At 64.8% G+C, this 55,382-nt stretch carries 54 protein-coding genes and 1 pseudogene (2 of these 55 running past the window's edge); 24 read left to right on the top strand and 31 right to left on the bottom strand.

Annotated features, from left to right (window positions below; all coding sequences use genetic code 11):
• Positions 1-133, bottom strand: the start of a protein-coding gene (locus FJW05_RS15395) for a polyhydroxyalkanoate depolymerase (RefSeq protein WP_140633518.1). The gene continues 1,145 nt to the left of window position 1, outside the view; only the first 133 of its 1,278 coding nucleotides appear in the window; the start codon lies at positions 131-133; its stop codon lies off the left edge, out of view.
• Positions 134-571: 438 nt separating this feature from the next.
• Complete coding sequence (locus FJW05_RS15400) at positions 572-934, bottom strand: septal ring lytic transglycosylase RlpA family protein (protein WP_140633521.1); 363 nt, start codon at positions 932-934, stop codon at positions 572-574.
• A 310-nt stretch (positions 935-1,244) separates the two neighbouring features.
• Between FJW05_RS15400 and FJW05_RS15405 the strand changes: the two genes are divergently transcribed.
• Together FJW05_RS15405 and FJW05_RS15410 are read left to right on the top strand one after the other, a co-directional pair.
• Positions 1,245-1,430, top strand: a complete 186-nt coding sequence (locus FJW05_RS15405; RefSeq protein WP_140633524.1) for a hypothetical protein — start codon at positions 1,245-1,247, stop codon at positions 1,428-1,430.
• Between the two features lie 477 nt (positions 1,431-1,907).
• Positions 1,908-3,248, top strand: coding sequence for an FAD/NAD(P)-binding protein (locus FJW05_RS15410; RefSeq protein WP_140633527.1), 1,341 nt, complete (start codon positions 1,908-1,910; stop codon positions 3,246-3,248).
• A gap of 4 nt (positions 3,249-3,252) precedes the next feature.
• Here the strand turns inward: FJW05_RS15410 and FJW05_RS15415 are convergent, their stop codons facing one another.
• Positions 3,253-4,023 (bottom strand): type 1 glutamine amidotransferase domain-containing protein, encoded by a 771-nt coding sequence (locus FJW05_RS15415; protein ID WP_140633530.1) that lies wholly within the window; start codon positions 4,021-4,023, stop codon positions 3,253-3,255.
• Between the two features lie 112 nt (positions 4,024-4,135).
• Here FJW05_RS15415 and FJW05_RS15420 point away from each other — a divergent pair, with 112 nt between their 5' ends.
• Positions 4,136-4,489 (top strand): helix-turn-helix domain-containing protein, encoded by a 354-nt coding sequence (locus FJW05_RS15420; RefSeq protein WP_140542967.1) that lies wholly within the window; start codon positions 4,136-4,138, stop codon positions 4,487-4,489.
• A 94-nt stretch (positions 4,490-4,583) separates the two neighbouring features.
• Here FJW05_RS15420 and FJW05_RS15425 read toward each other — a convergent pair whose 3' ends face one another.
• Both FJW05_RS15425 and FJW05_RS15430 read right to left on the bottom strand, forming a co-directional pair.
• Entirely contained in the window at positions 4,584-5,231 is a 648-nt protein-coding gene (locus tag FJW05_RS15425) for a cysteine hydrolase (RefSeq protein ID WP_140633534.1), read from the bottom strand.
• Complete coding sequence (locus FJW05_RS15430; RefSeq protein WP_140542969.1) at positions 5,228-5,557, bottom strand: hypothetical protein; 330 nt, start codon at positions 5,555-5,557, stop codon at positions 5,228-5,230. Before FJW05_RS15430 ends, FJW05_RS15425 begins: the two co-directional genes overlap by 4 nt.
• 170 nt (positions 5,558-5,727) lie before the next feature.
• Here FJW05_RS15430 and FJW05_RS15435 point away from each other — a divergent pair, with 170 nt between their 5' ends.
• The 3 genes from FJW05_RS15435 (at position 5,728) to FJW05_RS15445 (ending at position 8,931) form a co-directional block, all read left to right on the top strand.
• On the top strand, positions 5,728-6,126 hold the full coding sequence (locus FJW05_RS15435; protein ID WP_140633537.1) for a RidA family protein: 399 nt from the start codon (positions 5,728-5,730) through the stop codon (positions 6,124-6,126).
• Positions 6,127-6,328: 202 nt separating this feature from the next.
• Positions 6,329-7,765 (top strand): pyridoxal-phosphate dependent enzyme, encoded by a 1,437-nt coding sequence (locus FJW05_RS15440; RefSeq protein ID WP_140633540.1) that lies wholly within the window; start codon positions 6,329-6,331, stop codon positions 7,763-7,765.
• Positions 7,762-8,931 carry a PLP-dependent aspartate aminotransferase family protein gene (locus FJW05_RS15445; protein WP_140633543.1) on the top strand — a complete coding sequence of 390 codons (1,170 nt, stop codon included), beginning with the start codon at positions 7,762-7,764 and terminating at the stop codon, positions 8,929-8,931. The genes FJW05_RS15440 and FJW05_RS15445 overlap by 4 nt, the downstream gene beginning before the upstream one ends.
• Positions 8,932-9,091: 160 nt before the next feature.
• Here the strand turns inward: FJW05_RS15445 and FJW05_RS15450 are convergent, their stop codons facing one another.
• Positions 9,092-9,379 (bottom strand): GIY-YIG nuclease family protein, encoded by a 288-nt coding sequence (locus FJW05_RS15450; RefSeq protein ID WP_140633546.1) that lies wholly within the window; start codon positions 9,377-9,379, stop codon positions 9,092-9,094.
• A gap of 252 nt (positions 9,380-9,631) precedes the next feature.
• On the opposite strand from FJW05_RS15450, the gene FJW05_RS15455 reads away from it, so the two are divergent.
• Positions 9,632-10,873, top strand: coding sequence for a D-amino acid dehydrogenase (locus FJW05_RS15455; protein ID WP_140633549.1), 1,242 nt, complete (start codon positions 9,632-9,634; stop codon positions 10,871-10,873).
• A 41-nt stretch (positions 10,874-10,914) separates the two neighbouring features.
• Positions 10,915-11,715, top strand: a complete 801-nt coding sequence (locus FJW05_RS15460) for an aspartate/glutamate racemase family protein (RefSeq protein ID WP_140633552.1) — start codon at positions 10,915-10,917, stop codon at positions 11,713-11,715.
• Between the two features lie 45 nt (positions 11,716-11,760).
• Here the strand turns inward: FJW05_RS15460 and FJW05_RS15465 are convergent, their stop codons facing one another.
• The gene (locus FJW05_RS15465; protein ID WP_140633555.1) at positions 11,761-12,651 is read right to left on the bottom strand and encodes a LysR family transcriptional regulator; all 891 of its coding nucleotides are present in this window, start codon (positions 12,649-12,651) and stop codon (positions 11,761-11,763) included.
• 96 nt (positions 12,652-12,747) lie between these two features.
• Between FJW05_RS15465 and FJW05_RS15470 the strand changes: the two genes are divergently transcribed.
• Entirely contained in the window at positions 12,748-13,743 is a 996-nt protein-coding gene (locus FJW05_RS15470) for an aldo/keto reductase (protein WP_140633558.1), read from the top strand.
• A gap of 231 nt (positions 13,744-13,974) precedes the next feature.
• On the opposite strand, the gene FJW05_RS15480 is transcribed toward FJW05_RS15470, so the two are convergent.
• The 8 genes from FJW05_RS15480 to infC form a co-directional block, all read right to left on the bottom strand.
• Positions 13,975-14,577, bottom strand: coding sequence for a nucleotidyltransferase family protein (locus FJW05_RS15480; protein ID WP_140633561.1), 603 nt, complete (start codon positions 14,575-14,577; stop codon positions 13,975-13,977).
• A gap of 39 nt (positions 14,578-14,616) precedes the next feature.
• Positions 14,617-17,025 (bottom strand): phenylalanine--tRNA ligase subunit beta, encoded by a 2,409-nt coding sequence (gene pheT / locus FJW05_RS15485; RefSeq protein ID WP_140633564.1) that lies wholly within the window; start codon positions 17,023-17,025, stop codon positions 14,617-14,619.
• Positions 17,022-17,459 (bottom strand): GFA family protein, encoded by a 438-nt coding sequence (locus FJW05_RS15490; RefSeq protein WP_140633567.1) that lies wholly within the window; start codon positions 17,457-17,459, stop codon positions 17,022-17,024. The genes pheT and FJW05_RS15490 overlap by 4 nt, the downstream gene beginning before the upstream one ends.
• Positions 17,456-18,553, bottom strand: coding sequence for a phenylalanine--tRNA ligase subunit alpha (gene pheS / locus FJW05_RS15495; protein WP_140546769.1), 1,098 nt, complete (start codon positions 18,551-18,553; stop codon positions 17,456-17,458). The genes FJW05_RS15490 and pheS overlap by 4 nt, the downstream gene beginning before the upstream one ends.
• A gap of 146 nt (positions 18,554-18,699) precedes the next feature.
• Complete coding sequence (rplT, locus tag FJW05_RS15500; protein WP_140633570.1) at positions 18,700-19,101, bottom strand: 50S ribosomal protein L20; 402 nt, start codon at positions 19,099-19,101, stop codon at positions 18,700-18,702.
• A 37-nt stretch (positions 19,102-19,138) separates the two neighbouring features.
• Positions 19,139-19,342 (bottom strand): 50S ribosomal protein L35, encoded by a 204-nt coding sequence (rpmI, locus tag FJW05_RS15505; protein ID WP_027166935.1) that lies wholly within the window; start codon positions 19,340-19,342, stop codon positions 19,139-19,141.
• 334 nt (positions 19,343-19,676) lie between these two features.
• Positions 19,677-20,324 carry an isoprenylcysteine carboxylmethyltransferase family protein gene (locus FJW05_RS15510; RefSeq protein WP_140633573.1) on the bottom strand — a complete coding sequence of 216 codons (648 nt, stop codon included), beginning with the start codon at positions 20,322-20,324 and terminating at the stop codon, positions 19,677-19,679.
• A gap of 124 nt (positions 20,325-20,448) precedes the next feature.
• Positions 20,449-20,985: a translation initiation factor IF-3 gene (gene infC / locus FJW05_RS15515; protein ID WP_095767981.1), complete on the bottom strand. Its 537-nt coding sequence runs from the start codon at positions 20,983-20,985 to the stop codon at positions 20,449-20,451.
• Between the two features lie 213 nt (positions 20,986-21,198).
• On the opposite strand from infC, the gene FJW05_RS15520 reads away from it, so the two are divergent.
• The 4 genes from FJW05_RS15520 (at position 21,199) to FJW05_RS15535 (ending at position 24,589) form a co-directional block, all read left to right on the top strand.
• A complete protein-coding gene (locus FJW05_RS15520) occupies positions 21,199-21,972 on the top strand; it encodes an alpha/beta hydrolase (protein WP_140633576.1) in 774 nt (257 codons plus the stop codon).
• Positions 21,972-23,114, top strand: a complete 1,143-nt coding sequence (locus FJW05_RS15525) for a benzoate/H(+) symporter BenE family transporter (protein WP_140633579.1) — start codon at positions 21,972-21,974, stop codon at positions 23,112-23,114. Before FJW05_RS15520 ends, FJW05_RS15525 begins: the two co-directional genes overlap by 1 nt.
• 116 nt (positions 23,115-23,230) lie before the next feature.
• The gene (locus FJW05_RS15530) at positions 23,231-23,710 is read left to right on the top strand and encodes a DUF2852 domain-containing protein (RefSeq protein WP_140633582.1); all 480 of its coding nucleotides are present in this window, start codon (positions 23,231-23,233) and stop codon (positions 23,708-23,710) included.
• 120 nt (positions 23,711-23,830) lie between these two features.
• A complete protein-coding gene (locus tag FJW05_RS15535) occupies positions 23,831-24,589 on the top strand; it encodes a M48 family metallopeptidase (protein WP_095767984.1) in 759 nt (252 codons plus the stop codon).
• 316 nt (positions 24,590-24,905) lie between these two features.
• Here FJW05_RS15535 and FJW05_RS15540 read toward each other — a convergent pair whose 3' ends face one another.
• Positions 24,906-25,121 carry a hypothetical protein gene (locus FJW05_RS15540; RefSeq protein WP_140633585.1) on the bottom strand — a complete coding sequence of 72 codons (216 nt, stop codon included), beginning with the start codon at positions 25,119-25,121 and terminating at the stop codon, positions 24,906-24,908.
• 110 nt (positions 25,122-25,231) lie between these two features.
• Here FJW05_RS15540 and FJW05_RS15545 point away from each other — a divergent pair, with 110 nt between their 5' ends.
• From FJW05_RS15545 to FJW05_RS15570, 6 genes are all read left to right on the top strand, one after another.
• On the top strand, positions 25,232-25,891 hold the full coding sequence (locus tag FJW05_RS15545) for a phosphoribosylanthranilate isomerase (protein WP_140633803.1): 660 nt from the start codon (positions 25,232-25,234) through the stop codon (positions 25,889-25,891).
• A 26-nt stretch (positions 25,892-25,917) separates the two neighbouring features.
• The gene (gene trpB / locus FJW05_RS15550; RefSeq protein WP_140633588.1) at positions 25,918-27,168 is read left to right on the top strand and encodes a tryptophan synthase subunit beta; all 1,251 of its coding nucleotides are present in this window, start codon (positions 25,918-25,920) and stop codon (positions 27,166-27,168) included.
• 2 nt (positions 27,169-27,170) lie between these two features.
• Positions 27,171-28,010: a tryptophan synthase subunit alpha gene (trpA, locus tag FJW05_RS15555; protein ID WP_140633591.1), complete on the top strand. Its 840-nt coding sequence runs from the start codon at positions 27,171-27,173 to the stop codon at positions 28,008-28,010.
• Positions 28,011-28,105: 95 nt separating this feature from the next.
• Positions 28,106-29,032, top strand: coding sequence for an acetyl-CoA carboxylase, carboxyltransferase subunit beta (gene accD, locus FJW05_RS15560; protein WP_140633594.1), 927 nt, complete (start codon positions 28,106-28,108; stop codon positions 29,030-29,032).
• Positions 29,033-29,286: 254 nt separating this feature from the next.
• Complete coding sequence (locus FJW05_RS15565; protein ID WP_140633597.1) at positions 29,287-30,612, top strand: folylpolyglutamate synthase/dihydrofolate synthase family protein; 1,326 nt, start codon at positions 29,287-29,289, stop codon at positions 30,610-30,612.
• Between the two features lie 53 nt (positions 30,613-30,665).
• Positions 30,666-30,986, top strand: a complete 321-nt coding sequence (locus FJW05_RS15570; protein WP_246673450.1) for a VOC family protein — start codon at positions 30,666-30,668, stop codon at positions 30,984-30,986.
• A 196-nt stretch (positions 30,987-31,182) separates the two neighbouring features.
• On the opposite strand, the gene FJW05_RS15575 is transcribed toward FJW05_RS15570, so the two are convergent.
• The 15 genes from FJW05_RS15575 to FJW05_RS15650 form a co-directional block, all read right to left on the bottom strand.
• Positions 31,183-31,449 carry a type II toxin-antitoxin system VapB family antitoxin gene (locus tag FJW05_RS15575; RefSeq protein ID WP_140633600.1) on the bottom strand — a complete coding sequence of 89 codons (267 nt, stop codon included), beginning with the start codon at positions 31,447-31,449 and terminating at the stop codon, positions 31,183-31,185.
• Positions 31,450-31,545: 96 nt separating this feature from the next.
• Entirely contained in the window at positions 31,546-32,310 is a 765-nt protein-coding gene (locus FJW05_RS15580; protein ID WP_140633603.1) for a sulfite exporter TauE/SafE family protein, read from the bottom strand.
• A 54-nt stretch (positions 32,311-32,364) separates the two neighbouring features.
• Complete coding sequence (locus FJW05_RS15585) at positions 32,365-32,646, bottom strand: cupin domain-containing protein (protein WP_140633606.1); 282 nt, start codon at positions 32,644-32,646, stop codon at positions 32,365-32,367.
• Between the two features lie 131 nt (positions 32,647-32,777).
• Complete coding sequence (gene trxA, locus FJW05_RS15590; protein ID WP_095767992.1) at positions 32,778-33,101, bottom strand: thioredoxin; 324 nt, start codon at positions 33,099-33,101, stop codon at positions 32,778-32,780.
• 74 nt (positions 33,102-33,175) lie between these two features.
• Positions 33,176-36,688 carry a double-strand break repair helicase AddA gene (addA, locus tag FJW05_RS15595; RefSeq protein WP_140633609.1) on the bottom strand — a complete coding sequence of 1,171 codons (3,513 nt, stop codon included), beginning with the start codon at positions 36,686-36,688 and terminating at the stop codon, positions 33,176-33,178.
• Positions 36,685-39,804, bottom strand: coding sequence for a double-strand break repair protein AddB (addB, locus tag FJW05_RS15600; RefSeq protein ID WP_140633612.1), 3,120 nt, complete (start codon positions 39,802-39,804; stop codon positions 36,685-36,687). Before addB ends, addA begins: the two co-directional genes overlap by 4 nt.
• Positions 39,801-40,523 carry a nucleotidyltransferase family protein gene (locus tag FJW05_RS15605; protein WP_140633615.1) on the bottom strand — a complete coding sequence of 241 codons (723 nt, stop codon included), beginning with the start codon at positions 40,521-40,523 and terminating at the stop codon, positions 39,801-39,803. The genes addB and FJW05_RS15605 overlap by 4 nt, the downstream gene beginning before the upstream one ends.
• Complete coding sequence (gene tsaE / locus FJW05_RS15610; protein WP_140633618.1) at positions 40,520-42,031, bottom strand: tRNA (adenosine(37)-N6)-threonylcarbamoyltransferase complex ATPase subunit type 1 TsaE; 1,512 nt, start codon at positions 42,029-42,031, stop codon at positions 40,520-40,522. Before tsaE ends, FJW05_RS15605 begins: the two co-directional genes overlap by 4 nt.
• A 10-nt stretch (positions 42,032-42,041) precedes the next feature.
• Positions 42,042-44,621, bottom strand: coding sequence for a PAS domain-containing sensor histidine kinase (locus FJW05_RS15615; protein WP_140633621.1), 2,580 nt, complete (start codon positions 44,619-44,621; stop codon positions 42,042-42,044).
• 189 nt (positions 44,622-44,810) lie between these two features.
• Entirely contained in the window at positions 44,811-46,211 is a 1,401-nt protein-coding gene (gene ahcY / locus FJW05_RS15620) for an adenosylhomocysteinase (RefSeq protein ID WP_140546868.1), read from the bottom strand.
• A gap of 202 nt (positions 46,212-46,413) precedes the next feature.
• A complete protein-coding gene (locus tag FJW05_RS15625; RefSeq protein WP_095767997.1) occupies positions 46,414-46,710 on the bottom strand; it encodes an HPr family phosphocarrier protein in 297 nt (98 codons plus the stop codon).
• On the bottom strand, positions 46,707-47,108 hold the full coding sequence (locus FJW05_RS15630; protein ID WP_140546869.1) for a PTS sugar transporter subunit IIA: 402 nt from the start codon (positions 47,106-47,108) through the stop codon (positions 46,707-46,709). The genes FJW05_RS15625 and FJW05_RS15630 overlap by 4 nt, the downstream gene beginning before the upstream one ends.
• Positions 47,109-47,272: 164 nt before the next feature.
• Positions 47,273-47,734 carry an HPr kinase/phosphorylase gene (locus FJW05_RS15640; protein WP_140633624.1) on the bottom strand — a complete coding sequence of 154 codons (462 nt, stop codon included), beginning with the start codon at positions 47,732-47,734 and terminating at the stop codon, positions 47,273-47,275.
• Positions 47,735-47,747: 13 nt separating this feature from the next.
• A complete protein-coding gene (locus tag FJW05_RS15645) occupies positions 47,748-49,532 on the bottom strand; it encodes a sensor histidine kinase (protein ID WP_140546871.1) in 1,785 nt (594 codons plus the stop codon).
• A 145-nt stretch (positions 49,533-49,677) separates the two neighbouring features.
• A complete protein-coding gene (locus FJW05_RS15650; RefSeq protein ID WP_006201274.1) occupies positions 49,678-50,379 on the bottom strand; it encodes a response regulator transcription factor in 702 nt (233 codons plus the stop codon).
• Between the two features lie 341 nt (positions 50,380-50,720).
• Between FJW05_RS15650 and FJW05_RS15655 the strand changes: the two genes are divergently transcribed.
• The 5 genes and pseudogenes from FJW05_RS15655 to FJW05_RS15675 form a co-directional block, all read left to right on the top strand.
• Complete coding sequence (locus tag FJW05_RS15655) at positions 50,721-52,331, top strand: phosphoenolpyruvate carboxykinase (RefSeq protein ID WP_140633627.1); 1,611 nt, start codon at positions 50,721-50,723, stop codon at positions 52,329-52,331.
• Positions 52,332-52,413: 82 nt separating this feature from the next.
• Positions 52,414-52,851, top strand: a complete 438-nt coding sequence (arfB, locus tag FJW05_RS15660) for an alternative ribosome rescue aminoacyl-tRNA hydrolase ArfB (protein WP_140633630.1) — start codon at positions 52,414-52,416, stop codon at positions 52,849-52,851.
• Between the two features lie 115 nt (positions 52,852-52,966).
• Positions 52,967-53,408 (top strand): annotated as a pseudogene (gene lysM / locus FJW05_RS15665) (peptidoglycan-binding protein LysM).
• Between the two features lie 104 nt (positions 53,409-53,512).
• The gene (locus FJW05_RS15670; protein ID WP_140633632.1) at positions 53,513-54,130 is read left to right on the top strand and encodes an alpha-ketoglutarate-dependent dioxygenase AlkB; all 618 of its coding nucleotides are present in this window, start codon (positions 53,513-53,515) and stop codon (positions 54,128-54,130) included.
• Between the two features lie 131 nt (positions 54,131-54,261).
• On the top strand, positions 54,262-55,382 hold the 5' portion of the coding sequence (locus FJW05_RS15675; RefSeq protein WP_246673452.1) for a glycosyltransferase family 87 protein. It continues 37 nt past the right edge of the window; 1,121 of the gene's 1,158 nt are visible here — the first part of the coding sequence; it begins with the start codon at positions 54,262-54,264; the stop codon falls past the right edge of the window.

Genomic DNA, 55,382 nt, shown 5'->3' on the forward strand with positions numbered 1-55,382 from the left:
CCGCGACCGAGCGGCCGAAGGGGGTGTGGGAAACCGGATTGAGCGGGTTGGAGTAGAAGAGCCGCACCGCGTCGGCATAGAAGCGGGCCGGCTGCAACGCCGCATGGTTCATTTCGTAGAGCTGGTAGAACATCGCGAACCCCGCTGCCGTCCGACGACCAAAAGGACGACGAACTGCGCCGAGCCTTGAATGTCTCCTGGCGAGGTTAACAAGATATTGTTGCGATGCAATACGTCATTTTGTCTGACGAATGCATCTTTCGTTCAACCTGTTGAAAACCGGCCTTTAAGCGGGCGAGCCGGCTCAATGTGCGCTGCCGAAATGTGAAGGATATGTGTCCGGCCCCTCATGCCGGGGATTGGTCGAAACCGTCCAAATCTCGTCATTCTATGGCGGAGCAAGAGCGAAGCGACGCGGCGCAGACCATGGAATCCATGCCGTGACTTGGAAGCGCCGCCACGGTGCGGAATTTTGCTCCGTTGCACGCCTTGGCGAAGGTAACGGCATGGATTCCAGGGTCTTCGCGACGGAACTTCGCTCCTGCTCCGCCCTGGAATGACGAAGAGCGGCTCAGACGCGCGCCATGCAGACGGCGGTATGGCCCGAACCGATGAAGCCCAGCTGGCCGGCGGCGCCGCGGGAGAGATCGAGCATGCGTCCCTTCACGAACGGACCGCGATCGTTGATGCGCACGACGACGCTGCGGCCGTTGTTCTTGTTGGTGACCCGAAGCTTGGTGCCGAAGGGCAAGGAGCGATGGGCTGCAGTCAGTGCCGCGGGGTTCATGCGTTCCCCTGAGGCGGTTCTGGAATGCAGCGCATACCAGGAAGCGCGGCCGCACTGCGCGGCGGCGGAGGAGGCGGATGAGGCGCCGGCCATCAGGCCAGCCGCGATCGTTACCGCGACAAGCGCAGTCTGGTTGGTTTTCTTCATGCTTTGGGGATGGCTCCGTTAGAGATACGCCCCGCCGATATGTGCCGAATGAGGCGGGAAATGCGGCATTGATCTGGCAGTTCCATGGCGACAGCACACGTTTGGAGTCGCCGCGAAACAGTTTGTCATGATATTCACAGCCCCGTTAAGGCGTATTCTCAATGAATATCGGGCCGGCATACGGGACATTCTGGGCAAGATCGGCCCACAAGATTTGAAGTACTGAGGGACGGAACTGCTTCGGTTCCTCAACGTCTTTTATTGTGTCCCCATTGCCGTTCAGGATCGACTTCCGGAGAGGGTCCAGCCGATGCGATTGATCAGGTTTGTGCTGGCGCTGATTGTGCTAGGGCTGGGTGCGCTGTGGTCGCTGCAAGGCCTCGGTCTCATCAAGGGCAGTTTCATGACCGGGCAGACGCAATGGCTCTATATCGGCCTCGTCACCATGCTGGTCGGCGTGGTCGGCCTCCGCTGGGCGACCCGCTCGCGCACATGACCTTGCCGGTCGGGGCGGAGACGGCTGGCGAAAGAGTCTGCGACCCGACCATTGCGACCAGTGCTGCTAGGCCCAGTAGAAGCTCCCGTCGCGCGGCGGCAGGCGGTCGCGTTCGCCGGCAAGCAGCACCCTTGCGCGTTGGCTGAGCGTCTCTTCTGTCGTCATTCTGAGGTCTACGCTCTGCTTCGCGTCGCTCCGCCCTGGATGACGAAGGAGTGCAAGGCGCCGGGTGCCGATCGAACAAGAAATCCGCCTGTCATCCCATCTGAGCAAATCCATGCTTCATAAGATGGCCGAATTGGAACCCGGGTTTCGTGCTTGGCACGGTTAGTATAGTAATCTTATCAACATTGGGAGGTGAGAGAACGATGCGCGACCCTCTGAAGACCGTTCTGGCGATCGTTCGTGGCTTGCGGCTGAGGCCGCCCGCGGCGTTCGCCCCGCGCTGATCGCTCCGTCACGTTTCGGCTAGCGGTCATGGTTGGACGCGGCAACTCCATCATCATTGTCGGCGGCGGCGCAAGCGGCGTCGTGCTGGCCGCGCATCTGTTGAAGTCGCCCAATCCGGACCTGCGCGTCACGCTGATCGAGAAGCGGCCGCATTTCGGCCAGGGCATGGCTTACTCGACGCTGCTTTCGGCGCATGTGCTCAACGTCAACGCCTCCGGCATGAGCGCCTATGCCGACGACCCGACCCATTTCGCGCGCTGGGTGCTGGAACGCGGCCTCGCCAGACCGGACCAGGGACCGTTCTATGCGCCGCGCAGCCTCTATGCCCGCTATCTGCAGGATGTGCTCGAGGGCTTGGAGGAACGTGAGCGGGACACCGGTCGTCTGCGGTTGATCCGCGAGGAGAGCCTGTCGACCGCGCCGACCTCGTCGGGCGTCGAAGTCGCACTCGCCAACGGCACCAGCGTCGTCGCGCATCTTGCCGTCCTGGCCACCGGTCACGACGAGCAGCCCGGCGCCTTCCAGGGTCATGCCGTCCGGATGGGGACGGAGGCCGACACCGCGCTCGATCCTGAAGCCCAGGTGCTGCTGCTCGGCACCGGCCTGAGCATGGTCGACGCTTTCCTGTCGCTGGAGCAGCGCGGCCATCGCGGTTCGATCGTCGCGGTGTCGCGGCGCGGCCTGCTGCCGTCGCCGCACCGCAAGGGCAATCCGATCAAGCTCGATATCGCCGATATTCCGCTCGGCACCCAGCTTTCCTATTTCGTCGGCTGGTTCCGCAACCTGATCCGCGAGACCCAGAAAGCCGGCGGCGACTGGCGCGACGTCGTCGATGGTCTCAGACCCTTCAACCAGACGATCTGGCAGAATTGGCCGTCCTCGGCCAAACGCCGCTTCGTCGAGCACACCAAGGCCTGGTGGGACATCCACCGCCACCGCATGGCGCCGGAAGTCTATGCGCGCGTCACCGAGGCGGTCGCCTCAGGCCGCATCCGTCTCGTCGCCGGTAGGGTGGTAGACATAGAACCGAACGGCGGCTTTATCGTGAAGATCCAGCCGCGCGGCACGCAGGACGTCGAGACCCTGGACGTCGTCCGCCTCTATGATTGCATGGGCATTGTCCGCGACATTTCGCGGACGTCGAACGGTGTCGTGCGGTCGCTGGTCGAGCGCGGCCTGGCGCGTCCCGATCCGCTGCGCCTCGGCCTCGATGTCACCGCGAAATGCGAGCTGATCGCGGCCGACGGCACGGTGTCGTCGAAGCTGCTCGCCATCGGACCGTTGACGCGCGGCACCTTCTTCGAGATCGACGCCATTCCCGACATCCGCGTGCAATGCGCGAAGCTGGGCAAGCAACTGCTCGGATAAGGCTCTAGCCGCCAAGCGCCTCGATGACGACGCGGGCGGTTTCGGCGCCGGAAAAATTCTGCTGCCCGGTGATCAGGTTGCCGTCGCGCACGGCAAAGCCGCGCCACAACCCGGCCTGGATATAATTGGCGCCGATCGCCTTGAGCTCGTCCTCGATCCGCCACGGCATCAAATGCTTGCCGCGTTCGAGCGCCCCCATTGCCCAGGTGGCGTTGTCGGCGAAATCCTCCTCGAGATTGGCAAAGCCGGTCACCGTCTTGCCTGCGGCAAGCAGCGATCCGTCGGCGCGCCTGGCATAGCGCAGGATGGCGGTGCCGTGGCAGAGCGCGGCGGCCACCTTGCCGGCCTCGTGGAAAGCGACGAAGGTTTGCTGGAGACCGGTCGCGCGTTCATAGGTGAACATCGGCGACTGGCCGCCGGCGACGACGATGGCGTCGAAGCGAGCGACATCGATCTCGGCCACCGGCCGTGTGTCGTCGACCAGCGCCTGGAGCTTCGGGTTCGAAATGAAACCGAGCGAGATGAGATCGGTCTCCGAATAGCCCGACGGATCGCGCGGGTCGCTCAGCGCATCGGCTTCGCACTTGCCGCCGTCGGGCGAAAAGATCTCGACCTCGTAGCCGCGCTCGGTGAAGGCGAACCAGGGATGGGTGAGCTCGCTCCACCAGAAGCCGACCGGCCACCCCGTTGTGGTGGAGACGGCCGGATTTGCGATCACGATCGCCACCCGCTTCGGCTTTCGTGCATTGACCGGATTGGGGTCCCGAACACTCATTTTGCTCTCCCTTTTATGAAGTCGTCGCCGACAAAGCCGGGCTCGGCAATCTGGCCATATGGCGGGGTAAATTCCGCTTTTGCCGCGCGCGGCCCTTGCCTAGGATCGGCGCATGACACAACGCGGTAGACTCTATGGCTGCCCGGTCGAGTTCGCGCTCGACGCGCTCGGCGGCAAATGGAAGACGGTGATCATCGCGCGGATCAAGCAAGGACCGCTGCGCTATTCCGAACTGCGCCGGCTGATTCCTTCGCTTTCCGACAAGATGCTGACGCAGCGCCTGGCCGATCTTGTCGAGATCGGCTTCGTCACGCTCGAAACCTCGCCGGATGGCAAGGCGCGCTACGCGCTGACCGAGCGCGGCCGCGACCTCGCAGCGGCGCTGCAGGCACTCTACGACTGGGGCATCCTGCATGGCCGCGCCGAGGGCGTGCGCTTCCGCACCGACATCGAAGCAGCGGCCTAGCGCAATTCCAGGAAAATGCGTAGCGGTTAGGCTCGGCGACTTCGCCGTAGCCTTCCGTCCGCAATTGCGTAGAAACAAGGCCTCTGGCCTGAGATCAAGCGGCATCGGCAAGCGCGCCGCAGAAGCCCGCGACATCGGTGACGACGGCTTCGCCAAGAAAGCGCAGCGTCGCCATCGAGCGGTCGCGCGCTTCGCTGTTGCCGAAGCCGCAGGCGTCCTCGATCACGACGGCGACGAAACCGTTGTCGGTCGCCTGGCGCGCGGTCGGCTCGATGCCGATCTCCATGGCGATGCCGGCGAGCGCCACCGCGCGAACGCCGCAGTCACGCAGCGCAAAGCCGAGCGAGGTGGAATCGAAGGCCGACATGGTCAGCTTGTCGAACACCGCCTCGTCCGCGCGCGGGGCGAGTTCCGGCACGATCCGCGTCGCTTCGGCATCGCGCAGGAACCATGGCTGGACCGCGTCGGGGCTATCGCGCCGCTGCCAGGCCATGGCGGTGCGCAGCTGCGTGGCGCCCATCCATTTTTTCGGCAGCGACAAATGACGCGTGAATGCCACCCGCATGCCGGCCGAGCGCGCCGCTTCCAATGCCGTGCCGGTGCGTTCGACGATCGCCGCGGCGCCTTCGACCTGGCGGCAGATGCCGACCTGCATGTCGTAGACGATCAGCGCCATGCGGCGCGGATCGCACCATTCGGCCAGGCGCTGCGGAATCTCGATGCCTTCGCCAGAGCGGATCATGCCGCCGTCCGATCCCAGGGTTTGGCGATATCGACTGTTGGGTCGAACAGGAATTCCAGCGGCAGCGGCGCGTCGAAAGCGATGAAATGCCATTCCAGCAGCCCGGCTTTGGAGAGCGGGAAATCATCGGTATAGCGCATGGCCTGCTCGACGCTGTCGAGCTCGAAAACGATGATGACGCCGCCGACATCGGCGCGTGCATAGTTCTCGCGCACGATGCCTTGCTTCCACAGCCGCCATACATTCGAGACCTCGTCGCGCAGATAGGGCCTGAGATCGTCGAGCGTGACGCCGGGCTTGAAATTGTCATAGGCAAGAATCTTCATCGGCCGCTCCTTGGCACGCGCTGTTCGTCCCGCGCTTCGTTCGGCTAGCATGATGGAAAAGGCATCGGCAACGAACGACATGGTGCGTTGAACAAGCCCTCAAGCTGGGCCTCCGTGTCGCTTTATTGAGGCAAAATGCGGCCGGTCATTGCCGGCATGGAGGAACGAGAATGACCATCGAAAGGTTGAACCCGCAAGGCATGCACAGCAACCCCGCCTATTCGCAAGGCGTGTCGCTGCCTGCTTCCGCGCGCATCGTGCTGGTCGGAGGGCAGAACGGCGTCGATGCCGAAGGCAACATCGTCGGCAAGGGCGACCTCGCTGCGCAGACGACGCAGGCGCTGGCCAATCTGGCCAAGGTTCTGCAAGCTGGCGGAGCGACGCTGGAGAATCTCGTCAGCCTGTCGGTCTATATCGTTGGCGACCAGGATATCGCTCCGGGCTTTGGCGCCTGGATGGCGTTCTGGGCCAACCGTGCTCCGCCGCCCATCATCAAGGCGCTGCGTGTTGTCGGCCTCGGCAATCCGGACTTCCTGATCGAGATCGAGGGCCAGGCGGCGATTGCGTAGACTCCCGCTTGAAGGGACACACTACGCGGCCGTGAAATTCCATTCCTCCACTCGCCGCTGGATTGGCACGATCTATCTTCTTTCCTGATGAAAAGGGCTGGACAAGACAGGGCGCGCGATCCGCGAAACCGGAATGGATTCCCGCGGCCCACGCGCGGGATTGCCGACATCCGCCTCGAACTGCTTCGATGGAGCACTCAAGATGAGCGAGCAGACAAAAGCGGCGCCGAAGGGCGCGCACATCAACCTGTCGAGATTGCGTCCGCCTTACGCTTCGGTGCTCGACCTGATCGGCCAGACGCCGGTCGTCGAGCTGACCAAATTCGACACCGGCAAATGCCGCCTGTTCATCAAGCTCGAAAGCCAGAATCCTGGCGGCTCGATCAAGGACCGCATCGCGCTCTCGATGATCGCGGCGGCGGAGAAGGAGGGACGCCTGAAGCGCGGTGGCACCATCGTCGAGGCGACCGCCGGCAACACCGGCCTCGGCCTCGCCCAGGTCGGCATCCCGAAAGGCTACCGCATCGTCCTCGTCGTGCCCGACAAGATGTCGCGCGAGAAGATCCAGCATCTGCGCGCTTTGGGCGCCGAGGTGCGCATGACCCGCTCCGATGTCGGCAAGGGCCATCCCGAATACTACCAGGACATGGCCGAGAAGATCGCCGCCGAGCTGCCCGGCGCTTTCTATGCCAACCAGTTTGCCAACCCGGCCAACCCGCTGGCGCATGAGACCACCACCGGCCCGGAAATCTTTGCGCAGCTCGATGGCGATGTCGACGCGGTAGTGGTCGGCGTCGGCTCCGGCGGCACGCTCACCGGCCTCGGCCGCTTTTTTGCGAAACACTCGCCCAAGACCGAGATGGTGCTCGCCGACCCGGTCGGCTCGGTGCTGGCGCCGCTGATCAAGACCGGCAAGATGGAGGAGGCCGGCAGCTGGACGGTCGAAGGCATCGGCGAGGATTTCGTGCCGCCCAATGCCGATCTGTCGCTGGTGAAAAAGGCCTATTCGATTCCCGACAAGCAGAGCATGCTGGCGGTGCGCGATCTGTTGTCCAGGGAAGGCATCCTGGCTGGCTCGTCCTCCGGCACGCTGCTGTCGGCAGCGCTTCGCTACTGTCGCGAGCAGACGTCGCCAAAACGCGTCGTCACCTTGGTCTGCGACAGCGGCAACAAGTATCTGTCGAAAGTCTTCGACGATATCTGGCTGGCCGAGCAGGGCCTTGCCGACCAGGAACAGCATGGCGATTTGCGCGACCTGGTCATGCGCTCGCCGCGCACCGGCGACATTGTGACCGTTGGCCCGGAGGAAACCCTGCTCAACGCCTATGGCCGCATGCGCCGCTCCGACGTTTCGCAGCTGCCGGTGCTGGACGAAGGCAGGCTGGTCGGCATCGTCGACGAGAGCGATATTTTAGCCAAGGTCGATGGACCCTATGACGGCCGCTGGGACCGTTTCAACGCGCCGGTGCGCACGGCCATGACCTCCAACCTGCACACGCTGCAGGCCAATCAGACGCTCGACGCGCTGCTGCCTGTCTTCGACCGCAACGAGGTCGCCATCGTCTTCGATGGCGAAGAGTTCATCGGCCTGATAACTCGTATAGACCTGATCAACCATCTGAGGCGCCGCGCAACATGACTTCGAACGGCAAGAACCGCCTGGCCTTTTCCACCCGCGCCATCCATGGCGGCCAGAGCCACGATCCGCTGACCGGCGCCGTGATGGTGCCGATCTACGCCACCTCCACCTACGGCCAGCAGTCGCCCGGCGTGCACAAGGGTTTTGAATACGCCCGCAGCCAGAACCCGACGCGCTTCGCCTTCGAGCGTGCCGTGGCCGACCTCGAAAGCGGCTCGGCCGCCTTCGCCTTTGCCTCCGGCCTGGCGGCGATCGGCACGGTGCTCGAGCTCCTCGATGCCGGCGCCCATATCGTCGCCACCGACGACATCTATGGCGGTTCGTTCCGCTTGATGGAGCGGGTGCGCAAGCGCTCCGCCGGCCTTGAGGTGAGTTTTGCCGACTTCACCGACCTCGCCGCGATCGAGGCGGCGATCCGCCCGGACACGAAGCTGCTCTGGGTCGAGACGCCGACCAACCCGCTGCTGCGCATCGTCGACCTCGAAGCGATCGCCGCGCTTGCTAGGTGCAAGGGGCTGCTCACCGTCGCCGACAACACCTTCTGCAGCCCCTATATCCAGCGCCCGCTGGAGCTCGGCATCGACATCGTCGTGCACTCGACGACGAAATATCTCAATGGCCATTCCGACATGGTCGGCGGCGTGGCGGTCGTCGGCGATAACAAGGACCTCGCCGCCCAGCTGAAATTCCTGCAGAACGCCATCGGCGCCATTTCCGGCCCGTTCGACAGTTTTCTGGCGCTGCGCGGTATAAAAACCCTGGCGCTCAGGATGGAGCGTCACTCGTCCAACGGCCTGAAAATAGCGCAATGGCTGGAAACGCGAAAAGATGTCCGCCGGGTCATCTATCCCGGCCTCGCCAGCCACCCGCAGCATTCCATCGCCGTCCAGCAGATGCACGCCTTCGGCGGCATGATCTCGGTCGACCTCGACCGCGACCTGGCGGGAACAAAACGCTTCCTCGAACGCACCCAGCTCTTCACTTTGGCCGAAAGCCTGGGCGGCGTCGAAAGCCTGATCGAGCACCCGGCGCTGATGACGCACGGATCGATCCCGGCGGAAAAGCGTGGGGCGATAGGCATCACCGATTCGCTGGTGCGGCTGTCGTGTGGGATCGAGGACGGCGATGATCTGATCGCGGATCTCGAGCAGGCGTTGCAGACCTGAGAACTCGCAGATACCACGTCATCGTGGTAATCCTTCGCGCCCCCTCTGGCCTGCCAGCCTTGTCCTTCGTCATTCTAGGGCGGAGCAAGGAGCGAAGCGACGCGCGAAGACCCTAGAATCCATGCCGTGACGCCTGAGAGCCGCCATGGTCCAGAACGGTTCACCAGCCGATCCCGCGAAACAGCTCGAACCATTCCGGATTGGTCTTCTCGATCAGCTCGATCTTCCACCGGCGTGGCCAACGTTTCAATGACGTCTCACGCTGGATGGCATCGGCGATGTCGAAGTATTCCTCGTACCAGACGAGACGCTGCACACCGTAGCGGCTGGTGAAACTGGAGCCTTGGCCGGTCTTGTGCTCGGGCATTCGACGAGCAAGATAGTTGGTGACGCCGATATAGATCGTGCCGCCTTTCTGGCTTGCGGTCATGTAGACGTAGCCTGTCATGTGGGGATCTTAGCTGGCGCCATTACCACCCGCTATTCTGGACCGTTGCATTCTATGGCCAATGTCACGGCATGGATTCTAGGGTCTGCGCGCGTCGCTTCGCTCCTTGCTCCGCCCTAGAATGACGAAGCGCCATTTGCGATCGTCCTGCCCGCGAGAGACGCGCTGTCCCGCTGACCTCTCGGTATGTGTGCCATTGCACGCCGCCATCCACGCTCTAAACTGCCCCCAACTGCGATCTCCGGAGGCGCCATGCGCGTGGTCGTGTTGGGTGGCGGCGTGGTCGGCGTCACCACGGCCTATCAGCTGCAGAAGGACGGGCACCAGGTCGTCATCCTCGAGCGCCAGCAACAGGTCGCTGCGGAGACCAGCTGGGGCAATGCCGGCATGATCGCGCCGGGGCATTCTTTTGTCTGGTCGTCGCCCAAGGCGCCGATGATCCTCTTGAAATCGCTGGTGCTGAAAGACCAGGCGCTGCGCTTCAGGCTTTCGGCCGATCCGCGGCTCTACAGCTGGTCGTGGCTGTTCCTGATGGAATGCACGGCCGGGAAGGCCAGGCGCAACACGCTACTCAAGCATCGGCTGGCGGTCTATTCGCAATCGGTCCTGCACGAGGTCGTCGCCGACGAGGCGATCGACTACGACCGCAATGATCGCGGCATCCTTTATTTCTATCGCAGCCAGCAGGCGCTCGACAAAGGCGTCGAGCATATGAAGCTGCTCGAATCCGACGGCCAGCTGATCAAGGTGCTCGACTGCGACGCCATCGTCGCCCTCGATCCGTCGTTGGCTTCCGCCAAGGAAAAAATCGCCGGCGGCATCCATTGCCCGACCGACGAGACCGGCGATCCGGCGAAATTCACCCGGGCGTTGGCCGCGAAGGTGGCCGAGCGCGGTGGCGAGATCCGCACCGGCACGACCATCACCGGCATCGAGACGTCCGGCGACGATGTCTCCCGGGTGCTGACCGACAAGGGAAGCATCAAGGGCGATGCCTATGTGCTGGCGCTCGGCTCCTACAGCCCGCTGATCGCGAGCACCGTCGGCATCAGCCTGCCGATCTATCCGATCAAGGGCTATTCGCTGACCATTCCGATCGGCAACCGTCCGGCGCCGCCCACCATCGCCGCGATCGACGAGCACAATCTGGTCGCCGTGTCGCGCTTCGGCGATCGGCTGCGCGTCACCGCTACGGCCGAGTTCGCCGGCTACGACACCAGCCACAAACCGGCCGATTTCGCCTTCATGAAAGGGGTGACCGAGGAGCTCTATCCCGAAGGCGCCGATTACGACCGCGCCGAGATGTGGGCGGGCCTGCGGCCGATGACGCCCAACAATCTGCCCGAATTCGGCCGGCGCCGCCTCAGCAACCTCTACCTCAACACCGGGCACGGCCATATCGGCTGGACCATGTCGCATGGTTCGGCCCGCATCACTGCCGACCTGATCGCCGGCCGCAAGCCGGCGATCTCGATGGACGGAATTTTGAACTGAGAGCATGATCCCGGAGGGGATCGACCAGGAAAGGGAATGCCATGTCTGTCAGCGCGGCCGCTACCCGCCCTCAATCGCCAGGGCCGATCGATTTGGGCGTCCTTCCGTCGGAGATCGACGGCGGCCTCGCCTCGCGCGCGGCGATCGGGCTCGCGATCCTCGCCACCGACCAGACGCTGGAGCATGAGTTCCGCGCCCTGATCCGCATTCCGGGCGTCGCCTTCTACGAGGCCCGCCTCTTCAACGACAACGACATCACGCCCGATACTTTGCGCGCCATCGGCCCGCGCATCGCGCCCACCGTCGACCTCATCCTGCCCAGCATCCCGCTCGATGTCGTCGGCTTCGGCTGCACCTCGGCCACCATGACGCTCGGCGAGGACGCCGTCTTCGCCGAGATCCGCAAGGCGCGGCCGGGCGTCGCCTGCACCACCCCGGTCACCGGCGCTTTGGCCGCCTTCAAGGCGCTCGGCGCCAGGGGCATCGGCCTGCTCACGCCCTATGCGCCGGAGATCAACCAGGGCCTGGTCCGCTACTTCACCGGCCGCGGCCTCGACATATCAGCCGTCGCCACTTTCGACCGGCGCGACGACCGCGAGGCGGCCCGCATCTCGCTGGCCTCGATCGAGGCGGCGGCCGAGCGCATGGCCGCCGTGCCGGGCGTGGAAGCGATCTTCATCTCCTGCACCAGCCTGCGCGTCGCCGAAGCGGTCGCCGAGCTGGAGCGGCGCATCGGCATTCCCGTCACCTCCTCCAACCACGCCATGGCCTGGCACTGCCTGCGGCTTGCCGGCATCGATGACGTCGTGCCGGCCGGCGGACGGTTGTTTGCGCTACCGTAGCGGCCGGAATGGGACTGGCGCTGCCGCCCGCCCACTTGAGGGTGGCTACCCGCTCACCTTGAAGAAATCCACGAACGCCCTGAGCGCCGGCCGCATCTGCCGGCGGCTCGGATAATAGACGAAGAAGCCGTCGAAGGACGGGCACCAGTCCTCCAGCACGCGGATCAACCTGCCCTCGGCGAGCGGCGCCTTGACATAATCCTCGAAGACGAAGGCAAGCCCGGCGCCGTCGACTGCCGCTTGGGCGATAAGATGGTCCTCGTCGAGGATCAGCGGTCCTTCCACCGCGATCTCGATTTCCTCGCCGTTCTTCTCGAACTCCCAGCGGTAGAGGATGCCGCTGGAGAAACGGAAGCGGATGCAACGATGGCCTGCGAGATCGCGCGGATGACCGGGCTTCGGCATGGAAGCGAAATAGGACGGCGCGGCGACCGCCGCGCCGCGGATGTCGGGCCCGATGCGCACCGCGATCATGTCGCGCTGCAGGCTTTCGCCGAGCCTGACGCCTGCGTCGAAGCCGCCTTCGACCACATCGGTGAAGCGATCCTCGATGACGATCTCCAGCACGATGTCGGGATAGGCGGCGGCGAAGGCGCCGAGCCGCGGCGTCAACACCAGATGCGCAGCGGTGCGCGGCACGCTGAGCCTGAGATTGCCGGCCGGCCGGTCGCGCGCCTCGACCGCCGTTTCCAGCGCGAGGTCGATCTCGGACAGGGCCGGGCGCAGCCGTTCCAGAAGCTGCGCGCCTTCCTCGGTCGGCGCGACGCTGCGCGTGCTGCGCGCCAGCAGCCGCACGCCGAGCCGTGCTTCCAGGCTCGACACCGCATGGCTGACCGCGGAAGGCGCGATGCCGAGTTCGCGGGCGGCGCCGCGGAAGCTGGCACATTGGGCAACCGCGGCCAGCACGGCGAGTTGCGAGAGGTTCGTCCGATTCATCGTTCTATTTTATAGAGCAACCCGTACAAAAGAGAAAGAATTATCGAACGCATTGCGAGGCGCTATCTCTCCCCCATCGCAACAAGGAGATGCGCCATGAAAACCCGCAAACTTGGAACTGAACTCGAAGTCTTCCCCGTCGGCCTCGGCTGCATGGGCATGAGCTTCGGCTATGGCGGCCAGCCGGAGGCGGAAGCGATCGCCACGCTGCGCCGCGCCGTCGAGATCGGCGTGACCTTCTTCGATACGGCCGAAGTCTATGGTCCATACGAGAACGAGATCCTGCTCGGCAAGGCGCTGAAGCCGGTGCGCGACAAGGTAACGATCGCCACCAAATTCGGCTTCAAGATTTCCGAGCACGGCGAGGGCACCGACCGCATGATCGGCGTCGACAGCCGCCCCGAGCACGTCAAGGCGGTGGCCGAAGCCTCGCTCAAGCGGCTCGATACAGACGTGATCGACCTCTATTACCAGCACCGCGTCGACCCCAACGTGCCGATCGAGGATACGGTCGGCGCCATGGCGGACCTGGTGCGCGAAGGCAAGGTCCGGGCGCTGGGCCTGTCGGAGGTGAGCGGCACGACGCTGCGCCGGGCGCATGCCGTGCACCCGATCGCCGCGGTGCAGAGCGAATATTCGCTGTGGAGCCGCGATCCCGAGGATGAGGTGTTCGACGCCTGCCGCGAGCTCGGCATCGGCTTCGTCCCCTACAGCCCGCTCGGCCGCGGCCTGCTCACCGGCGCGATCGCCAAGCCGGACGCACTCGGCGCCGGCGACTGGCGCCTCACCTTGCCGCGCTTCAAGGCCGAGGCGATGGAAGCCAACAACGCCGTCATCGCAGTGCTGGAGAAGATGGCGGCGCAGAAGGGCGTGACAGCGGCGCAGCTGGCGCTCGCCTGGGTGCTGCACCAGGGCGATTTCATCGTCCCGATCCCCGGCGCAAGGAAGATACGCCACCTTGAGCAGAACACGGCGGCGGCGAATATCGAGCTGAGCGCGGCCGAGGTCGCGGCGATCGGTGACGCGCTGTCGCCCGACAAGGTGGTCGGCAAGCGCTACACGGAGGAACTGCTGGCGCTGGTGAATGGGTGATAGTTGAAAGGGGCGCTTCGGCGCCCCCTTGAAGGGTCGGCGCGAGGCCCCCTCTCTGTCCTGCCGGACATCTCCCCCTCAAGGGGGGAGATTGGCAGCTTGGGCGCCTGCGCCCTTCCTGCCTCGATTATTAGCGAAAGCGGACGCGACATCGATCTCCCCCCTTGAGGGGGAGATGGCCGGCAGGCCAGAGAGGGGGGCCTCGCGCCGCCGTATCTTATCCCTGCACCCCTACCAAGCCACCACACTAATCTCCGGCCAATACTCCTGCGCCCTTCTCCCCTTCGCTTCGTGCGTCCGCTGATTATCCGGCCCCCGGTTCGGCGTGATGCGAAACGAAAAAAGATCGTCGAGCCCGAACGGTGCCACCAGCTCCAAGGCTCCGTCGGCGCCGTACCGCACCCCCACCGCATGCGTCTTCGACGCAAAATAGCTCACCGACTGGCTCGCGCTGGCATAGCGCGGGCACTCCTGCCCGAACTTTGCCGGATACCATAGATGCACCCGCGCCTGATTGCGCACCTCGACCGGCAGCGCCAACCCAGCGAAATGCTCTGCTGCCCGGCGGATCACGGCATCCTCGGCCTCGTAGGACAAGTCGGCGTCGTCGAAGTAGAACAGGTCGACATCTTTGATGCCGTAGCCCGGCGGCTTGCCGGTCAGATGGTTCCAGACGCTGTTGTAGAGCGCGCCGGAAACCACCAGCCAATCCGGTAGCGCGAGTTGGCGCACACGCGCCAGCGTCTCATCCAGCAGCGGATCGGCCGCGATGATGGCCAGGGAGGCAGCGCGCTGTTCCTCGAAGGGAAGGCCGGAATAGCGGAGATAGTGCATCGCCCTTTGGAGAGCGATTCGCCATCGCTGCGCAATGCCTTACGCCCTCAGCACGCCGCCGGTCTGCTTGTTGACGTTCTCGACGATGCGTTTTGCGAGCGCCTCGAAATCCTCGTCGGTCAGCGTCTTTTCGACCGGCTGGATCGAGACCTCGATGGCAATCGACTTCTTGGCCGCCCCCAGCGAAGCGCCTTCGAACACGTCGAACACCGAAACGCCGGTGACCAGCTTCTTGTCGGCGGCCAAAGCCGCCCGTACCAGCGTGCCGGCCTCGACCGTCTTGTCGACGACGAAGGCGAAGTCGCGCTTCACCGCCTGGAAGGGCGAGAGCTCGAGCTTCGGCTTGGTGCGCGTCGGCTTGGCCTTCGGCTCCGGCACGGCGTCGACGAAAACCTCGAAGCCGCAGATCGGACCTGACGCGTCCAGGCCGTCCAGCGTCCTCGGATGGAACTCGCCGAACGTGCCGAGCACCGTCTTGGGGCCGAGCTTGATCGTTCCCGAGCGCCCGGGATGATACCAAGCCGGGCCGCCGTGCTCGATCTGCAGCCGGTCGACCGGCGCGCCGCAGGCCTCGAGCGCGGCGATCGCATCCGCCTTGGCGTCGAACACGCCGACCGGCCCGGCATTGCCGGACCAGCTGCGGCCCGAGCCGTCGAGCTTGGCCGTGCCGCGCCGCACGCCGGCGGCGACGCGCCGCTGCTGGTCGGCGCCATCGCCTTCATAGGTGCCCGAGACTTCGAACAGCGCCACATCGCCGATGCCCTTGTCGGCATTGCGCTGCGCGGCCGCGATCAGCCCCGGCAGCAGCGACGGCCGCATGTCAGACATGTCTGCGGCGATCGGGTTGGCAAGCTTGAGCGCCGTCTGGCCGCCGCCGAACAGTTCGGCATGTCTTGCGGGGATGAACGACCAGGTGACGGCCTCCATCATGCCGCGCACGGCGAGCGCGCGCTTGGCGGCGCGGGTGCGCACCTGCAGCGTGGTCAGGATCTTGCCGTTGACCGCGTCATGCGAGGTAAGCGGCTGGGCCAAGATGTTGTCGACGCCATGGATGCGCATCACCTCCTCGACCAGGTCGGCCTTGCCGTCGACATCCGGCCGCCAGGACGGCACCTCCACCTTGACGACGTCGCTCAGTCCTTTCGGCTCGAAACCAAGCCGGGTCAGGATGCCAAGGGCTTCCTCTCTCGGCACCTCGATGCCGGTCAGCCGTTTCACTTCCGACAGCGGGAAGGAGACGATCTTCGGCTTGTGGCCGGCATAGCCGGCAACCTCGATTTCAGAAGGCGTGCCGCCGCAGAAATCGAGCACCAGCTTGATTGCCAGCTCGACGCCCGGCACCATGAACTCGGGATCGACGCCGCGCTCGAAGCGGTAGCGCGCGTCGGTGATGATGCCGAGCGCGCGGCCGGTGCGGGCCGTGGCGATCGGATCCCAGAGCGCCGATTCGATCAGCACGTCGGTGGTGTTCTCGTCGCAGCCCGAATGCTCGCCGCCCATGATGCCGGCGATCGATTCCACGCCATTGTCGTCGGCGATCACGCACATCTCCGGCGTCAGCGTGTATTCGCGGCCGTCCAGCGCCAGCACCTTCTCGCCGTCCTTGGCGCGCCGCACCACGAGGTTGCCGGCGACCTTGGCGGCATCGAAGACATGCAGAGGCCGCCCGCGGTCGAAGGTGACATAGTTGGTGATGTCGACCAGCGCGCTGATCGGCCTGAGCCCGATGGCGATCAGCCGCTGCTGCAGCCATTTCGGCGACGGGCCGTTCTTGACGCCCTTCACCAGCGTCAGCGCGAAGCCGGGGCAGAGCTCGGGCGCCTCGATCGTGACCTTGACCGGGCACAGGCCTTCGCCGGCATGCGGCATGATCCCGCCGCCGGTGAGCCGGCCAAGCCCGCTCGCCGCGAGGTCGCGCGCGATGCCGTAGACGCTGGTCGCATCCGGGCGGTTCGGCGTCAGATTGATCTCGATGACCGGATCGTCGAGATGCGCGTAGGCGGCGAAGCTGGTGCCGACCGGCGCATCCTCAGGCAAATCGATGATCCCGTTATGCTCGTCTGAGATTTCCAGCTCGCGCTCCGAGCACATCATGCCGTGGCTTTCGACGCCGCGGATCTTGCCCACCGAGAGCGTCACGTCAATGCCGGGAACATAGGTGCCCGGCGCCGCGAAAGCGCCGATCAGGCCCGCACGGGCATTGGGCGCGCCACATACGACTTGAACAGGCGGCTTGCCGTCGCCGGTGTCGACGGTCAGCACGCGCAGCCGGTCCGCATCGGGATGCTGCACCGCCGTCAGCACCTTGGCGATGACGAAGGGTTTCAGGCCGGCCTTGTCATCGACATGTTCGACCTCGAGGCCGATCGCCGTCAGCCGCTCGACGATCTCGGCAAGCGAGGCGTCGGTCTCGAGATGGTCCTTGAGCCAGGAGAGGGTGAATTTCATGCTTCTGTTCCGTTCGGTCCTTGCCCATCAGGTCTGGGCACGCTGGTCTTCAAATGGCGCGGCAGATCGTCCGGCATGTGCAGGAAGGGCAGTTGCTCGCGCACATGCGCATGCACGGTCGGCCTGAAATAGGCCGGCATGTCCATGGCGCCGAGCATGAAATAGATCTGGTTGTCGAGCCGCTGGTCGAGATAGGCGATCGGCGAGCCGCAGATGCCGCAGAACGTGCGCTCCACCGGGCCGTTGCGATAGCTTTTCAGCGATTTGCCGTTGAGCGCGACCTGATCGGCCATGAAGCCGACAAAGGCAGACACCGGCGCGCCGCTGGCGCGCCGGCAATCGCCGCAATGGCAATAGCTGATGTGGTGCGGCTCGGCCGAGGCCTCGAACCGCACCGCGCCGCAGCGACAGCCCCCGGTGTGGAGTGCGGTCATGTCGACAGCCCCCCGAACAGCGTCGGCAGGTCGAGCGGCCGGAAGCCGTAATGCGACAGCCAGCGCACGTCGGCGTCGAAGAAGGCGCGCAGGTCCGGCATGCCGTATTTCAGCATGGCGATGCGGTCGATGCCCATGCCCCAGGCAAAGCCCTGATATTCGTCGGGATCGAGCCCGCCGGCGCGCAGCACGTTGGGATGCACCATGCCGCAGCCCAGTATCTCCATCCAGTCCGAGCCTTCGCCGAAGCGCACTTCACCCGGACGCGAGCGGTCGCACTGGATGTCGACCTCGAGACTGGGCTCGGTGAACGGGAAGAAGGACGGACGAAAGCGCATCTTGACCGACGGCACTTCGAAGAAGGCCTTGCAGAACTCCTCCAGCACCCACTTCATGTTGGCGACATTGGCTGATTTGTCGACCACCAGCCCCTCGACCTGATGGAACATCGGCGAGTGCGTAGCGTCCGAATCCTGCCGGTAGGTCTTGCCGGGGATGACGATGCGGATCGGCGGCTTCTGCTTCTCCATGGTGCGGATCTGCACGGGCGAGGTGTGCGTGCGCAACAGCTTGCGCTCACCCTTCTCGTCCGGCTGGAAGAAGAAGGTGTCGTGCATCTCGCGCGCCGGATGTCCCTCAGGAAAATTCAGCGCCGTGAAATTGTAATAGTCGGTCTCGATATCCGGGCCTTCGGCGATGGCGAAGCCGAGGTCGCCGAAGATCGCCGCGATCTCGTCGACCACCTGGCTGATCGGATGGATGCGGCCGCGCTCGGCCGGCGACTGGCGAACGGGAAGCGTGACATCGACCTTCTCAGCCGCGAGCCGGGCCGCGATCGCCACATCCTTCAGTTCCGCCTTGCGCTGGGTGAGCGCTTCGGTGACGCGGTTCTTCAGGCCGTTGATCGCCGGCCCCTTCACCTGGCGCTCCTCGGCGCTCATCGCGCCCAGCGTCTTCAGCATTTCGGAGACCGAACCTTTCTTGCCCAGCGCAGAGACGCGCACCGCCTCGATCGCGGCCTCGTCCGCCGCCGCCGCGATTTCGGCGAGCAACGAGCCTTCCAGGGCTTCAAGATTTCCAGCAGTGGCGTTCACGGCGAAGCTCTCTCGGTCGGGCGACTGCCACCATTTCGGTTTCGTCGTCGCCATTTTTGGTTACATCAGACATAAGAAAAACCCGCGCCAGCCGTGCCAGCGCGGGTTCCCCAAATCAGAATTGCGTATGCTTGGGAAGCGCTGGCTTAGGCGACAGCGCTCTCAAAAGCATTCGGCGTGGTGTTCTTCAGATATTCGAGCGCGACCTTGGCCTTGGCGACCAGCGCGGCAAAAGCCTGCGGCTCGTGGATGGCCATGTCCGAAAGGACCTTGCGATCGATTTCGATGCCGGCCTTGTTGAGGCCGTCGATGAAACGGCCATAGGTCAGGCCATGCTCGTGGGTCGCGGCGTTGATGCGCTGGATCCACAGCGCGCGGAACGAGCGCTTGCGGTTCTTGCGGTCGCGGTAGGCGTATTGCAGCGACTTCTCCAGCGCCTGCTTGGCGATGCGAATGGTGTTCTTGCGGCGGCCGTAGAAGCCCTTGGCGGCCTTCAAGACCTTCTTGTGCTTGGCGTGGGCGGTAACGCCTCTCTTTACGCGTGCCATGTCATGATCTCCTTAAACGCTGTCCAGACCGAAATGCTCAGAGGCCGTTCGGCAGAAAATTCTTGATGACCTTCTTGCCGTCCGGTTCAGCCAGAACCATCGTGCCGCGGGCATCGCGAATGAACTTGTTGGAACGCTTGATCATGCCGTGGCGCTTGCCGGCGGCAGCCGACAGCACCTTGCCGGTGGCAGTAATCTTGAACCGCTTCTTGGCGGCCGATTTGGTCTTCATCTTGGGCATTTTGCTACTCCGTATTGGTGGCGCACCATCGCGCTTCTTGTCTCGCTTCGGGCCGACCAAAGCCCGAAAAGCAAATGAAACCGCCACGGCATGCCCTGCCGGGCGGTTTTCTTGGAACGGCGGTCCTATAGATCAAAGATGGCCGGCGTGCAACACCTCAACTAACGCGCCGTTCCGTTTGCCGATCCGCCGGTAGGGTGGCCGAGATTCAGGTCAGGCCGAGCCGAGAACGGCGAATTCCGAGAACCGGAGCGGAGCGTACGTTCAAGTACGTGAGCACCGGAAGCGTAGGAAGCGCTGTTCGCAGGCCGGCCTCACCTGAATATCGGCCACCCTAAGGCAGCGTGAACCACACCGGCAGCATCCCCGACTGCTGCATGCCATCGATCAACTCAAAGGCGGGCAGCGCCACCAGGAACACCAGGCCGTCGAGCAGCGTGTTCAAGAGCAGGCGCGGCCTGAAGCTGCCGGTATCGCCTTCCTGGTAGAGCGCAAGGTTCGGGAAGAAGCGCGGCACCTTGGCCAGATAGCCCTGGTAGGGCGCGCCGAGCAGTTCCTTCAGGTAACGCTCCTCGCGCAGGATGACGATGTGGAAGGCGCCGGCGCACAGAAGCGAAAACAGGATGATGCCGCTGAACGAGCCGATCTGCGCGCCGACGCCGGCGGCAGCCAAGGTCGAGAACAGATAGAGCGGGTTGCGGGTGATCGAATAGGGGCCGCCGGTGACCACCTCGGCCGATTTGCGCCCGCCGATATAGAGCGTCGACCACAGCCGCCCGACAATGCCGAGCAAGATCAAGAGCACGCCGAACATCTCGATCGACTCATGCATCAAGGTCTCGGGTGGGAAGCTCGATTGGCCGAACAGCAATGCGCAGAACAGCACTACGATCAGTACCGCCAGCACGATCCGGCGCATGTGCTGATAGCCGCCAAGGCTTTCTGTTTGCCCCGCGGGCTCGGACTTCGCTTCATCGGTCATGACCAAACCCGATCGTCGATTTGCTCGCGATCGGCTACCCGATCGTCGAGTTTGAGAGCGATCGGATAGAAAACAGGCGCCCCGCCGATCGTCGGGACGCCTTGCACCCTAATTTTGGCGGGATTTAGCGCGGCGCCAGAACCATCATCATCTGACGGCCTTCGAGCTTCGGCTCCGCCTCGACCTTGGCGATCGTCGCAACTTCCTCGCGCACCTTGTTCAGAAGCTGCATGCCGAGCTCCATATGCGCCATCTCGCGGCCGCGGAAGCGCAGCGTCAGCTTGACCTTGTCGCCTTCCTCGAAGAAGCGCCGCACGGCCTTCATCTTGGTCTCGTAGTCATGGCTGTCGATGTTCGGGCGCATCTTGATCTCCTTGATCTCGATGACCTTCTGGTTCTTGCGCGCTTCGGCCGCCTTCTTCTGGTTGGCGTATTTCAGCTTGCCGAGATCGAGGATCTTGACGACGGGCGGCACCGCGTTGGGCGATATCTCGACGAGATCGAGCCCGGCCTCTTCGGCCAGCAGCAACGCGTCGTTGATGGAAACATCGCCTCGGTTCTGGCCGTCGGCGTCGATAAGCTGGACCCGGGGCACCCGGATGTCTCGGTTGGAGCGCGGCCCGTCCTTGGTGGGTGCCGCTGCTTTGAAAGGTCTGCGAATGGTCGTGGTCTCCTCGGCCGTTTCGTTCTGGGTTCTTTAGACAAAAGTAGGTGGACGCGCCTATGTGGGGAGCGCGGGGCGTGAGTCAATAGCATAGCCGCGCCGCAAAATCACCTGCTGCCTGGTAATTGTCTGCACCAAGCAAAGAAACGCCGCGAGCACTTTTCGTTGAACCACCGCCTGTGCCAAAAGACCGGCGGGAAGGACAAGCTCATGGCCGCCAGCGCTCCGGTTTTCATCGATGTGGACGGGTCGGGCATCGCCGTCAGGCAGATGCCGGGCGCGACGCCCGGCGTGGTCTGGCTCGGCGGCTACAAGTCCGACATGCAGGGCACGAAGGCGCAGACGCTTGCCGCCTGGGCCGCGAGCGAAGGCCGCGCCTGTCTGCGCCACGACTATTCCGGCCATGGCGAGTCGGGCGGCGAATTCGCCGACGGTACGATCTCGAAGTGGTTGGCCGAGAGCCTCGCCGTCTTTCGCCGGTTCAGCAAGGGCAAGCAGGTATTGGTCGGCTCCTCGATGGGGGCGTGGATCGCCTTGCGCATGGCGCAGGAATTGCGCAAGGCGGGCGACACGAGGATTGCCGGCCTGGTGCTGCTCGCCCCGGCGCCTGATTTCACCGTCGAGCTGATCGAGCCGGTGCTGACCGACGCGCAGCGGCAGGATCTGAAGGAAAAAGGCTTCTTCGCCGAGCCGTCCGACTATTCGGACGAGCCCTATATCTACACGCGCGCGTTGATCGAGGACGGCCGCGCCAACCGGGTGATGACCGGGCCGATCGACACCCATTGCCCGGTGCACATCCTGCAGGGCCTGGCCGACCCGGACGTGCCGTCCGGCCATGCCTTGAAGCTCGCATCCATGCTGCCGGCCGACGATGTGACGCTGTCGCTGATCCCGGACGGCGACCATCGCCTGTCCCGCCCCGAGGATCTCGACATGCTCAAGCGGGCCGTAGGCGACATGGTCAAGCGGGCGGCCGGATAATGCGCATCTCCATCCCGATATCCGCCTTCGTCGCGGCGATCGTCGGCTTCGGCGGCACGCTGGCCCTGGTCATCGCCGCCGCCAAGGCGGTCGGCGCCACGCAGATCGAGACTGCGAGCGGCGTGACCGCGATCTGCCTGGCCATGGTCGTTGAATGTCTGTGGCTCTCCTGGCGCACCAAGATGCCGGTCATCACCGCCTGGTCGACGCCCGGCCTGGCGCTGATCGCGGCCTCCAGCGGGTTTACGATGCCGCAGGCCGTCGGCGCCTTCATGGTCACCGGCGTCCTTCTGGTCGCCACCGGCCTGTTCAAGCCGTTGACCAGGCTGATCGCGAAAATCCCGGCCTCGGTCGCGTCCGGCATGCTGGCCGGCATCCTTGTCAGCTTCGCCGTCAATGCGGTGAAAGCTATTCCCGCCGACCCTTGGCTGATCCTGCCGCTGATCGCCGCCTTCTTCATCATCCGCCTGTTCAATCCGGCTCTATCGGTGCTGGTGGTGCTGATCGGCGGCGGCCTCGCCGCTTTCCTCACCGGCCGCGTCGGCAACCTGCCGGCGCCGGAACTGTCGACATTGACATTAATTGCGCCGCAATTCACCGCATCGGCGATCATCGGCCTTGCCCTGCCGCTCTATCTCGTCACCATGGCCTCGCAGAACCTTTCCGGTCTCGCGGTGCTGCGCGCCGCGGGCTACCATCCGGAGCCCGGTCCGCTGATCGGCGTCACCGGTCTATTTTCGCTGCTCTCGGCGCCGTTCGGCGCCGCGACCACCAATCTCGCGGCGATCTCGGCCGCTATCTGCACCGGCCCCGATGTCCATCCCGACCCGGCCGAACGTTGGAAGACCGGGCCGTTCTACGCGCTCGCCTATCTCATCTTCGCGATCTTCGGCGCCTCGCTGGTGGCGATCTTCGCCGTCCTGCCGCAAAGCCTGATCGTGCTGGTCGCGGGGCTCGCCTTGACGGCGCCCTTGGCCAACGCGCTGTCGATCGCGCTGAAGGACGAGGCCGAACGCATGCCGGCCACCGTCACCTTCGCCGCGACGGCTTCGGGGCTCACGCTCTTCGGCGTCGGCGCCGCATTTTGGGGGCTCGTCGCCGGAATGGCGGTGCTTTTCCTCGAGAAGCTCAAAAAGCGATAATCATTTCAGATGCTTCGCCGGTTTTGGCGGGGTTTGCCTTGAATCGCCGATTTCGCCTTCCCATTTCGATTCCACGCAGCCGGTTTGGCTGTCTCCAATGGAAGGATTGGGAGAAAATGAACACAAGTGCATTGATCCGTCCGGCCTGGACGCCGGCCACCATCGCGCTGATGGTCATCGGCTTCATGGTGTTCTGGCCGCTCGGCTTGGCCATGCTCGCCTACATCATCTGGGGCGATCGGTTGGAAGGCTTCAAGCGCGACGTCAACCGCACCACAGACGGCATCTTCGCCGGTTGCCGTCGTCGCTCCGAGAAGGCGGCCCGCTGGGGCCACGGCTCGGCCCGCACCGGCAACGTCGCCTTCGACGATTGGCGCGAGAAGGAGCTGGAGCGCCTCGCCGAGGAGCGCCGCAAGCTCGACGAGATGCTCTCCGAGTTCGACGAGTACGCCCGCGAACTGCGCCGAGCCAAGGACCAGGAAGAGTTCGACCGCTTCATGGCCAACCGCAACAAGTCGACCGCGCCAACCTCGACCGGCTCGAACGAGAAGGCGGGTCCGGAGGGTGGTAAAGGTACCAACCTGCTCGACGACTGAGATCCGGCGACACGTCTCGGTATGATATGCGGCGTCGCGTTTAGCGGCGCCGTTTCTTTTTTGTTCCCTATGTAGCTTCCCTCCACTGGCCGTTTTTTTCGAATCGCGTATCGTCCAGCCATGACCCTCGGCTTCCTTCGCAATCTGACCAAGCCAAAGCCCACGCCTGTCGTCGAGCGCGAGCATTGCGTCGCCGGCCGCACGCTGCCGCTCAAGATCGTTGAGAGCGCCAGGGCCCGGCGGCTCACGCTGCGCATCGATTCCGGCGGCCAGGGCCTGCGCGTCACGGTGCCGCCCGGCCTGCGCCGCGGCGAGGTCGAGAAATTCCTCGACCGCCACCAGGACTGGCTGGAGCAGCGGCTGGCCAAGGTGCCGACGAGGCCGCAGGTTCGCCCCGGCATCCGGATCCCGATCCGCGGCGTGCCGCACCGCATCGTGCACGAGCCCTCGAGGCGCGGCACCGTCACCGTCGCGCGCGACGATCGCGGCCCGCTCTTGATCGTCCATGGCGAGCGCATCCATTTGCCGCGCCGCATCGGCGATTACCTCAAGCGCGAGGCCAAGAAGGAAATCGAGAGGCTGGTGATCAAGCACACCGAGACGATCGGCAAGCGTGCCAAGGCGATAAGGTATAAGGATACCTCCAGCCGCTGGGGGTCATGCACCTCGGAGGGCAATCTCTCCTTCTCGTGGCGCATCATGATGGCGCCGCCGGCGGTGATTAACTACCTTGTGGCGCATGAGGTGGCGCATCTCAAGGAGATGAACCACGGCCCGAAATTCTGGAAGCTGTGCGAAAAACTCTGCCCGGATACCGACCGCTGCAAGGATTGGCTGAAGCGCAACGGCGGGGCGCTGCAGGCGATTGTGTTTGAGTAGGGTGGCTAGCGAGCGGGGCGCCGCCGCTAGCCGAGCAACGCTGGAGATTAGCCGAGTCATCTCAGCGTCGTCATTCTAGGGCGGAGCAAGGAGCGAAGCGACGCGCGCAGACCCTAGAATCCATGCCGTGACGCGTGAGCGCCGCAACGGTCCAAAAGTCGCTTTGCATTGAGGTAGGCGTCTCGGAAAGGCATTTTATTCTCGACCGCGGCACTATTCGGCCGGCGTAACGGAATGGATCCTAGGGTCTGCGCGCCGCTTCGCGTCGCTCCGCCCTAGGATGACGACCGCGCGGTTTCCTCGCCGGCGAAAGCCCTCAATCATCATTCGCCGCGTTCAGCTCTTCCGGCCGCAGCCCTTCCTCGGTATGCGGCCACGGCAGAAAATCCCGGTCGAAGGCATCGCTTCCGAAATATTCCAGCGCGCGGTGCGCCTCGGCGCCGTTGAAGGCGGCTTTGTCCATAAGATGCACGATCACCTCGCGCGCCTGCGCGATCTTCTGCTTGAGTTCGGCGACGGTCCGGTCGGCCATGATTATCCTGCTCCCGCCTGTGGTTTCTATATGAACGTAGTGTTTTCCGCAGAACCGGCAACAGCATGCTTTTTCTCGACTCTTTAGCCGTTTCGTGCCAAGCCCGCGCCATGACGCTCGACATCAAGATCTGCGGATTGAAGACCGACGCCGCGATGGCCGCCGCGCTTGCCGGCGGCGCCAGCCATGTCGGCTTTATTTTCTTCGCCAAGAGCCCGCGCTATGTCGAGCCCGCCGAGGCCGGCCGTTTGCGCCAAGCGGCACGCGGCAAGGCCCTGGCGGCAGCCGTCAGCGTCGACGCCGATGATGCCTTTCTCGACGAGATCGTCGCGAAAATGCAGCCCGATATGCTGCAATTGCATGGTTCGGAAACGCCTGAGCGCGTTACCGAGATCAAGGCGCGTTACGGCCTGCCGGTGATGAAGGCGCTGCCCATCAGCGAGGCGGCGGATATCGATCGCATAAAACCCTTTATCGGCATCGCCGATCGCTTCCTCCTGGATTCCAAGCCGCCGAAGGGCTCGCAACTGCCTGGCGGCAACGGCGTCGCCTTCGACTGGCGCATCCTTGCCGGCCTTGACGCCGGGCTCGAATACATGCTTTCCGGAGGGCTCAACGCCGCCAATATCGGCGATGCCCTGAGACAGGCCAATCCGCCCGGAATAGACGTTTCGTCCGGCGTGGAAAGCGCTCCGGGCGTCAAGGATCCGGCGCTGATCGAGCAGTTTTTCCGGGCCGCCAGGGCCGCGCGCGACGACCGCGCCGCCTGAATGCAATTCACATCAGGAGATCGGCGATGAACAAGCCGGCAATGCCCAATTCCTTCCGCACCGGACCCGACGAGCAGGGCATGTTCGGCATTTTCGGCGGCCGTTTCGTCGCCGAGACGCTGATGCCGCTGATCCTCGATCTCGAAGAGCAGTGGAACAAGGCCAAGACCGATCCGGAGTTCAAGGCCGAGCTGCAGAACCTGTCGACCCACTATGCCGGGCGGCCGTCGAAGCTTTATTTCGCCGAGGGCCTCACAAAGCATCTTCGTGAGGTTTCCTCGGCCAAGGGCCTTGGGGGCGGCGCAAAGGTTTATTTCAAGCGCGAGGACCTGAACCACACCGGCTCGCATAAGATCAACAATTGCCTCGGCCAGATCCTGCTCGCCAAGCGCATGGGCAAGAAGCGCATCATCGCCGAGACCGGCGCCGGCCAGCATGGCGTCGCCTCGGCCACCGTCGCGGCGCGCTTCGGTTACCCTTGCGTCGTCTACATGGGCGCCACCGACGTCGCCCGCCAGAGCCCCAACGTCTTCCGCATGAAGCTGCTCGGCGCCGAGGTGCGGCCGGTCACGGCCGGCCACGGCACGCTGAAGGACGCCATGAACGAGGCCTTGCGCGACTGGGTCACCAATGTCGAGGACACCTATTACCTGATCGGCACCGCCGCCGGCCCGCATCCCTATCCGGAGCTGGTGCGCGACTTCCAGTCGGTGATCGGCACGGAAGCCCGCTCCCAGATTCTGGAGCAGGAAGGCCGGCTGCCGGACGTGATCGTCGCCGCCGTCGGCGGCGGCTCCAACGCCATCGGCCTCTTCCATCCCTTCCTCGACGACAAGGATGTCCGCATCATCGGCATCGAGGCTGGCGGGCGCGGCCTCGACGGCGTCGAGCATTGCGCCTCGATGAATGCCGGCAAGCCCGGCGTGCTGCACGGCAACCGCACCTATCTGTTGCAGAACTCGGACGGCCAGATTCTCGACGGCCATTCGATCTCGGCCGGCCTCGACTATCCGGGCGTCGGTCCCGAGCATTCCTGGCTGCGTGATTCCGGTCGCGTCCAGTATGAGCCGATCCTGGACGACGAGGCGCTGGAAGCCTTCCAGCTCACCACTCGGGTCGAAGGCATCATCCCGGCGCTGGAATCGGCGCATGCCATCGCGCATGCGATGAAGATCGTGCCCACAATGGACAAGGACCAGATCGTCATCGTCAATCTGTCCGGCCGCGGCGACAAGGACGTGCACACTGTGGCCAACATGCTGGGCATGGAGATCTGACAATGACCACCCGCATCGACCGGCGTATGGCCAAGCTCAAGGCCGAAGGCCGCCCGGCTTTGGTCACCTATTTCATGGGCGGCGACCCGGACTACGACACCTCGCTATCGATCATGAAGGCGCTGCCGATCGCCGGCGCCGACATTATCGAGATGGGAATGCCCTTCTCCGACCCGATGGCCGACGGCCCGGCGATCCAGGCCGCCGGTCTGCGCGCGCTGAAGGGCGGCCAGACCCTGGTCAAGACGTTGAAGCTGGCGGCCGACTTCCGCGCCGGCGACAATGAGACGCCGATCGTGCTGATGGGCTATTACAATCCGATCTATATCTACGGCGTCGACCGCTTCCTCACGGACGCCAAGGCGAGCGGCATCGACGGACTGATCGTCGTCGACCTGCCGCCGGAGATGGATGAGGAGCTCTGCGTTCCGGCGCTGAAGGCCGGCGTCAACTTCATCCGCCTGGCGACGCCGACCACCGACGACAAGCGCCTGCCCAAGGTTTTGGAAAACACCTCCGGCTTCGTCTACTACGTCTCGATGACCGGCATCACCGGCTCGGCGTTGGCCGACACGGGCAAGGTAGCCGCGGCTGTCAACCGCATTAAGGGCCACACCGACCTGCCGGTCTGCGTCGGCTTCGGCGTCAAGACCGCCGAGCAGGCGCGTGTGATCGGCGCCAATGCCGACGGCGTCGTCGTCGGCACCGCGATTGTCAATGCGGTCGCCAATGTGCTCGGGCCCAAGGGCGAGAAAACAGCCGATCCCGCCGAAGCCGTCGCCACATTGGTCAGCGGTCTTGCCCAGGGCGTCCGTTCGGCCCGCCTTGCTGCGGCCGAATAGCCCGACTATTTGTTCTTGAGCAATTCCGGCCGGAAAACCGCCACAGACTATCCCTGGAATTGCTTGAAGTCCTTTCCAGGACAGGAGCCGAAGTCATGAACTGGATCACCAATTACGTCCGCCCGAAGATCAATTCGATGCTCGGCCGGCGCACCGACATGCCGGAAAACCTCTGGATCAAGGATCCCGAGACCGGCGAGATGGTCTTCCACAAGGATCTCGAATCCAACCAGTTCGTCATCCCGGCTTCCGGCCACCACATGAAGATCTCAGCCAAGGAGCGGCTGAAATATTTCTTCGACGACGGCAAATACGAGGTGCTGGAAAACCCGAAGGTCGTCCAGGACCCGCTGAAGTTCCGCGACGAGAAGCGCTACACCGACCGCCTGAAGGAAGCCAAGGCCAAGACCAGCCTCGAGGATGCGATCCTCAACGGGGCCGGCACCATCGACGGGCTGCCGGTCATCGTCACGGTGCAGGACTTCGCCTTCATGGGCGGCTCGCTCGGCATGGCCGCCGGCGAAGCCATCGTGCATGCTTTCGAGGTCGCGCTGCAGCGCAAGCGGCCGCTGATCCTGTTCGCTGCTTCCGGCGGCGCGCGCATGCAGGAAGGCATCCTGTCGCTGATGCAATTGCCGCGCACTACGATCGGCGTCGACCGGCTGAAGGAAGCCGGCCTGCCCTATATCGTGGTGCTGACCAACCCGACCACCGGCGGCGTCACCGCCTCCTACGCCATGCTGGGCGACGTTCACATCGCCGAGCCTGGGGCGCTGATCGGCTTTGCCGGACCCCGCGTCATCGAGCAGACCATCCGCGAAAAACTGCCCGACGGTTTCCAGCGCGCGGAGTATCTGATGGAGCACGGCATGGTCGACATGGTCGTGTCGCGCCTCGAGATGCGCAGGACCATTTCCCGTCTCTTGAAGATGCTGCTCAAGATGCCGGAGGCCGAGAAGCCGCTGGAGCCGGAGATCCTGCCGCCGGCGGTGGTCAATGCCGAGGCGCGGCCGCAAGCCTGACGCGATGTCGGCCTGAAGCGGTATATCGGCTTGGCGCGACATCGCTCGCCGCGAACCGCGAGTTGCGCCGCCTGTTGCGTGCTGTAGCCTCTGATTTGCGCACGGCTCGTTCGAACCGATTCCCGGTTTCGGGAACCGCCCGCCAAAGCAATTCCAGGAAATGTGAAACGGTTTTCCGTTCGGAATTGCGCCAACAAAAAAGAGAGAGCGGTTCTGCATTCCATGAGATGATGAACCGCTCTAGGATTCCAATCATGACAACGCTTTCCGCCGAACGCGAAATCGAACATCTGATGACGCTGCATCCGAAAGGCTTCGACCTTTCGCTGGATCGCGTCACGGGGCTTCTCGAGCGTCTCGGCAATCCGCAGGATCGGCTGCCGCCGGTCATCCACATTGCCGGCACCAACGGCAAGGGCTCCTGCGCCGCCTTCGCGCGCGCGCTGCTTGAGTCCGCCGGCCACCTTGTCCACGTCCACACCTCGCCGCATCTGGTGAACTGGCATGAGCGCTACCGGCTGGCGGCCGAAGGCGGCGGCAAGCTCGTCGAGGACGATATTTTCGCCGAGGCCATCGCGCGTGTCGCCGAGGCCAACGGCGGCCAGAAGATCACTGTCTTCGAGATCCTCACCGCCGTCACTTTCATCCTGTTTTCGGAGCATCCGGCGGAGGCGGCGATTATCGAGGTCGGCCTCGGCGGCCGCTTCGACGCCACCAATATCATCAAGCGGCCGGCGGTTTCGGTGATCATGCCGATATCGATGGACCACGAAGCCTATCTCGGCGACCGGGTCGAGCTGATCGCCGCCGAGAAGGCCGGCATCATGAAGCGCGGCTGCCCGGTGGTGATCGGCGCCCAGGAAAGCGACACCGCGCTTCAGGTGCTGATCGAGTCGGCCGAGCGGCTGGATTGCCCGACCGTGGTTTATGGCCAGGATTTCCTCGCCTTCGAGGAAAACGGCCGCATGGTCTATCAGGACGGGGACGGGCTGATGGACCTGCCCTCGCCGCGCCTGCCGGGGCGCCATCAATACGCCAACGCCGCGGCGGCGATCGCCGCCGTCAAGGCGGCCGGCTTCGAGATCGGCCACCGCGCCGCCGAGCGGGCGATGACCCATGTCGCCTGGCCGGCACGCATGCAGAAGCTGACCCAGGGCAAGCTGGTCGAACTGGCGCCGAAGGGCGCCGAGATCTGGCTGGACGGCGGCCACAACCCCGGCGCCGGCATCGTCGTCGCCGAGGCGCTGGCCGAGCAGGAGGAAAAGAACCCGAGGCCGCTGGTCCTGATCTCCGGCATGATCAACACCAAGGACCAGACCGGCTATTTCAGTGCCTTCAAGGGGCTTGCCCGCCATGTCTACACCGTGCCGGTGACCAGCAGCGACGCCGGCGTTCCCAACGACGAGCTGGCATTGCGTGCCGAAGAGGCCGGCCTGTCGGCCGAGCCGGTCAGCTCCGTCGCCAACGCGCTGATGCTGTTGCGCGACTCTTGGGATGGCCCGGCGCCGCGCATCCTGATCGGCGGCTCTCTCTATTTCGCCGGCGCCGTGCTGGCCCAGAACGGCACGCCGCCGACCTGAGCCGAAACCGGGACAGCATCGCGGATTTCGGCGGGGGCCGAAAGGAACCGGCCATGATCAAGGTGAAGCAGCTCGCTCATGTCTGCATCTTCGCGCACGACCTGGAGGCGACGCGTCGCTTCTATCGTGACGTGCTCGGCATGGACACGCGGTTCAATTTCCTGCGCGACGGCAAGATCTTCGGCTTCTATCTCGACTGCGGCGGCCGCAGCCATGTCGAGGTGTTCGAGAAACGTGAATCCAGCTACAGCGAGGCGAACCAGATCAACCACTTCTGCCTCGAGGTGGAAGATATCGATGCGGCGATCCTTCATATCCGGTCGAAGGGCGTCGCGGTCACGCCGAAAAAGCTCGCCTGCGACGACACATACTAGGCCTGGCTCGCCGACCCCAACGGCGTGAAGATCGAGCTGTTCGAATACACCGCCAAAAGCGCGCAATTCACCGGCGGCGACCATGTCGCCGACTGGTGACTAATGCATGTCGACCAAAGTGAGCAGCGCTTTGGGAGAACGACACGCATCAACAAAGACTTAGAGGCGTCACCTGCATCCGATTCAACGCGGTGCGCTATAGCTGGTTGATCAGTCCAAATTCTGCCGGCGGCGCCAACTCGCGGTCTTCTCGGATGATTTTGTCCAGATCGATGTCTGCGCCGCTCTCAGTCGCCAGGCGAGCGTAGAAACTGGACACCGGTTCGCGTCCCGCTTCCCGGATTTCATAGGATTCAAGCGCGCGTTCGACCACATCGGCTATGGAGCGATTTTCCCGACGAGCAAGTCGGTGAGCAAGATCTCGTGCTTTCGCGCTACGGACTGAGAGCCGTGGTTCGGCCATATGAGAAACTCCGTTTTGACCAAACATAGGCCCGCCGAAGCACGCAATCAAAATGGCAATTGATTGCTAGCCACCATCCGCCTTTCCTGGAGCGCCCTAAACGGCAAGATGCAGAGCGGCGGGCAGCGCCAGCGAGAGCCCTGACAGGAAGAGCAGGACAAAGACGATCTTTCGCATTGTCCCTTGCGACAATGACGGTGGCCAGCGGCGCGCCGAATAGGTCATCAGCATTACAGCCGGTATGGCGAGGACGAGCGCGACAGGCGACATGGCCGGCAGGTTGCCGCTTGCCGCCACCAGGATAAGCCGCACCACCTGCGCGGCGCCGAAAGCGGTGACCAGCGTTTCGCGGATTTGTACATGCGGCATTGGCTGGCGAAAGAGATGATAGACGAGCGGCGGGCCGCCGGTCGCAAACAGCCCACTCATCAGGCCCGAAACGACACCGAAGCCGACGAAACTCGCGTCCGATGATCGTTTTGCCAAGCCGGCAGGCCTGATGGCCAGTTGCAGGCTGGACATCATGATGACCAGGCCGAGCCCGATTTTCAGCAGGTCGGCCCGCGTATCCGCCAGCCATTCCAACAGAGCATACCCCAGGAGCAGCGAAGGCAGGCTTGCGACCAGGATAAGCCGCAGCTCCCGGCGCGCAATCTCGCGCCAGCCGCCCTGGATCAGCATCTGCGTGGCGTTGACCAGGGTCAGCATGCCGACCATCGCGGCTGCGTCGGGCAGCGGCAGCAAGCCGACAAGCGCAATCGCGCCCATCATCACCAGGCCGAAAGCGAAGCCTGTCAGGGTCTGGACATAAGCGGCCACGGCCGCAAAACCGGCAAAGGCGAGGAGATGCGCTACAGTCACGACATCCCGCACGAGGCCGGAAAGGAAACGTGCAAGCCGGCAATCACGGCCGGCCTATTTCAGCTCGATCTCAATGAAGGCGTATTCGCCGTCATTGGCGTTGATGACGTCGTGCTCGACGCCCTCCCGGCGGAAATAGGGCGCGCCTTGCTTCATCTCGGCGAAGGATTCGCCTTCCTTGGTCACCAGCTTCACCTTGCCGTCCATCAGCGGCACGACGACATAGTCGTGGCCATGGCGATGCCAGCCGGTATTGGCGCCCGGCGCGAAGCGGTATTCGGTGACGATGACGCGCTCATTGTCGACGTGAACTATAGCCTTGGCGGTTCCGGTCATGGAGCTCTCCCTTTCCTGCGAACAGAGGACACGGAGTGCCCGCAGGCGAGAGCCAGAGCGCGACGAGCCATGACGCCAAAGAAAAGCCCGGCGCGATGGCCGGGCTTGGATCTTGAAAACTTCAGATTGGCTCAGGCGAGGCTGCCGTTGATCCAGTGCGACAGCGCGGTCTTCGGCGCGGCGCCCACCTTCATGTCGGCGACTTCGCCGCCCTTGAAGATCATCAGCGTCGGGATCGAGCGCACGCCGTACTGCGCGGCAAGCTCCGGGTTCTCGTCGATGTTGAGCTTTGCGACCTTGATCTTCGCGCCAAGCTCGTTGGCGATGTCTTCCAGCGCCGGCGCGATCATCTTGCACGGGCCGCACCATTCCGCCCAGAAATCCACCACGACCGGCTCCTTGGCGTTGAGCACATCGGCCTGGAAATTGCCCTTGTCGACCTTGACGGTGGCCATGCTGAAATCCTTTCGAAAACTCGGGTTGCACCAAATGTGGTGGTAGTGGCGGCGATCTTCAAGCAGTTCTTGTGTCACGCTGCCGTGAGTCGGGCAAGGGCGTCATCCATGGCGGGGGCGGGCAGCTCGATCAGGCGCGGCGCCTCAGTGAACAGCAGCGCGGCAGTCACCTCGCGGCCCGGATAGAGCGGCTGAAGCAGCGCGCGGTAGAGCGCAAGCTGCAGCACATAGGCAGGCGGCACCTCGGCCAGGTTCCCGGGAGCCGGTCGGTTGGTCTTGTAGTCGACGATCGACACCTTTTCGGGCGTGACCGCCAGCCGGTCGATCTTGCCGGAGATCGAGCGCAGCTTGCCCTTCACCTCGAGGCTGCCCATGACGGCCACCTCAGCTCGCGAGGATGGCGAGAACAGCGCGCCGAAGCGGTTGTCGGACAGGATGGCGAGCACCGCGTCCAGCGCCTTGTCGCGCTCGCCGTCCGGCCAGCCGGCGCCGGCGCGCGCCAGGTAACGCTCGGCCGCGCCTTGCCTTTCCTCCTCCGCGATGCCGGGCAGCAACTGCAGCAATTTGTGCAGGGCAAGACCGCGCATGATGGCAAAGCCGGGTTCGGCGGCGGCGTCGAGTACCGGCGAGCGAGTGTCGCGGACGGCTTCTTTCGCCTCGTCGATCAGCGCCGAGGCGCCGGAAGGCGAAAGCGGACGCGGCAGCTCCTCATAGGGCGGCAGCGGCCGGAACAGGTCTTCAGGCAGCGGCGCTGTGTGCTCGAACGGCCCTGCCTCGTCGATGCCGGTCAATGCCACCGGCGGGAGCCTGGTCATGTGGAAGCGATGTACCGCCACCTCGGCTGTCGCCGGATGCCGGCGCTCGGAACTCTCGGGCGCGGCGAGCAAAGCGCGGCTGACGATCGAGTGCCACGTGCCGGGGCTGGGCTGACGCTTGCCGTGATAGCCGCAGACGACCAGCCGGTCCTCGGCCCGCGTCATGCCGACATAGAGCAGCCGCCGGTATTCGTCGTCCGCCAGCTCGCGTGCCCGGACCGAGGCCGCCTTCGAGACGCCATTGGCGACGTCGCTGGCCGAGCGCCACAGATAGCCCTTGCCTTTCCATTGCGCACCGGAGCTCTCGAACGGCATCAGGCGCGGCAGATGCTGGTCGCTGAACGGCGCCGATCCGCCATCGACCAGGAAGACGACCGGCGCCTCCAGGCCCTTGGCGGCGTGCACCGTCATGACGCGGACCTCGTCACGCGTCTGGTCCATCTCGCGCTTGATCTCGGGGCCGGCATTTTCCAGCGTCGACAGGAAGGATTCCAGCCCCGGCAGGCCGGTGCGTTCCTCGGCCAGGCAAAAGCTCAGGAATTCGTCGAGGATATCGCCAGCCTCCGGCCCGAGCCGCGCCGTCATCTTGCGGCGCAACCCGTCGCGCGCCAGCGCCGCGGCATAAAATTCGAACACGGGCTTGAACGCGACCTCGGTTGCCCAGCCATCCAGCCGGCTAACGACAGCGGCGAGCGCCACATCCTCGGCCGCATGTTGCCTGAGCGAGGCAATCAGCGACTGGCCTTTCGGCCTCCCGCCGGCCAGCGCCAGCAACGTCTCCTCCGAAACCTCGAAGATCGGGCTGCGCAGCACCGCAGCTAAAGAAAGATCGTCCTCCGGCTGGATCAGGAAATGCCCAAGCGCGATCAGGTCCTGCACGGCGATATGGCCGGGCAGGCTCAGCCGGTCGGCGCCGGCGACCGGGATCTGCCGGTTCTTCAGGCTGCGCGACAGCGCATGGACGAAACGATCGCGCTTGCGCACCAGCACCAGGATGTCGCCGGCGGTCAGTTTCCTGCCCTTGCCTTCGATGACCTCGCCGCTGCGCAGCCAGTTCTGGATGGTCGTTGCCACGTGCTCGGCGACGCGCACCGCGGGCGCGCTGGCATGGTTGACCGGCAAGGTCCAGTCGTCCGGCTCCTCGACCATCTCGGCGCCGACCGAGGGCCACACCTCGACATAGCCCGGCGCGTCATTGCGGATCGCCTTGTGGCTCAAAGGGTCTGGATCGTGGCTGATGCCGCGCCTGACGCCAGGCTCGGCAAAGACGCGGTCGACGGCGGCCAGCACGTCGTCGCTCGACCGGAACGACCACGTGAGCTTGAGATTGGCGAAGTCGGCCTCCGCGTCGCGCACGCGGCCGGCAAACAATAGCCGGCTTTCGGCAAAGGAATCCGGCGCCGCGCCCTGGAAGGAATAGATCGACTGCTTCTCGTCGCCGACGGCAAAGACAGTTCGGCGCACCGCGTCGCGCTGGCCAAGCCCGGCAAAGAATTCCTCGGTCAGCTTCTTCACCACTTCCCACTGGTCCGGGCTGGTGTCCTGCGCCTCGTCGAGCAGGATGTGGTCGATGCCCTGGTCGAGCTTGAACTGCACCCACGGGCCGGCATCCGGCCGCGACAAGAGACTGACCGTGCGGGTGATGAGATCGTTGAAGTCGAGGAAACCCCGCCCGCGCTTCAACTGCTCATAGCGCGCGATCAGCCAGCCGGCGACGGAGAGCGCTGCCGCTGTCCCTTCCAGCATACGGAACAGCGCCAGCCGGTCCGACACGTCGAGGATCGCTTTGGCTGCCGCAAAGTAGCGTTCCGGCAGATCCGGCAGCCGGTCGACAAGCGCCTTCTTGAAGATCTTTGGCGGCTCATAGGGGTCGCCGTCGGCCTTGAGAAAGGCCTTTGCCAGAAGCCTTAACCGGCGGATCGGGTCGGCTTCGGCGAATGCGCCTCGTGCGTAAGGGATGACATTGTTCAGCACCTGCCGCGCGTCGGCGGCTTCGGCGGCGCGGGCAAATTCCGCGAACTGGCCGGGGTCGAAGCCAGGCAGCGGCCAAAGCGAAGCGGCGATGCCCTCGGCAGTCTGACCGGGCCTGAAGCCGAATTCGGCGAACAGCGGCCGGAAATCCCGGCTTTTGCCGAGCTTGGCGATGAAACTGCGCAATTCGTCGCGCTTGCCGACGATCTCGGCAAGCAGCGTATCGAGCCCGAACTCGCCGCCGCGTTCCAGCACGGTGGCAAAGGCTTCCGCCAGCCCTTCGACGCCGGCGCCCGCGCCGGAGATCATGTCGCGGCGGGCGTCTGCGAACAGCGAAGCCTCCATCTGCGGATCGAGCATCTCGAAATGCGCGGGGATGTTGGCTTCGAGCGGGAACTGGTGCAGCACGGATTCGCAGAAGGCATGAATGGTCTGGATTTTCAGTCCGCCCGGCGTCTCGAGCGCCTCGGCAAACAGCCGGCGTGCGCGCCGCATCATGTCGCGGTCGGCGCCGCGGCCGTCCAGCGCCGCGATCCTGACCGCCAGCTCCGCATCGGGCAGCGCCGTCCATTCCGACAGGGTCGAGAACACGCGGTTCGACATGTTGGCGGCGGCAGCCCGCGTGTAGGTGAGGCACAGGATTTTCGACGGGTCGGTGCCGTTGAGCAGGAGCCGGATGACGCGCTGGGCCAAGACATGCGTCTTGCCCGAACCGGCATTGGCCGACACCCAGGCAGAGTAGGCGGGATCGGAGGCGCGCGCCTGGCTGGCGGCGGTATCGGAGGGGATCGGATATTTCATCCTTCCGCCTCGTCCTCGCTGGCGCCGCCGGCCGACCATTCCAGCACGCGCGCCAGATGATCGTAGTCGCCGTCGGCCTCGCCCTCGCGGAAGGGCAGGGCGCGCGACAGATAGCCGGCGGTCGGGTCGGCATAGTGGAAGAGCAGCCGTTCCAGCCGCGCCCAGGCTTCCTCGGACAGATCATTGGCGGTGCGCGGCTTGCGGTTGTATTCGAGGATCGATTCTTCGAATACCTCGCCATTCGGCTTCAGCCGCACGAAGGCGAGCTGCGAGGGTTCGCGAATGCCGAGCTCCTTGAAAGCGCCGCGCCTGAGCAACGCGCCCTCCAGAGCAAGCTGCGGCGACAGCAGCGTGTGCGCCTGCGCTTTCGAGGGCGAGGATCCGGTCTTGTAGTCGAGGATGTCGGCCATGCCGCCGGCAAGCAAGTCGACGCGGTCGGCATAGCCGGAAAGCGTCACGCCGGTGCGGCCGACGACCGTTTTGTCGGCGCGCTCCTCGGCATAGCGCCTCGCGACCGCATCGGCGCGGCCATGCTCCCATTCGATGATGTTTTCGGCGAGCTTTTCGAAGCGCGGCCACCAGATGGCCTCGATATCCGGAGGAAGCTTTGCGTCGGCAAAGCAGGTACGGCCCGCTTCGATGAGGCTGGCCAGCGCGCTCGGCGCCCTTGGATCCTCGACCCGCCGCGAGAACAAATGCAGGATCTCATGGAACAAAGTTCCGCGTTCGGCCGCGCCCGGATCGCGGATCAACGGCTCGAGCGGCATCAGGCCGAGGATGCGCCGCGCATAGACCGCATAGGGGTCGCGGCGCAGCGTCTCGATCTCGGTGACCGAGAAATGCTGCGGGCGCATGCTGAGCGGCGGCTTCGGCTGCGGGCGGGAGGCAAAATCCTTCTTCTCGCCGGCATCGAGCGTGCGCGCCCAGGCAAGCAGCGCGTCGCCGCGCCCGCGCAATACCGCCGCCGGCTCCTTGCCGAGGAAAGTCAGGATGCGCTGCAGCCAGCGCGACGGCACCGCCGGTGCGTCGCCGGAGCGCGCCGAACGCGTCAGCACCACTTCGCCGGCGCCCATCGCCATCTGGAAGTCATGCGCGGCAAGGCCGATGCGCCGCTCCGGCGGCTCGAGATCGATGCCGGTCTTCATCAGCCGCGACATGAAGCGGTCGCTCTCGGGCTTGCGCGGCCACACGCCCTCGTTCAGCCCGCCGATGACCAGCGTGTCGACATTCTGCAGGCGAGCTTCCAGCGCGCCCCAGATGGCGATGTTGCGATCGGTGCCTTGCGCCGGCTTCACCGTCTCGGGCGCGATCAGCGCCTGCATCACGTCGGGCCACTCCGAAGCTGCGAAAGTGAAGGACGAGGACGCGGCCACTAACCCACGCAGCAGCTCGGCGAGCTTTTCGCCGGCATCGCCGGCGTAGAGCTCCGCCAGGCCGCCGTCGGCGGCGCGGCCCAGATCCTCCAGCGCGCCAACACTTGCGCGCGTCAGCGTCGCGATGTCACCGTCTTTCTCGTCGCGGATCGCGGTGAGCGGCAAGAGCGAATTGGTAAGACGGCTAAGCATTCCGCGTGCCTGCTCTATGCCGCGCACGGTCAGGCGCGAAAACCAGAAGGGCTGCCTTGTGTCGCCGCTCAGTTCCGCCAGCCTTGTCTCGAAAAGCACGCCGAGCGTCGCGACATCGGGCCGGCCGGTGCCGCCGCGAAGCGCCACCAGCTCGACGAGTTCGGCAGCCTTGCGCATGGCCTGGCGCTCGAGACCGAGCGCGAGCAGCGGATGCTTGAGCAGTGCGAGGAGGCCTACCGGGTCGCCGGGTCGGAACGCGGCGCTCAGCGCGAGCCTGAGCAGGCTGGCGGCCGGCGTGTTGACGAGCGGCGCGCCGCCGGAATCGTCGGCGACGACGCCGAAACGCAGAAGCTCGGCCGAAACCCGCCGCGCCAGCGCGCGATCACCGGTGACGAGCGCCGCGCGCTTGCCCGGGGCCTCCACGGCGCGCTTCAGCGCGATGGCGATTGCCGCTGCCTCGTCGCGTTCGTTCGCCGCTTCCACCAGCGTCACGCCGGCCAGCGCCTGTTCGATGTCGTATGCCGTGAAGCGCGGCCGTGTCTCGGTCCAGTATTCGGTGGTTTCGGCCGGCCGCAGCGCCTCGCCGACCAGGGCCGCGCGCAAAGCGAGCGGCGGCGGCGCCGCAACGATGTCCTCGACGTCGCGGCGCGGAATGCCGATGCCGCCGATCAGCTTGGCGAGGCCGTATTGCGGGTGGCCGAGCGTTGCCGGGCGCGCGCCGGGCGCCGTGATCGCTGCGAAGGATGCGTCGTCCAGGTCGCGGTCGAGCCCGGGCAGCACGACGGCGCCATTGGGCAGGCCGGCGATCACGCCAAGCAGTTCCGCCGTGGCGGGGATGGAGCCGGTCGAACCGGCGGCAATCACCGGTCCGGCCGGCGGAGTGCGTTTCAGCCGCGCCGCCTCCAGCCGGATCAGCGCGCTGCGATGCGCGGCTGGATTGGAGCAGTCGCGCTCCTTGAGCAGTTCCGGCCAGTTGTCGGTGACGATGCCGAGGAAATCCAGCGTCACCTGCCACCAGCCGGCGAGATTGCCGGTGACCAGCGTCGCGAGCTTCGCCCAATCCGTGCCCTCGGTCTCGATCTCGTCCATCAGCCGGGCAAGGTCGCGCGCCAGCCAGATGGCGTCGGCGGCCGAGGTCGGCACGACGAATTCCTCGTTGAACCGTGCCCTGACATGGTCCGGCAGGCTTTCCTTCCAGGCGCGCACCAGCGGCGCCAGCAAAAGCAACCGCTCCTGCGCGGCGATCGGCGGCGCGAGGTCCATAGCCGGCGCCGCTTCCGCCTCGAAGGCCGTCTCGTCCTCGTCGAATTCGCCGAGCGGCCGCACCGTCGGCAGGATGGCGGAGCGTTTTCCTAAAACGTCGACGAAGGCGCCGCGCAGAGCCCGCGCCGCGCGCCGCGTCGGCACATAGATGGTGGCGTCGGCGAGCGCCAGCGGGTCGCCGTCGAAGCGGAAGTCGGGGGTCAGGCGTCCGTCGAGCAACGCCCCCGCCAGCGTCGGCAGGAACGGCGCTCCGGGCGGAATGGAAAAGACGCGGCGCGTGCCGCTCATACCGCCTTCGCTAGGGCGCCGGCCACGGCTGCCTCGGCCGCCGGAATGGCGTCCGGAGTGCCGACGGTGATCCAGCGCCCGTTCATCTTCATGCCGAACAGGCGCCCTGCGGCGATCGCCTTGTCGAAATAGACATTGAGCGAATGCGAGCCCATGGGCGCGTCCTTGAAGATGCGCGGATGGATGATGGCGGCGCCGGCATAGATCAGGCCCGCCGCATCGCCCTTCGAGCGCCGTAGAGCTCCATCAGGGGCAACAAGGAAATCGGTGCCGACGCAATGCCCGGTCGCTGAGTCGAGATCGGTAAGCATCAGCAGAATATCCATTTTCGCGGCGTCCCATGCAAGGGCAAGACGCTCGAGACTGGGCTGACCGCTGTCGATCCAGAAGGTGTCGGCATTGATGACGTAGAAGGGCTCGCCACCCAGAAGCGGCAGCGCCTTGACCATGCCGCCCGCCGATTCCAGCAGCGCCTCGCGCTCGTCGGAGATGACGATCTTCGGCACCTTGCGGTCGGCGACATGCGCGACGATTTGCTCCGGCAGATAGTGCACGTTGACGACGGCCTTGGCGACGCCGGCGGCTTTCAGGCTGTCCAGCCCCCAGTCGAGCAAGGTCTTGCCGGCGACCTTCACCAGCGGCTTGGGCATCGTGTCGGTGATCGGCCGCATGCGCTTGCCAAGCCCGGCAGCCAGCACCATCGCGGTCGTCGGCTTCATGGGACCCGTTCCTCGAGCAGGCCGTGGGCCATGTAGAATTCCTTCAGGCTGGCCAGCGCCGGATGCGCCAGCGCCCGCCTCAGATAATCGCGGATGCGCGGCAGGTGCTTTAGATAGTAAGGCTTGCCGTCGCGCTTTTCGAGCCGCACGAAGATGCCGAGGATCTTCGAATTGCGCTGCGCCGCCATGACCGCATAGGCCTCGGCGAAACCGGCCTCATCGAAAGCGCCGGCTGCGTGCCTAGCCGCGACATAGGCTGCAACCGTCCGCCGTTCGATCTCGGGCGAGACGGTGACGCGCGCATCCATCGCCAAGGAAGCGACGTCATAGGCGGCGGGCCCGATCAGCGCGTCCTGGACGTCGACGATGCCCAGCCGGTCGAGGCCGGCGCGTTCGGCCCGCCAGATGATGTTGGGCGAATGGAAGTCGCGCAGCATCAGCGTGTATTCGCTGCCTGCCAGGCGATCGAGGAGCGCGTTCCATACCTCGTGGTAGCCTGCTTGCAACGCGTCGTCTGCCGGTTCGCCGGTGATCCATGGCACATACCAGTCGACCAGAAGGTCGGCCTCGATCAGCATGGCTTCCCGGTCGAAAGGCGGCACGTCGTGAAACACGCCGGGCGCCGCTTCCAAGCGCGTAGGCCAAGTCTTGCCATGCATCATGGCCAGCAATTCGGCCGCCGCCTCGTAGCGTTTGGCGATGGGCTGGCCGTCGCGACCGAGGAAACCTTCCGAGCCGAGATGCTCGATGAGCAGAAAGCCCTGGTCGAGATCCTGGGCCTGGATCGCCGGCACGCTGACGCCGGCGGCATAGAGCGCCCGGTCGATGGCGACGAAGGCAGTGACGGATTGCGCCGTGTGGGCGATCACCGCATAGGGCTTGCCGTCGCGAACCGGCGGCCCGAGCACGAGCCGCGGCGAGTTCATCAGCACGCGCGGCGCTTGGCCGGGCAGCGCGACGATCTCATAGGAACGGGCGGAGGCGTCGCCGACGAAATGGCGGCGGCTGGCTTCGCCCCATCCGGCGGAGGCCAGGAAATCGCGCATCGCCAGCGATCGCGCCGCGCGATCATGGACCGGCCCGTTTCCGGACAGCCTTGCCACGCGGCCCTCGCCCTGCTCGGCAAGATCGATCCACAGCGCCGTTTCCGGCAAGCGGTCTGCGGCCCGGTCCGGCCATTCGATGAGCGCCGCGCCTTGGCTGAGCGCGTCGTCGAGGCCGAGCTCGTCGAGCTCGTCCGGGGCGGACAGCCGATAGAGATCGAAATGATGCACCGGAACGCGCGTCTCGTAGCTCTGCACCAGGGTGAAGGTCGGGCTCGGCACTTCGAGATTGGCGTCGTCGGCAAGCGCCCGGATCAGCGCACGGGCCAACGTCGACTTGCCGGCGCCGAGATCGCCTTTCAGCGCGATCGCGTCGCCCGCGCGCAAGGCCATGGCGAGGTCCTCGCCAAGCCTTGCCGTTGCCGCCTCGTCGGCGAGAAAACGCTCCAGCACCGTTCCTGCCATATAGTCCGCGCTACTCGGCCGCGTCGCGGATGCCCGCCGGCGTATCGGGGATTCCGGATGGCTTGTCCGGGAAGGTGCAGATCACCGTGGTGCCCCTGTCCTGGCCGGTCTCGATGCGCACGGTTCCGCCATGCAGTTCGACGAAGCTCTTGACGATCGAGAGCCCCAATCCGGCGCCGCGCCGCCGCCCGCCATTGGCGCGCGGCTCGAAGCGGCGGAAGACCGATTCCAGCACGTCCGGCGGCATGCCGGGGCCGTCATCATGCACCGAGAACTCGACGCCGTCGGCCAGCCGGCGGCAGGTAAGCCGGATCGTGCTCGCCTCCGGCGCGTAATTGGCCGCGTTGCTGAGCAGGTTGTAGAGGATCTGGCGGATGCGGGTCTCGTCGCCATGGAAGCTCGCCGGCGCCTCCGCCGCATCGATCTCGAGCTTGATCCGGTGCTCGTCCAGCCGGTCGGCGACCAGCTCGGCGGCCGCGGCGATCGTCCGGTCGATGTTCATTTCGGAGATGTCGAGCTGCATGATGCCGGCATCGACGGTCGCCAGGTCGAGGATATCGTTGACGATGGTGAGCAGCACCGATGACGACGAGCCGACATGCTCGACATATTCGCGCTGCTTCGGCGTCAGCGGCCCGGTCGCGGGCAGCGACAGAAGCTCGGTGAAGCCGATGATGTTGGTCAGCGGCGAGCGCAGCTCATAGGACACGTGCTGCACGAATTCGTTCTTCAGCTGGTCGGATTTCTCCAGCGCCTCGTTCCTGTCCTTCAGCGCCCGCTCGACATTGACGGTGTCGGTGACGTCGACGAAGGTGATCATCACCTGGCCGTTGGGCAGGTGGATCACCGCGTAGCTCAGCACCGTCCCGTCGACGAGCTCGATCTGGCCGCGGCGGTCGCGGCGCTCGTCGTCGAAGCCGGTGACCGCGGCGACGAAGCCGCCCCAGGGGCTGTTCGCCGCACGCTGGTCGCACAGGTCGCGGATCGCCGAAACATGGACGTTCGGCTTGACCGCCTCCACCGTCAGCCCCCACAGCGCGACGAAAGCCGGATTGGACAGCCTCAGCCGCCCGTCCGGACCGAACACGACCACGCCTTCGGCGAGATTGTCCAGCGTCTCGCCCTGCACCCGCACGGCGGTCTGGTAGCGGCTTTCGAGGTCCATCTTCTCGGTCAGGTTCTCGAACACCCAGGTGACGCCGCCCTTCGGCTGCGGGTTCGCCACGACGCGGATCGTCTTGCCGTCCGGCAGGTGCCACCAGTGTTCCTGCGATTCGACGGCGCGATAGGCGCTGAGCAGGTTTTCCTTCCAGCGCCGCCATTCCGGCTGCTCGGCGATCCTGCCTTCGCTGCGCAGCCTGTCGAGCAGCAGCGTGTTGGAGGGAGCGCTGAGCAGGAAGCCCGAATCGAGGCCCCACAGCTTCTGGAAGGCCTGGTTGAAGAAGCGCAGCTTTTCCTCGGTGTCGAAGATCGCCACGGCGGTGTTCAACTGGTCGAGCGTGTCGGCATGGCTGCGCACGGTCCGCTCATATTCGGCGCGGATCGTCTCGGCAGCGCTGGTGTCGCAGGCGAGCCCCGCCGAACCGTCGGCGCCGGCGAAGTCGGTGACCGCGAACATGCGGCGATCGCCTTCGATCACGGTGGAAAGCGTCTGTTCGAAGACCGGGCGCGACTTGTGCTGCTCGGCGATCTGATCGCGCGCCTGGCCGCCAAGGAATTCCGTCGCGTCGCGCACGGCCGCGGCGGCGCTTCCTGCTTCCACGGCCTCGGCATAGGCGCGGTTGACCCATTGCAATCGCCCGTCCGCGCCACGCAGCCATGCCGGCATCTTCAACGCGTCGAGCAGGCCGATGATGGTGTCGTAGTCGGCGCTGAGCCGCTGGTTCTCGATCTTCAACCTGGCCTGGTTGCGCAGCGTCTCCGACAGCGAGACGAAGCGCACCAGCACATGCGCCGCGCTCTTGCGGCCATGCACCTCCAGCGGCACGCCGGCCTGCGTTTCGATGACCAGATCGAAGGTCTTCGCCTGTTCGCGCAAGGCGGCAACCGCGTGCTCCAACGCCGCCGCCGAGCGCGGCATCAGCCAACGGCCGAAAGCGAGGAAGGCGGACCTGTCGTCAGGCGCGCCGCTTTCCAGCGGCAGGCTGCCGATGAGTTCGGGTTTCTTGTTGTCCGTGGTCCACACGATCAGGCGCTGGTCGCGCAGATTGAGCAGCGCCTCGGAACGCTGCAGCGCCGCGTTGACGTCCGCGATGCGGGCCCTGAGCTGCAGGTTCTGCGAGGCGGTGCGTGCGCGCTCGCGGATAAGGAAGATGGCCGAAACCAGCGCCGCGCCCATGACGCCCACGAACATGGCGAGCTGCATGACTTCGAGCGTGCTGACCGGCGCCGTGGCCCTTGCCGGAATGCCCGTCTCGGCGTGGGCGGTAAAGGCGAGCAGCGGGCCGGCAAGCGTCGAGGTCGCAAGCAGCAGGGCCAGCCGCGAGCCGGCACGAAAACCGCCGCGGCTCACGCCGGGGCCGGCATCGTTCGAATCCTCATGGCCGCCGGAAACGGCCTTTCCCGCGCGTGGCGGGTAATCCCCCGGCATGTCTTGGTCCTCTTCGCCGCTTGAATGCAAGACCGCCCTGATGCGTCCCCGGCCCAACATGTCCCCGGACCGCGAATCACAACAATAACGCTTGCTGGAATCGGCGTGAAGAATCATTGGCGCAAAAAATAAAGCCGGATGGAAAGTCAACCACCCGGCTTCAATATATGGTAGATAATTTCGCTTTGGTTAATAGCGGTAGTGTTCGGGCTTGAACGGGCCCTGCGGCGTCACGCCGATATAGGCGGCCTGTTCGCCGGACAGCTCGGTCAGCTTGGCGCCGAGCTTGTCAAGATGCAGCCGCGCCACCTTCTCGTCGAGGTGCTTGGGCAGCACATAGACCTGGTTCTCGTACTGGCCGTGCTTGCTGAAAAGCTCGATCTGCGCCAGCACCTGGTTCGTGAACGAGGCCGACATGACGAAGCTCGGATGGCCGGTGGCGTTGCCGAGATTGAGCAGGCGGCCCTCGGAAAGGAGGATCATCCGCTTGCCGTCCGGGAAGGTGATCAAATCCACCTGCGGCTTGACGTTGGTCCATTTCAGATTGCGCAGCGACGCCACTTGGATCTCGTTGTCGAAGTGGCCGATATTGCCGACGATCACCATGTCCTTCATCGACCGCATATGGTCGAGCGTGACGACGTCCTTGTTGCCGGTGGTGGTGATGACGATGTCGGCGGTGGGCGCAGCGTCTTCCAGCGTCACCACCTCATAGCCGTCCATCGCCGCCTGCAGCGCGCAGATCGGGTCGACCTCGGTGACCTTGACGCGGGCGCCGGCGCCGCGCAGCGAGGCCGACGAGCCCTTGCCGACATCCCCATAGCCGCAGACCACCGCGACCTTGCCCGCCATCATGGTATCGGTGCCGCGGCGGATGCCGTCGACCAGCGATTCCTTGCAGCCATATTTGTTGTCGAATTTCGACTTGGTGACGGAATCGTTGACGTTGATCGCCGGGAAAGGCAGCAGGCCCTTCTTCTGCAGCTGATAGAGGCGGTTGACACCGGTGGTGGTCTCCTCGGTGACGCCGCGGATCGCTTCCCGCTGCTTGGTGAAGAAGCCGGGCGAAGCCTTCAGGCGCTTCTTGATCTGGGCGAACAGGATCTCTTCCTCCTCGCTGCCGGGATTGGACAGCACGTCCTCGCCGGCCTCGGCGCGCGCGCCGAGCAGGATGTACATGGTGGCGTCGCCGCCATCGTCCAGGATCATGTTGGAGGTACCGCCATCGGTCCACTGGAAGATGCGGTCGGTGTAGTCCCAATAGTCTTCCAGCGACTCGCCCTTGATGGCGAAGACCGGAATGCCGGCCTCGGCGATGGCCGCGGCCGCGTGGTCCTGGGTCGAGAAGATGTTGCAGGAGGCCCAGCGGACGTCGGCGCCCAGCGCCTTCAGCGTCTCGATCAGCACCGCCGTCTGGATGGTCATGTGCAGCGAGCCGGTGATGCGCGCGCCTTTCAGCGGCTTCTTGGCGCCGAACTCCTCGCGGCAGGCCATCAGGCCCGGCATTTCGGTTTCGGCGATCTCGATCTCCTTGCGGCCCCAGCCGGCAAGCGAGATGTCGGCGACCACATAGTCCTTGCTACCCGTCATGGCAGTGCTCCGGTGTGATTTTTTCTCAAGGCGCGCCGACGCCGGGAGGCGCATGGGAGGGCGCGGTTGCCGGCTTGACTACCAGATCGGTCGCCGCACGACAATGGGACATAAAGAAATCTTTATGCGCGCATGTCTTGCGTGTCGTCCAAAAGCGCGGAACGGTTTTGGGAAGACGACATGCATCCAACAAAAAGCGTGACTAGATTTCCTCGCCGAAACGCGAGGCGATCAGCTGCTCCAACGCATCCATGGCCGGCACGGCTTCCGGGCCGCTGGCGATGACGCGGATCGAATAGCCTGGGCTCGCCGCCAGCATCATCAGGCCCATGATCGAGGTGCCGCCGACCTTCACGCCGTCCTTCTCGACATGGATGGTGGCGTCGAAGCCGCTGGCGACCTGGACGAACTTGGCCGAAGCACGCGCATGCAGGCCGCGCTGATTGATGATCGGGAACTCCCGCACCACCTCATCCGTCCGCGGCGCCGATGCGTTCATTTGCTGCTCAGGAGCTGGCTGGCGACGTTGATGTATTTACGGCCGGCCGCTTGCGCTTCGTCGAGCGCGGCTGCCATGTTGTCGCCCTTGCGGATCGAGGAGAGCTTGATCAGCATCGGTAGGTTCATGCCGGCGATGACCTCGGTGCGGCCGGATTCCATCACCGAGATGGCGAGGTTGGAAGGCGTGCCGCCGAACATGTCGGTGAGCACGATGACGCCTGCGCCGGTGTCGACGCGCGCGACCGCGTCGACGATGTCGGCCCGGCGCTGCTCCATGTCGTCGTCGGCGCCGATCGCCACGGTTTCAAAACTGTCTTGCGGCCCGACGACATGCTCTACGGCATGTCGGAACTCGGTAGCGAGTTGACCGTGCGTCACGAGCACGAGTCCGATCATTCTCTGGTGGCTCCCGTCATCGCCGCTTCACAGGCGTATCTTATGTTCGCCAGCCATTCCAGGCGGCGGGAGCGCTATCTTGTCGACGCACGGCCGGTTGACAAGCCCAAAATTGCGGCGGCCCGGGCCATTTTGACGCATCGCAGCAAAAAAACCGGAGCGGATCATGAAAAAGGCTGGATCGACAGCCGCGCCATCAGCATGGGCAGCGCGGCGGTGACATTTCGCTGGGCGATGTCGACGCGGGGCAGCCGGCATCCGCCGATCGTCTCCGTGGTCTCGTCCTGCAGACGCGTCATGTCGGCCGGTTCGACAAGCCGCGCCACAAGGTCGATCACGGCGGCCGGTTCGAAAGCCAGCGGCCGCGGTCCGATGCCGTGCACCTCGGCGAGGCCGGCGATGCTCGCCGGCGTGCGGCACACCAGCCGGCCGCCATGCGCGGCCGCAAGCAACTGGTCGTCGCCGACCAGCCGGGCAAAAAGGCCCTGCGCGCGGCAATGATCGACAAGCGCCAGCGCCAGCGTCGTCTTGCCGGCGCCCGACGGCCCGGTGATCAGCACGCCGCGCTCGCCGACCAGTATGGCCGTCCCATGGATGTTGCGGGGCTTTGCGGCGGCGCCTGGCATGTCGGTTCGGCGATCAGCCTTCCGCCGGCAGCGTCACCACGAAACGCGCGCCCTTGATCTCGCCGGGCTTGGTGCCGGGGATGTTCTCGGCCGTCAGCGTGCCGCCATGTGCCTCGACGATCTGGCGGCTGATCGACAGCCCGAGGCCGGAGTTCTGGCCGAACGCCTCGCCGGCCGGCCGGTCGGTATAGAAGCGCTCGAAGATGCGATCGATCTTTTCGGCGCGGATACCCGGGCCGTTGTCGTCGACGGTGATGATATTGAACTTGCCCGCGCGCGCCAAAGAGATCGCTATGTGGCCATGCTCGTCCGGCACGAAGGAACGCGCGTTCTCGATCAGGTTGGTGATGACCTGGCCGATCCTGAGGTCATGGCCGACAACGAAATAGCCTTTGGCGCCGGCCGGCAGCTTGGCGACCTTGAGGTCGATCTCGACGGCCTTCTTGTTGCGCGTCGTCTCGCGCGAGACGGCGATGAGGTCGGTGATGAACTTCTTCAGGTCGACGGTCGCCGCATCGTCGCGCGCCAGCTCCGCATCGAGGCGGGACGCATCCGAGATATCGGTGATCAAGCGGTCGAGCCGCCTCACATCGTGCTGGATGATCTCCATCAGGCGCGCGCGAGAAGCATCGTTTTTCGCCAAAGGCAGCGTTTCCACGGCGCTGCGCAGCGACGTCAGCGGGTTCTTCAACTCATGCGACACGTCGGCGGCAAAACTTTCGATCGCTTCGATTCTCGCGTAAAGCGCATTCGTCATATCGCGCACGGCAATGGACAAATTGCCGATCTCGTCCTGACGATCGGAAAAGTCGGGGATTTCCTCGCGGCTCTTGACGCCGCGCCGCACCCTGACGGCGGCGGCGGAAAGCCGGCGCAGCGGATTGGCGATGGTGGAGGCGAGCAGCATCGACAGGATCGCGGTGACGAGCGCCGCCACCCCGAACACGCGCAGAATCGCCTTGCGCTCGGCCGCGACGATCTTGTCGATGTCGCCGCCTTCGGTGGACAACATCAAGACGCCGAGCACGGCGCGGAAGCGCTGGATCGGCACCGCGACGGAGACGATCTGTTCGCCCTGCTCGCTCACCCGCACGATGGTCGAAGGGCTGCCGGTCAGCGCCTTGACCACTTCGGGAAAGGCCGCGCCGTTGCCGCCGGGCTGCTCGTGGTAGACCGGCAGGTCCTTGTTGCGGAAGAAGTCGAAGATGAACTTCTCCACTCGCTCCACGACGCCCGGCTGTTCGTCGTCGACGGGCGGCAGGTCGTAGCGCAGGATCTGGCCGCGCGAATAAAGATGCCGCGAATCGAGCAGCAGGTTGGCGTCGCGGTCATAGATGCGGGCGCGGGTGCGCGTCGGCGAGATCAAGCGTCGCAGCACCGGCGCGACGCGCTCGGGATTGATCGGGAAATCGAGGTTGTCGAGCTGGTCCGACCCAGGCCCCAGGCTTTCGCCCGCCTGCAGCTCCAGCAGCTTTTCCGGGTCGATGCTGATCGAATCGGTCTCGACGGTCGCCGAAGCCGCGATCGCGCCGGCGATGATCTCGCCCTGCGTCATCAGGCTTTCGACGCGCGCGTCGATCAGCCCGTCGCGAAAGGTGTTGAGGTAAAGGATGCCGGTGACCAGCACGGCGAGGCCGGCCAGGTTGAGGAACAGGATGCGCCGCGTCAGGCTGGAGAAGATGTGATGGCCGAGAAACCGGCGCATCGGCACCGTGATTTTCGAAACGAAGGCGGGCACGATCCGCGGCGGACGCCTTGCCGCGCCCGCCCGTCTGCCTCGCTCTACTTCCACTGCCATCGAATAGCAGGCCCTGCTTGGTTAGTGAGTAGTGAGTAGTGAGTAGGCAGTAGGAATAATGTTGGCTGACCGCGGCTATGCATGAGTGGCCGCTCGCATCATTCAAAACTGACTACTGACTATTCCCTACTGCCTACTGCCTATCTCATGCCTCGCGGAACCGGTACCCGACTCCGTAAAGGGTTTCGATCATCTCGAAGTCGTCGTCGACGGCCTTGAACTTCTTGCGCAGCCGCTTGATGTGGCTGTCGATGGTGCGGTCGTCGACATAGACCTGTTCATCATAGGCTGAATCCATCAGCGCATCACGGCTTTTTACCACACCCGGGCGCTGCGCCAGCGAATGCAGGATGAGGAATTCGGTCACCGTCAGCGTCACCGGCTCGCCCTTCCAGGTGCAGGTGTGCCGCTCCTGGTCCATCACCAACTGGCCGCGTTCGAGCGAGCGGGCCTGCTGGCTGGGCGCCTTGGCCGCCGCCTCGCGGGCGCTGGTGCGGCGCAGCACGGCGCGCACGCGCTCGACAAGCAGGCGCTGCGAGAACGGTTTGCGGATGAAGTCGTCGGCGCCCATCTTGAGGCCGAACAATTCGTCGATCTCGTCGTCCTTCGACGTCAGGAAGATGACCGGGAGGTCCGATTTCTGGCGCATGCGGCGCAACAGCTCCATGCCGTCCATGCGCGGCATCTTGATGTCGAGGATGGCGAGGTTCGGCGGTCGCGCCGCCAGGCCTTCCAGCGCCGACGCGCCATCGGTGTAGGTTTCGACCCGATAGCCCTCGGATTCGAGCGCGATCGACACCGAGGTCAAAATGTTGCGGTCGTCGTCGACAAGCGCGATTGTTGCCATTTCAAGCGGCTCCCTCATGAGCTGTCCCTTCTGTCGTCGAGAAGGGGCTTTTGCAGGACAAATTGGGTACAAAATGTGGCACGGGCCTTGTCCGAAGTCACGGGCGGCCTGCCGTCACACGCCATCGCACCCACAGTGGGATTGGACGAACCGAGCCTGCCAATCCTTTGGGCAACCTCTACGGTTTTTTGCATATATAAACGATTTAAACAACTTTCAAATTTTTTAAATCGATTAATGATTTGATATCATTCGGCTTTTCTGGTTCTGAACCTGACGGCCCCAGCGCGGGCTCCGGGAAGTAACCGGTCAGATGCGGCCAAATCCAGAGAGGAAATTTGATGTCGGAAGCCGGCAAACGCAACCCCGACTGCGCCATCGACGCGATCGGCCTGAAGACAATGGGCATCGTGCGCTATAATTTTGGCGCGGCCGAACTCTACGAGGAAGCGATCCGGCGCGGCGAGGCGAGGTTGACCGCGCAGGGCGCGCTGGTCGCCGAGACCGGCCAGCACACCGGGCGTTCGCCGAAGGATAAATTCGTCGTGCGCGACGAGGCGACCGGCGGCCAGGTCTGGTGGGACAACAACAAGGCGATCTCGCCGGGTGAGTTCGAAGCGCTGCTGGCGGATTTCAAGGCACATGCAACCGGCAAGGACCTCTACGTGCAGGACCTCGTCGGCGGCGCCGACGCCAATCTGAAGCTGCCGACCCGGGTCGTCACCGAATTCGCCTGGCACTCGCTGTTCATCCGCAATCTTTTGATCCGTCCCGAAGCCGCGGAGATCGAGCATTTCGTGCCACAGCTTACGATCATCGACCTGCCCTCCTTCCGCGCCGATCCGGCGCGTCACGGCACCCGCACCGAAACGGTGATCGCGGTCGACCTCACCCGCAAGATCGTTCTGATCGGCGGCACCTCCTATGCCGGCGAGATGAAGAAGTCGGTTTTCACCATGCTGAACTATCTGCTGCCGTCAAAGGGCGTGATGCCGATGCACTGTTCCGCCAATGAAGGTGCGGACGGCGACGCGGCCGTCTTCTTCGGCCTGTCCGGCACCGGCAAGACGACGCTGTCGGCCGACCCGTCGCGCACGCTGATCGGCGACGACGAGCATGGCTGGGGCCCGCACGGCATCTTCAATTTCGAGGGCGGCTGCTACGCCAAGACGATCAGGCTGTCGGCGGAGGCCGAACCGGAGATCTTCGCCACCACGCAGCGCTTCGGCACGGTGCTGGAGAACGTGGTGCTCGACGCCGGCCGCGTTCCGGATTTCAACGATGGCAGCCTGACCGAGAACACGCGCTGCGCCTATCCGCTGGATTTCATCCCCAATGCCTCGAAGACCGGCCGCGCCGGGCATCCGAAGAACATCATCATGCTGACCGCGGACGCCTTCGGCGTCATGCCGCCGATCGCCAGGCTGACGCCGGCGCAGGCGATGTACCATTTCCTGTCGGGCTATACCGCCAAGGTTGCCGGCACGGAAAAAGGCGTCACCGAGCCGGAGGCGACGTTCTCGACCTGCTTCGGCGCCCCGTTCATGCCGCGCCATCCGTCCGAATACGGCAATCTGCTGCGCGAGCTGATCGCCGGCCACGGCGTCGACTGCTGGCTGGTCAACACCGGCTGGACCGGCGGCGCCTACGGCACCGGGCGCCGCATGCCGATCAAGGTGACGCGCGCCTTGCTGGGCGCAGCGCTCGACGGTTCGTTGAAGTCGGCCGAGTTCCGCACCGACGCCAATTTCGGCTTCGAGGTGCCGGTGGCGGTCCCCGGTGTCGACGGCGCCATTCTCGACCCGCGCTCGACCTGGGCGGACAAGGCCGGTTACGACCGCCAGGCCGCGAAGCTGGTCAACATGTTCGCCGTCAATTTCGAGAAGTTCGAACGCCATGTCGACGCGACCATCCTCGGCGCGGCGCCGCGGATGCAGGAAGCGGCTGAATAGCAGTCACTGCCAATGTCTTCCTCCAGGGCCTGGCTCGCGCCGGGCCTTTTCTTTTTGCCGCCGTCGCGTCATGAGTGCGTGCATGGCGAGCGACGACGATATCATCATCTCCGGCGAAGCGGTCATCCGTCCTGGCGACCTGCATGAGGACTTCATCCGCTCGTCCGGTCCGGGCGGCCAGAACGTCAACAAGGTGGCGACCGCCGTGCAGCTGCGCTTCGACGCGGCGAACGCATCCGGCCTGTCCGAGCGCGTGCGCGAGCGCGCCATCAAGCTGGCCGGCCAGCGCGCCACCAAGGACGGCGTCATCGTCATCGAGGCAGGCCGCTTCCGCACCCAGGAGCAGAACCGCGCCGACGCGCGGGCGCGGCTAACCGCGCTGATCGCTAAGGCGGCCGAGCCGCCGCCGCCGCCGCGCAAGAAGACCAGGCCGTCCAAAGGCGCCGTCGAGCGCCGCCTGAAGAGCAAGGCAGGCCGGTCGACGGTGAAGAAGCTGCGCGGCCGAGTCGAGAACGATTAGAGCAATTCCACGAAAAGTGAGAGCGGTTTTCCGTCCGGAATTGCGTCAAAACAAGAGACAGAGCGGTTCGCCGTTTCCGTGAAACGGTGAAGCGCTCTAAGCACGGTTGGATTAGCTGCTTCCAATTCAGGGTTGCAGATGGCAGGCTCCGATTGCTGCAACAACGAAGAAGGAACTCGACTCGCACAAGCTGGGCACGGACGGCGTCCAGGTGACCGTCCAGGGCGACACTGCGGTGTTGAAGGGTACGGTCAACGATCAGTCGGTCTTCGAAAAGGCGGTGATCGCCGTCGGCAACACGCTGGGCGTTTCCAAGGTGCAAGCCGACGAGCTGAAGGGTCGCGCCCGAGGCCGGCACGGCGGCGCCGGCCAAGGAACCGACGCTCTATACCGTCCAGAAGGGAGACAACCTCTGGAAGATCGCCGAGAAATCCTACGGCAAGGGGAAGGGCGCGAAGAACAACATCATCTTCGAGGCCAACAAGCCGATGCTGGCGCATCCCGACAAGATCTATCCCGGCCAGGTGCTGCGCATACCGGATATCGACCAGGCTTGACCGGCCATATCACGGGAATCTGGAAACGGCGGCTTTCGGGTCGCCGTTTTCTTTTGCCGGTGGCATGCTCGGCCAGTCAGCCGCATCGGTAACCGGATCGATCCATGCTCGTTCTGCCCAAAGGCGTCCGCCATATGCCGGGCTACCTCGCGCGCCCTGCTCAGGAAGCGCTGGTCGAGGAGATCAGGCGCGTCGTGCAGGCCGCACCCCTTTACGTGCCGGCCATGCCGCGCACCGGCAAGGAGATGAGCGTGCGCATGACCAATTGCGGCGCGCTTGGCTGGGTGACCGACAAGGAGCGCGGCTATCGCTATCAGCCGACGCATCCGGTGACCGGCGAGCCCTGGCCGCCGATCCCGGAAACCCTGCTGGAATTATGGCGCGAGGTCTCGGCCTATCCGCATCCGCCCGAGGCATGCCTGGTCAACTTCTATTCGGCGGATGCCAAAATGGGCCTGCATCAGGACCGCGACGAACAGGATTTCGCCGCGCCCGTGGTATCGGTTTCGCTGGGCGACGACTGCCTGTTCCGGGTCGGCCAGGACAGGCGCGAAGGCGGCACCAAGTCGTTCAGGCTGAAGAGCGGCGACGTCGTCGTGCTTGGCGGCGAAGGACGCCTCGCCTTCCACGGCGTCGACCGCATCTATCCGGCGACATCGGCGCTGCTGAAGAATGGCGGCCGCATCAATCTGACGTTGCGGCGGGTGACGGTGCCAGGCTGAGCATGCCTGGCGTCGGGGCAACGCGATCTTAAGCATACCCGGGCTACAACCGCGGTTGCGAAACCGAGATCGCGATGCAACCTGATTGGATCAGAACCAGAAGCCTTTTGGACGTGGCCATCGTCACGGTCGTGTCGATCATCGCCGCATGGATGACTTGGTTCTACCTGAGCTTTCTGTGGACCTTGGACAGCAGAGGCTTTTCCACGCTGTCGCACAGGCTCCCCTACTGGGACTTCACCAACCTCTGGGCAGGCTCGCGCATGGCCATCGAGGGCCACGTTGCCGTTCTCTTCGACGTGGAGGCCTACCGCGCGGCGCTGCGCGCGATGTTCTCACCCGACCTTCCAAATCAGGAATGGAGCTATCCGCCGAACATCCTCCTGCTCGGCGTTCCGCTTGCCACCTTGCCGATTCTGCCCGCCTATCTGATCTGGACGTTCGGGACCGTGCTGTGCCTGTGGCTGGCGATCCGGCCGCTGAAGCTCGGAGCGGCCCTGGAACTGGCGATTGTCTTGAGCCCCGCCGTCATCTGGAACTCGGTGTTCGGCCAGAACGGCGCGCTGACCACCGCGCTGTTGATCGGAGGCCTTGCCGTGGCGCCCAGGCGTCCGCTGCTGGCCGGAATCCTGTTCGGCCTGCTGACGATCAAACCGCATCTCGGCATTCTCGTGCCCTTCTGCCTGCTAGCCAGCGGCAACTGGCGCGCCATTCTCGCGGCCATCGGCACCAGCGTCGTGATCGCCCTCGCCACCGGCCTGTTCTTTGGCTTCGATGTCTGGCGCCTATTCCTGACCGAAACCCGCCCCTTGATGACGGCGATCATGGAGGCGCCTTATCCGCAGCCCTATCAGTACAACGCAATAACGGTGTTCTTCACGGCGAGAGCTTTCGGCGCCGGGGTGACCTCCGCCTATGGCGTGCAGGCGGTCGCAACCATCGCTTCCATCGCCGCGGCGATCTGGCTCTGGCGGCCGGGCCGCGTGGTCTCCCATCAGGAACGCGTGGTGCTTACCGCTGTCCTCGCAATCCTGGCCACGCCCTATGGCTACACCTACGACACGATCAGTGTGGCCGTAGCGGTGGCGATGCTCGCCGCGATGGTTTCCAGGCCGCCTCGGCTGATCCTGGCGATTTGCTGGCTCGGGCCTTTCGTCGCGCATTTTTTCACTTGGGGCGGATATTGCGTCGCTGTCCTGATCCCGCTTTTTCTTGCCGCGTGGATGCTGCATTCGATCCGGACGAGAGGCCG

Source organism: Mesorhizobium sp. B2-9-1, assembly GCF_006439455.1.
GTDB lineage: Bacteria > Pseudomonadota > Alphaproteobacteria > Rhizobiales > Rhizobiaceae > Mesorhizobium.

Coding starts and splice junctions, on each gene's coding strand:
- FJW05_RS15645 (WP_140546871.1), bottom strand. CDS start 49,532: ATGGCAGTGGAAGTAGAGCGAGGCAGACGGGCGGGCGCGGCAAGGCGT.
- FJW05_RS15450 (WP_140633546.1), bottom strand. CDS start 9,379: ATGACAGGCTACGTCTACATGACCGCAAGCCAGAAAGGCGGCACGATC.
- FJW05_RS15405 (WP_140633524.1), top strand. CDS start 1,245: ATGCGATTGATCAGGTTTGTGCTGGCGCTGATTGTGCTAGGGCTGGGT.
- FJW05_RS15460 (WP_140633552.1), top strand. CDS start 10,915: ATGTCTGTCAGCGCGGCCGCTACCCGCCCTCAATCGCCAGGGCCGATC.
- rpmI (WP_027166935.1), bottom strand. CDS start 19,342: ATGCCCAAGATGAAGACCAAATCGGCCGCCAAGAAGCGGTTCAAGATT.
- FJW05_RS15520 (WP_140633576.1), top strand. CDS start 21,199: ATGGCCGCCAGCGCTCCGGTTTTCATCGATGTGGACGGGTCGGGCATC.
- trxA (WP_095767992.1), bottom strand. CDS start 33,101: ATGGCCACCGTCAAGGTCGACAAGGGCAATTTCCAGGCCGATGTGCTC.
- FJW05_RS15530 (WP_140633582.1), top strand. CDS start 23,231: ATGAACACAAGTGCATTGATCCGTCCGGCCTGGACGCCGGCCACCATC.
- FJW05_RS15540 (WP_140633585.1), bottom strand. CDS start 25,121: ATGGCCGACCGGACCGTCGCCGAACTCAAGCAGAAGATCGCGCAGGCG.
- FJW05_RS15615 (WP_140633621.1), bottom strand. CDS start 44,621: ATGCCGGGGGATTACCCGCCACGCGCGGGAAAGGCCGTTTCCGGCGGC.
- rplT (WP_140633570.1), bottom strand. CDS start 19,101: ATGGCACGCGTAAAGAGAGGCGTTACCGCCCACGCCAAGCACAAGAAG.
- FJW05_RS15630 (WP_140546869.1), bottom strand. CDS start 47,108: ATGATCGGACTCGTGCTCGTGACGCACGGTCAACTCGCTACCGAGTTC.
- ahcY (WP_140546868.1), bottom strand. CDS start 46,211: ATGACGGGTAGCAAGGACTATGTGGTCGCCGACATCTCGCTTGCCGGC.
- FJW05_RS15465 (WP_140633555.1), bottom strand. CDS start 12,651: ATGAATCGGACGAACCTCTCGCAACTCGCCGTGCTGGCCGCGGTTGCC.
- FJW05_RS15400 (WP_140633521.1), bottom strand. CDS start 934: ATGAAGAAAACCAACCAGACTGCGCTTGTCGCGGTAACGATCGCGGCT.
- FJW05_RS15525 (WP_140633579.1), top strand. CDS start 21,972: ATGCGCATCTCCATCCCGATATCCGCCTTCGTCGCGGCGATCGTCGGC.
- FJW05_RS15565 (WP_140633597.1), top strand. CDS start 29,287: ATGACAACGCTTTCCGCCGAACGCGAAATCGAACATCTGATGACGCTG.
- trpA (WP_140633591.1), top strand. CDS start 27,171: ATGACCACCCGCATCGACCGGCGTATGGCCAAGCTCAAGGCCGAAGGC.
- arfB (WP_140633630.1), top strand. CDS start 52,414: ATGGCGAGCGACGACGATATCATCATCTCCGGCGAAGCGGTCATCCGT.
- pheT (WP_140633564.1), bottom strand. CDS start 17,025: ATGAAATTCACCCTCTCCTGGCTCAAGGACCATCTCGAGACCGACGCC.
- FJW05_RS15420 (WP_140542967.1), top strand. CDS start 4,136: ATGACACAACGCGGTAGACTCTATGGCTGCCCGGTCGAGTTCGCGCTC.
- addA (WP_140633609.1), bottom strand. CDS start 36,688: ATGAAATATCCGATCCCCTCCGATACCGCCGCCAGCCAGGCGCGCGCC.
- FJW05_RS15470 (WP_140633558.1), top strand. CDS start 12,748: ATGAAAACCCGCAAACTTGGAACTGAACTCGAAGTCTTCCCCGTCGGC.
- FJW05_RS15455 (WP_140633549.1), top strand. CDS start 9,632: ATGCGCGTGGTCGTGTTGGGTGGCGGCGTGGTCGGCGTCACCACGGCC.
- FJW05_RS15440 (WP_140633540.1), top strand. CDS start 6,329: ATGAGCGAGCAGACAAAAGCGGCGCCGAAGGGCGCGCACATCAACCTG.
- FJW05_RS15510 (WP_140633573.1), bottom strand. CDS start 20,324: ATGACCGATGAAGCGAAGTCCGAGCCCGCGGGGCAAACAGAAAGCCTT.
- FJW05_RS15410 (WP_140633527.1), top strand. CDS start 1,908: ATGGTTGGACGCGGCAACTCCATCATCATTGTCGGCGGCGGCGCAAGC.
- FJW05_RS15625 (WP_095767997.1), bottom strand. CDS start 46,710: ATGAACGCATCGGCGCCGCGGACGGATGAGGTGGTGCGGGAGTTCCCG.
- FJW05_RS15575 (WP_140633600.1), bottom strand. CDS start 31,449: ATGGCCGAACCACGGCTCTCAGTCCGTAGCGCGAAAGCACGAGATCTT.
- addB (WP_140633612.1), bottom strand. CDS start 39,804: ATGAGCGGCACGCGCCGCGTCTTTTCCATTCCGCCCGGAGCGCCGTTC.
- FJW05_RS15605 (WP_140633615.1), bottom strand. CDS start 40,523: ATGAAGCCGACGACCGCGATGGTGCTGGCTGCCGGGCTTGGCAAGCGC.
- FJW05_RS15535 (WP_095767984.1), top strand. CDS start 23,831: ATGACCCTCGGCTTCCTTCGCAATCTGACCAAGCCAAAGCCCACGCCT.
- FJW05_RS15545 (WP_140633803.1), top strand. CDS start 25,232: ATGACGCTCGACATCAAGATCTGCGGATTGAAGACCGACGCCGCGATG.
- FJW05_RS15435 (WP_140633537.1), top strand. CDS start 5,728: ATGACCATCGAAAGGTTGAACCCGCAAGGCATGCACAGCAACCCCGCC.
- FJW05_RS15585 (WP_140633606.1), bottom strand. CDS start 32,646: ATGACCGGAACCGCCAAGGCTATAGTTCACGTCGACAATGAGCGCGTC.
- FJW05_RS15430 (WP_140542969.1), bottom strand. CDS start 5,557: ATGAAGATTCTTGCCTATGACAATTTCAAGCCCGGCGTCACGCTCGAC.
- FJW05_RS15570 (WP_246673450.1), top strand. CDS start 30,666: ATGATCAAGGTGAAGCAGCTCGCTCATGTCTGCATCTTCGCGCACGAC.
- FJW05_RS15655 (WP_140633627.1), top strand. CDS start 50,721: ATGTCGGAAGCCGGCAAACGCAACCCCGACTGCGCCATCGACGCGATC.
- FJW05_RS15490 (WP_140633567.1), bottom strand. CDS start 17,459: ATGACCGCACTCCACACCGGGGGCTGTCGCTGCGGCGCGGTGCGGTTC.
- FJW05_RS15425 (WP_140633534.1), bottom strand. CDS start 5,231: ATGATCCGCTCTGGCGAAGGCATCGAGATTCCGCAGCGCCTGGCCGAA.
- FJW05_RS15480 (WP_140633561.1), bottom strand. CDS start 14,577: ATGCACTATCTCCGCTATTCCGGCCTTCCCTTCGAGGAACAGCGCGCT.
- FJW05_RS15640 (WP_140633624.1), bottom strand. CDS start 47,734: ATGCCAGGCGCCGCCGCAAAGCCCCGCAACATCCATGGGACGGCCATA.
- FJW05_RS15650 (WP_006201274.1), bottom strand. CDS start 50,379: ATGGCAACAATCGCGCTTGTCGACGACGACCGCAACATTTTGACCTCG.
- FJW05_RS15415 (WP_140633530.1), bottom strand. CDS start 4,023: ATGAGTGTTCGGGACCCCAATCCGGTCAATGCACGAAAGCCGAAGCGG.
- accD (WP_140633594.1), top strand. CDS start 28,106: ATGAACTGGATCACCAATTACGTCCGCCCGAAGATCAATTCGATGCTC.
- FJW05_RS15445 (WP_140633543.1), top strand. CDS start 7,762: ATGACTTCGAACGGCAAGAACCGCCTGGCCTTTTCCACCCGCGCCATC.
- trpB (WP_140633588.1), top strand. CDS start 25,918: ATGAACAAGCCGGCAATGCCCAATTCCTTCCGCACCGGACCCGACGAG.
- tsaE (WP_140633618.1), bottom strand. CDS start 42,031: ATGGCAGGAACGGTGCTGGAGCGTTTTCTCGCCGACGAGGCGGCAACG.
- FJW05_RS15670 (WP_140633632.1), top strand. CDS start 53,513: ATGCTCGTTCTGCCCAAAGGCGTCCGCCATATGCCGGGCTACCTCGCG.